The 52122-nt window shown below is 70.0% G+C and carries 63 protein-coding genes and 1 pseudogene (1 of these 64 only partly in view); 28 read left to right on the plus strand and 36 right to left on the minus strand.

The window, feature by feature from the left end; genetic code table 11:
* Positions 1-238: 238 nt before the first annotated feature.
* Positions 239-703, plus strand: a complete 465-nt coding sequence (locus EPO51_RS23685; RefSeq protein WP_293355595.1) for an endonuclease domain-containing protein — start codon at positions 239-241, stop codon at positions 701-703.
* Between the two features lie 378 nt (positions 704-1081).
* On the opposite strand, the gene EPO51_RS23690 is transcribed toward EPO51_RS23685, so the two are convergent.
* Together EPO51_RS23690 and EPO51_RS23695 are read right to left on the minus strand one after the other, a co-directional pair.
* The gene (locus EPO51_RS23690) at positions 1082-1843 is read right to left on the minus strand and encodes a 3-keto-disaccharide hydrolase (protein WP_293355597.1); all 762 of its coding nucleotides are present in this window, start codon (positions 1841-1843) and stop codon (positions 1082-1084) included.
* Between the two features lie 4 nt (positions 1844-1847).
* On the minus strand, positions 1848-2258 hold the full coding sequence (locus EPO51_RS23695) for an EVE domain-containing protein (RefSeq protein ID WP_293355599.1): 411 nt from the start codon (positions 2256-2258) through the stop codon (positions 1848-1850).
* A 117-nt stretch (positions 2259-2375) separates the two neighbouring features.
* Between EPO51_RS23695 and EPO51_RS23700 the strand changes: the two genes are divergently transcribed.
* Entirely contained in the window at positions 2376-3284 is a 909-nt protein-coding gene (locus EPO51_RS23700) for a bifunctional helix-turn-helix transcriptional regulator/GNAT family N-acetyltransferase (RefSeq protein ID WP_293355601.1), read from the plus strand.
* 31 nt (positions 3285-3315) lie between these two features.
* On the opposite strand, the gene leuB is transcribed toward EPO51_RS23700, so the two are convergent.
* From leuB to leuC, 5 genes are read right to left on the minus strand one after another with little or no spacing between them, the layout of a single operon-like run.
* Complete coding sequence (gene leuB, locus EPO51_RS23705) at positions 3316-4368, minus strand: 3-isopropylmalate dehydrogenase (RefSeq protein ID WP_293355603.1); 1053 nt, start codon at positions 4366-4368, stop codon at positions 3316-3318.
* Between the two features lie 15 nt (positions 4369-4383).
* Positions 4384-4686, minus strand: a complete 303-nt coding sequence (locus tag EPO51_RS23710; RefSeq protein ID WP_293355605.1) for a putative quinol monooxygenase — start codon at positions 4684-4686, stop codon at positions 4384-4386.
* Complete coding sequence (gene leuD / locus EPO51_RS23715; protein WP_293355607.1) at positions 4683-5294, minus strand: 3-isopropylmalate dehydratase small subunit; 612 nt, start codon at positions 5292-5294, stop codon at positions 4683-4685. The genes EPO51_RS23710 and leuD overlap by 4 nt, the downstream gene beginning before the upstream one ends.
* Positions 5294-6097, minus strand: a complete 804-nt coding sequence (locus tag EPO51_RS23720; protein ID WP_293355609.1) for a VOC family protein — start codon at positions 6095-6097, stop codon at positions 5294-5296. Before EPO51_RS23720 ends, leuD begins: the two co-directional genes overlap by 1 nt.
* Positions 6094-7518, minus strand: coding sequence for a 3-isopropylmalate dehydratase large subunit (leuC, locus tag EPO51_RS23725; protein ID WP_293355803.1), 1425 nt, complete (start codon positions 7516-7518; stop codon positions 6094-6096). The genes EPO51_RS23720 and leuC overlap by 4 nt, the downstream gene beginning before the upstream one ends.
* Positions 7519-7644: 126 nt before the next feature.
* Here leuC and EPO51_RS23730 point away from each other — a divergent pair, with 126 nt between their 5' ends.
* From EPO51_RS23730 to EPO51_RS23750, 5 genes are all read left to right on the plus strand, one after another.
* Positions 7645-7923, plus strand: coding sequence for a hypothetical protein (locus tag EPO51_RS23730; RefSeq protein ID WP_293355612.1), 279 nt, complete (start codon positions 7645-7647; stop codon positions 7921-7923).
* A 37-nt stretch (positions 7924-7960) separates the two neighbouring features.
* Positions 7961-8854, plus strand: coding sequence for a LysR family transcriptional regulator (locus EPO51_RS23735; RefSeq protein ID WP_293355615.1), 894 nt, complete (start codon positions 7961-7963; stop codon positions 8852-8854).
* A gap of 118 nt (positions 8855-8972) precedes the next feature.
* A complete protein-coding gene (locus tag EPO51_RS23740; protein ID WP_293355618.1) occupies positions 8973-9908 on the plus strand; it encodes a LysR family transcriptional regulator in 936 nt (311 codons plus the stop codon).
* A gap of 105 nt (positions 9909-10013) precedes the next feature.
* On the plus strand, positions 10014-10613 hold the full coding sequence (locus EPO51_RS23745) for a hypothetical protein (protein ID WP_293355621.1): 600 nt from the start codon (positions 10014-10016) through the stop codon (positions 10611-10613).
* Between the two features lie 39 nt (positions 10614-10652).
* Entirely contained in the window at positions 10653-11090 is a 438-nt protein-coding gene (locus EPO51_RS23750; RefSeq protein ID WP_293355624.1) for a GFA family protein, read from the plus strand.
* A 79-nt stretch (positions 11091-11169) separates the two neighbouring features.
* Here the strand turns inward: EPO51_RS23750 and rplS are convergent, their stop codons facing one another.
* From rplS to EPO51_RS23765, 3 genes and pseudogenes are all read right to left on the minus strand, one after another.
* Positions 11170-11577: a 50S ribosomal protein L19 gene (gene rplS, locus EPO51_RS23755; protein WP_293355806.1), complete on the minus strand. Its 408-nt coding sequence runs from the start codon at positions 11575-11577 to the stop codon at positions 11170-11172.
* Positions 11575-12307, minus strand: a pseudogene (gene trmD, locus EPO51_RS23760) (tRNA (guanosine(37)-N1)-methyltransferase TrmD); the annotation flags it as partial. The gene rplS and the pseudogene trmD, both read right to left, overlap by 3 nt.
* A 39-nt stretch (positions 12308-12346) precedes the next feature.
* Positions 12347-12922 carry a hypothetical protein gene (locus EPO51_RS23765; RefSeq protein ID WP_293355627.1) on the minus strand — a complete coding sequence of 192 codons (576 nt, stop codon included), beginning with the start codon at positions 12920-12922 and terminating at the stop codon, positions 12347-12349.
* 121 nt (positions 12923-13043) lie between these two features.
* On the opposite strand from EPO51_RS23765, the gene EPO51_RS23770 reads away from it, so the two are divergent.
* Both EPO51_RS23770 and EPO51_RS23775 read left to right on the plus strand, forming a co-directional pair.
* The gene (locus EPO51_RS23770) at positions 13044-13934 is read left to right on the plus strand and encodes an acyl-CoA thioesterase (protein WP_293355630.1); all 891 of its coding nucleotides are present in this window, start codon (positions 13044-13046) and stop codon (positions 13932-13934) included.
* Positions 13935-14041: 107 nt separating this feature from the next.
* Positions 14042-14917 carry an acyl-CoA thioesterase gene (locus EPO51_RS23775; protein ID WP_293355633.1) on the plus strand — a complete coding sequence of 292 codons (876 nt, stop codon included), beginning with the start codon at positions 14042-14044 and terminating at the stop codon, positions 14915-14917.
* A gap of 126 nt (positions 14918-15043) precedes the next feature.
* On the opposite strand, the gene rimM is transcribed toward EPO51_RS23775, so the two are convergent.
* From rimM to ffh, 3 genes are read right to left on the minus strand one after another with little or no spacing between them, the layout of a single operon-like run.
* Complete coding sequence (gene rimM, locus EPO51_RS23780; protein ID WP_293355636.1) at positions 15044-15550, minus strand: ribosome maturation factor RimM; 507 nt, start codon at positions 15548-15550, stop codon at positions 15044-15046.
* A gap of 12 nt (positions 15551-15562) precedes the next feature.
* Entirely contained in the window at positions 15563-16147 is a 585-nt protein-coding gene (gene rpsP, locus EPO51_RS23785; RefSeq protein ID WP_293355639.1) for a 30S ribosomal protein S16, read from the minus strand.
* A gap of 24 nt (positions 16148-16171) precedes the next feature.
* A complete protein-coding gene (gene ffh / locus EPO51_RS23790; protein ID WP_293355643.1) occupies positions 16172-17683 on the minus strand; it encodes a signal recognition particle protein in 1512 nt (503 codons plus the stop codon).
* A gap of 225 nt (positions 17684-17908) precedes the next feature.
* Here ffh and EPO51_RS23795 point away from each other — a divergent pair, with 225 nt between their 5' ends.
* From EPO51_RS23795 to EPO51_RS23815, 5 genes are all read left to right on the plus strand, one after another.
* Positions 17909-19339, plus strand: a complete 1431-nt coding sequence (locus EPO51_RS23795; protein WP_293355646.1) for a GAF domain-containing sensor histidine kinase — start codon at positions 17909-17911, stop codon at positions 19337-19339.
* Positions 19340-19398: 59 nt separating this feature from the next.
* Positions 19399-19935, plus strand: a complete 537-nt coding sequence (locus EPO51_RS23800) for a methylated-DNA--[protein]-cysteine S-methyltransferase (protein WP_293355649.1) — start codon at positions 19399-19401, stop codon at positions 19933-19935.
* Between the two features lie 70 nt (positions 19936-20005).
* Positions 20006-21094: a phosphatase PAP2 family protein gene (locus EPO51_RS23805; protein ID WP_293355652.1), complete on the plus strand. Its 1089-nt coding sequence runs from the start codon at positions 20006-20008 to the stop codon at positions 21092-21094.
* A gap of 77 nt (positions 21095-21171) precedes the next feature.
* The gene (locus tag EPO51_RS23810; protein ID WP_293355655.1) at positions 21172-22023 is read left to right on the plus strand and encodes a glutamate racemase; all 852 of its coding nucleotides are present in this window, start codon (positions 21172-21174) and stop codon (positions 22021-22023) included.
* 20 nt (positions 22024-22043) lie between these two features.
* Positions 22044-22565: an SRPBCC family protein gene (locus EPO51_RS23815; protein ID WP_293355658.1), complete on the plus strand. Its 522-nt coding sequence runs from the start codon at positions 22044-22046 to the stop codon at positions 22563-22565.
* Here EPO51_RS23815 and EPO51_RS23820 read toward each other — a convergent pair.
* Positions 22541-23275: a pyridoxamine 5'-phosphate oxidase family protein gene (locus EPO51_RS23820; RefSeq protein WP_293355661.1), complete on the minus strand. Its 735-nt coding sequence runs from the start codon at positions 23273-23275 to the stop codon at positions 22541-22543. The two genes, EPO51_RS23815 and EPO51_RS23820, sit on opposite strands and share 25 nt — an antisense overlap.
* Positions 23272-23499, minus strand: coding sequence for a hypothetical protein (locus tag EPO51_RS23825; protein WP_293355664.1), 228 nt, complete (start codon positions 23497-23499; stop codon positions 23272-23274). Before EPO51_RS23825 ends, EPO51_RS23820 begins: the two co-directional genes overlap by 4 nt.
* A 92-nt stretch (positions 23500-23591) precedes the next feature.
* Here EPO51_RS23825 and pdxR point away from each other — a divergent pair, with 92 nt between their 5' ends.
* The gene (gene pdxR, locus EPO51_RS23830; RefSeq protein ID WP_293355667.1) at positions 23592-25040 is read left to right on the plus strand and encodes a MocR-like pyridoxine biosynthesis transcription factor PdxR; all 1449 of its coding nucleotides are present in this window, start codon (positions 23592-23594) and stop codon (positions 25038-25040) included.
* Here pdxR and ahpD read toward each other — a convergent pair.
* Positions 25037-25573 (minus strand): alkylhydroperoxidase, AhpD family, encoded by a 537-nt coding sequence (gene ahpD, locus EPO51_RS23835; RefSeq protein ID WP_293355670.1) that lies wholly within the window; start codon positions 25571-25573, stop codon positions 25037-25039. The two genes, pdxR and ahpD, sit on opposite strands and share 4 nt — an antisense overlap.
* Before the next feature lie 98 nt (positions 25574-25671).
* A complete protein-coding gene (locus tag EPO51_RS23840) occupies positions 25672-26229 on the minus strand; it encodes a peroxiredoxin (protein WP_293355673.1) in 558 nt (185 codons plus the stop codon).
* A 147-nt stretch (positions 26230-26376) separates the two neighbouring features.
* Between EPO51_RS23840 and EPO51_RS23845 the strand changes: the two genes are divergently transcribed.
* Positions 26377-27273 carry a hydrogen peroxide-inducible genes activator gene (locus tag EPO51_RS23845; protein WP_293355676.1) on the plus strand — a complete coding sequence of 299 codons (897 nt, stop codon included), beginning with the start codon at positions 26377-26379 and terminating at the stop codon, positions 27271-27273.
* Between the two features lie 25 nt (positions 27274-27298).
* On the opposite strand, the gene EPO51_RS23850 is transcribed toward EPO51_RS23845, so the two are convergent.
* Positions 27299-27925 (minus strand): trimeric intracellular cation channel family protein, encoded by a 627-nt coding sequence (locus tag EPO51_RS23850; protein ID WP_293355679.1) that lies wholly within the window; start codon positions 27923-27925, stop codon positions 27299-27301.
* Between the two features lie 59 nt (positions 27926-27984).
* Here EPO51_RS23850 and ftsY point away from each other — a divergent pair, with 59 nt between their 5' ends.
* On the plus strand, positions 27985-28929 hold the full coding sequence (gene ftsY, locus EPO51_RS23855; protein WP_293355682.1) for a signal recognition particle-docking protein FtsY: 945 nt from the start codon (positions 27985-27987) through the stop codon (positions 28927-28929).
* Positions 28926-29507, plus strand: coding sequence for an inner membrane-spanning protein YciB (locus EPO51_RS23860; RefSeq protein ID WP_293355684.1), 582 nt, complete (start codon positions 28926-28928; stop codon positions 29505-29507). Before ftsY ends, EPO51_RS23860 begins: the two co-directional genes overlap by 4 nt.
* A gap of 15 nt (positions 29508-29522) precedes the next feature.
* On the opposite strand, the gene EPO51_RS23865 is transcribed toward EPO51_RS23860, so the two are convergent.
* The 6 genes from EPO51_RS23865 to EPO51_RS23890 all read right to left on the minus strand — a co-directional run bounded on the left by EPO51_RS23865 (position 29523) and on the right by EPO51_RS23890 (position 32161).
* Positions 29523-29711: a hypothetical protein gene (locus EPO51_RS23865; RefSeq protein WP_293355687.1), complete on the minus strand. Its 189-nt coding sequence runs from the start codon at positions 29709-29711 to the stop codon at positions 29523-29525.
* Positions 29712-29821: 110 nt separating this feature from the next.
* Positions 29822-30085, minus strand: a complete 264-nt coding sequence (locus EPO51_RS23870) for a hypothetical protein (RefSeq protein WP_293355690.1) — start codon at positions 30083-30085, stop codon at positions 29822-29824.
* A gap of 65 nt (positions 30086-30150) precedes the next feature.
* Positions 30151-30666: a DsbE family thiol:disulfide interchange protein gene (locus EPO51_RS23875; RefSeq protein WP_293355693.1), complete on the minus strand. Its 516-nt coding sequence runs from the start codon at positions 30664-30666 to the stop codon at positions 30151-30153.
* A complete protein-coding gene (gene ccmD, locus EPO51_RS23880) occupies positions 30663-30800 on the minus strand; it encodes a heme exporter protein CcmD (protein WP_363201325.1) in 138 nt (45 codons plus the stop codon). The genes EPO51_RS23875 and ccmD overlap by 4 nt, the downstream gene beginning before the upstream one ends.
* Before the next feature lie 15 nt (positions 30801-30815).
* Positions 30816-31544, minus strand: a complete 729-nt coding sequence (gene ccmC, locus EPO51_RS23885) for a heme ABC transporter permease CcmC (RefSeq protein WP_293355696.1) — start codon at positions 31542-31544, stop codon at positions 30816-30818.
* Positions 31545-31585: 41 nt separating this feature from the next.
* Positions 31586-32161 carry a Spy/CpxP family protein refolding chaperone gene (locus tag EPO51_RS23890; protein ID WP_293355699.1) on the minus strand — a complete coding sequence of 192 codons (576 nt, stop codon included), beginning with the start codon at positions 32159-32161 and terminating at the stop codon, positions 31586-31588.
* Positions 32162-32311: 150 nt separating this feature from the next.
* Here EPO51_RS23890 and EPO51_RS23895 point away from each other — a divergent pair, with 150 nt between their 5' ends.
* Positions 32312-32737 (plus strand): nuclear transport factor 2 family protein, encoded by a 426-nt coding sequence (locus tag EPO51_RS23895; protein ID WP_293355702.1) that lies wholly within the window; start codon positions 32312-32314, stop codon positions 32735-32737.
* On the opposite strand, the gene ccmB is transcribed toward EPO51_RS23895, so the two are convergent.
* Positions 32734-33399: a heme exporter protein CcmB gene (gene ccmB, locus EPO51_RS23900; protein WP_293355705.1), complete on the minus strand. Its 666-nt coding sequence runs from the start codon at positions 33397-33399 to the stop codon at positions 32734-32736. The two genes, EPO51_RS23895 and ccmB, sit on opposite strands and share 4 nt — an antisense overlap.
* Entirely contained in the window at positions 33396-33998 is a 603-nt protein-coding gene (ccmA, locus tag EPO51_RS23905) for a heme ABC exporter ATP-binding protein CcmA (RefSeq protein WP_293355708.1), read from the minus strand. The genes ccmB and ccmA overlap by 4 nt, the downstream gene beginning before the upstream one ends.
* A gap of 198 nt (positions 33999-34196) precedes the next feature.
* On the opposite strand from ccmA, the gene acnA reads away from it, so the two are divergent.
* Positions 34197-36890, plus strand: a complete 2694-nt coding sequence (gene acnA / locus EPO51_RS23910) for an aconitate hydratase AcnA (protein ID WP_293355711.1) — start codon at positions 34197-34199, stop codon at positions 36888-36890.
* Between the two features lie 53 nt (positions 36891-36943).
* On the opposite strand, the gene EPO51_RS23915 is transcribed toward acnA, so the two are convergent.
* A complete protein-coding gene (locus EPO51_RS23915) occupies positions 36944-37468 on the minus strand; it encodes a hypothetical protein (RefSeq protein ID WP_293355714.1) in 525 nt (174 codons plus the stop codon).
* 124 nt (positions 37469-37592) lie between these two features.
* On the opposite strand from EPO51_RS23915, the gene EPO51_RS23920 reads away from it, so the two are divergent.
* Both EPO51_RS23920 and EPO51_RS23925 read left to right on the plus strand, forming a co-directional pair.
* Positions 37593-38288 (plus strand): DUF1223 domain-containing protein, encoded by a 696-nt coding sequence (locus tag EPO51_RS23920; RefSeq protein WP_293355717.1) that lies wholly within the window; start codon positions 37593-37595, stop codon positions 38286-38288.
* 302 nt (positions 38289-38590) lie between these two features.
* Complete coding sequence (locus tag EPO51_RS23925; protein ID WP_293355720.1) at positions 38591-38926, plus strand: DUF2794 domain-containing protein; 336 nt, start codon at positions 38591-38593, stop codon at positions 38924-38926.
* Positions 38927-38991: 65 nt separating this feature from the next.
* On the opposite strand, the gene EPO51_RS23930 is transcribed toward EPO51_RS23925, so the two are convergent.
* Positions 38992-39738 carry a Bax inhibitor-1/YccA family protein gene (locus tag EPO51_RS23930; RefSeq protein WP_293355723.1) on the minus strand — a complete coding sequence of 249 codons (747 nt, stop codon included), beginning with the start codon at positions 39736-39738 and terminating at the stop codon, positions 38992-38994.
* A 116-nt stretch (positions 39739-39854) separates the two neighbouring features.
* On the opposite strand from EPO51_RS23930, the gene thpR reads away from it, so the two are divergent.
* Entirely contained in the window at positions 39855-40391 is a 537-nt protein-coding gene (gene thpR / locus EPO51_RS23935; protein ID WP_293355726.1) for an RNA 2',3'-cyclic phosphodiesterase, read from the plus strand.
* Here thpR and EPO51_RS23940 read toward each other — a convergent pair.
* Positions 40388-40780 (minus strand): DUF2237 family protein, encoded by a 393-nt coding sequence (locus EPO51_RS23940; protein WP_293355729.1) that lies wholly within the window; start codon positions 40778-40780, stop codon positions 40388-40390. The two genes, thpR and EPO51_RS23940, sit on opposite strands and share 4 nt — an antisense overlap.
* Before the next feature lie 60 nt (positions 40781-40840).
* Between EPO51_RS23940 and EPO51_RS23945 the strand changes: the two genes are divergently transcribed.
* Positions 40841-41710 (plus strand): HpcH/HpaI aldolase/citrate lyase family protein, encoded by an 870-nt coding sequence (locus EPO51_RS23945; RefSeq protein ID WP_293355732.1) that lies wholly within the window; start codon positions 40841-40843, stop codon positions 41708-41710.
* A complete protein-coding gene (locus tag EPO51_RS23950; RefSeq protein ID WP_293355735.1) occupies positions 41707-42342 on the plus strand; it encodes a hypothetical protein in 636 nt (211 codons plus the stop codon). Before EPO51_RS23945 ends, EPO51_RS23950 begins: the two co-directional genes overlap by 4 nt.
* Here EPO51_RS23950 and EPO51_RS23955 read toward each other — a convergent pair.
* On the minus strand, positions 42339-42779 hold the full coding sequence (locus tag EPO51_RS23955) for an HIT domain-containing protein (RefSeq protein ID WP_293355738.1): 441 nt from the start codon (positions 42777-42779) through the stop codon (positions 42339-42341). The genes EPO51_RS23950 and EPO51_RS23955 overlap by 4 nt on opposite strands.
* Positions 42780-42837: 58 nt before the next feature.
* Here EPO51_RS23955 and EPO51_RS23960 point away from each other — a divergent pair, with 58 nt between their 5' ends.
* Positions 42838-43821 carry a malate dehydrogenase gene (locus EPO51_RS23960; protein ID WP_293355741.1) on the plus strand — a complete coding sequence of 328 codons (984 nt, stop codon included), beginning with the start codon at positions 42838-42840 and terminating at the stop codon, positions 43819-43821.
* 52 nt (positions 43822-43873) lie between these two features.
* On the opposite strand, the gene EPO51_RS23965 is transcribed toward EPO51_RS23960, so the two are convergent.
* Positions 43874-44653, minus strand: coding sequence for an SDR family NAD(P)-dependent oxidoreductase (locus EPO51_RS23965; protein WP_293355744.1), 780 nt, complete (start codon positions 44651-44653; stop codon positions 43874-43876).
* A 54-nt stretch (positions 44654-44707) separates the two neighbouring features.
* On the opposite strand from EPO51_RS23965, the gene EPO51_RS23970 reads away from it, so the two are divergent.
* Entirely contained in the window at positions 44708-45124 is a 417-nt protein-coding gene (locus EPO51_RS23970) for a YkvA family protein (RefSeq protein ID WP_293355747.1), read from the plus strand.
* Here the strand turns inward: EPO51_RS23970 and EPO51_RS23975 are convergent.
* The 4 genes from EPO51_RS23975 to EPO51_RS23990 form a co-directional block, all read right to left on the minus strand.
* Positions 45121-46038, minus strand: coding sequence for a DMT family transporter (locus EPO51_RS23975; protein WP_293355750.1), 918 nt, complete (start codon positions 46036-46038; stop codon positions 45121-45123). The genes EPO51_RS23970 and EPO51_RS23975 overlap by 4 nt on opposite strands.
* Positions 46035-46910, minus strand: coding sequence for an SDR family NAD(P)-dependent oxidoreductase (locus tag EPO51_RS23980; protein ID WP_293355753.1), 876 nt, complete (start codon positions 46908-46910; stop codon positions 46035-46037). The genes EPO51_RS23975 and EPO51_RS23980 overlap by 4 nt, the downstream gene beginning before the upstream one ends.
* Positions 46911-46975: 65 nt before the next feature.
* Positions 46976-48598, minus strand: coding sequence for a M56 family metallopeptidase (locus tag EPO51_RS23985; RefSeq protein WP_293355756.1), 1623 nt, complete (start codon positions 48596-48598; stop codon positions 46976-46978).
* Complete coding sequence (locus EPO51_RS23990) at positions 48591-48956, minus strand: BlaI/MecI/CopY family transcriptional regulator (protein WP_293355759.1); 366 nt, start codon at positions 48954-48956, stop codon at positions 48591-48593. The genes EPO51_RS23985 and EPO51_RS23990 overlap by 8 nt, the downstream gene beginning before the upstream one ends.
* Positions 48957-49118: 162 nt before the next feature.
* Between EPO51_RS23990 and EPO51_RS23995 the strand changes: the two genes are divergently transcribed.
* Complete coding sequence (locus EPO51_RS23995; RefSeq protein WP_293355762.1) at positions 49119-51260, plus strand: outer membrane beta-barrel family protein; 2142 nt, start codon at positions 49119-49121, stop codon at positions 51258-51260.
* Positions 51261-51282: 22 nt separating this feature from the next.
* Here EPO51_RS23995 and EPO51_RS24000 read toward each other — a convergent pair whose 3' ends face one another.
* On the minus strand, positions 51283-52122 hold the 3' portion of the coding sequence (locus EPO51_RS24000; RefSeq protein WP_293355765.1) for an NADPH:quinone oxidoreductase family protein. The gene runs 159 nt beyond the window's last position; the window shows 840 of its 999 coding nt (coding positions 160-999); its start codon lies off the right edge, out of view; its stop codon occupies positions 51283-51285.

A 52122-nucleotide genomic window follows, 5' to 3' on the forward strand; every position in this document is an offset into this window, starting at 1 on the left:
CTCCTCGGGCGTGTCGATGGCGGCCAGGTAGCTGGCGTGCGCGGCCTCGGCGGCCACGAGATCCAGCTCGGCCAGCCGCGCCAGCATCTGCTGGCGCCGTTCGGCGATGTGCGCGGCCTGCGACATGAACATAACGAGAACATGAGGCGTGGACGGAAGTCAAAGTTGTTTGTGGTTTTCTTTCGCGCCTTCCGGCTTCAACGCGCTAGGGACGTTGGCGCTCTCACTTGTTCGCACTATGTTCTTCACCACCCCCGTGAAGCGGCGGGAGGGGGACCGCGCGCCGAGCGCAGCGAAGAGCGTGGGGTGGAGGGGGCGAGCGGCCGGCACAGCCTTGCGACGCACATTGATCACCAACCGCGCCCGCGCCATGCGCAAGGCGATGACCGAGCCGGAGGTCATCCTCTGGAGCCGCCTGCGCGGACGGGGCGGGGAGCGCCCGACCTTCCGCCGGCAACACCCCTTCGGGTCGATCATTCTCGACTTCTACTGTCCGGCGGTGAAGCTCGCTGTCGAGATCGACGGCGCGACGCACTGGGACGACGAGGCTCAGGATCGAGACGCGGCGCGAGATCGGTGGCTCGCGGGACAGGGCGTCCAGGTCGTCCGCTTTCCGGCGTCGCGGGTTTACCGTGACATCGACGGGGTCATGGACGAGGTTTTGCTGACGGTGGCGGCGCTGAGGCGTGATCGAAGCGTCTGAGCGGTCGCTCGCCCCCTCCACCACGCCCTCTTCGCTACGCTCGGCGCGCGGTCCCCCTCCCGCCGCTTCGCGGGGGAGGTGAAGGCGGGGGGTCAAAGTCCGGGCGTCGAGCGTGCGCCGCCGCCCGGACGCCTCAAGGACGAGCCGCTGGCGCGGCCGCGCTGGCGCGCGATCCTTGACCCGCCCGGACGGCGGCGCTTGTGGGCTGCCGTGGATTTGAGCCGCGGGATGCGCCGGGGGGCGCCCGCTCTCGGATCCTTAGCGGATGCTGGCGCGAATCTCCTCTCCCCCCGCGAAGCGAGAGGGGGGAGGAGATCAGAGTCCGGTTCCCCCGTCGCGGCCCTTCGGGGACGTCGGCTTCCTGGCGGGCAACGACACCTAGTCCAGCGGCCGCACCCAGATGTTGCGGAAGCTGACGGGGCCGCCGCCGGCGTGGGCCTGCAGCTTGATCGGCGCGGGTCCGTGGGGAGCGTAGGCCGGCTTGCCGATGTAGCGGGTGGGGCCGGCCAGGACGAAGTCGTTCTGCACCAGGACGCCGTTGTGGAAGGCGGTGACCTTGGCCGGGGTCTTCATGGCCCCGTCGGCGCCGAACGTCGGCGCGGTCCAGACGACGTCGTAGACCTGCCATTCGCCGGGCGGGCGCATGGCGTTGGCGAGCGGCGGGGCCTGCTTGTAGATGCTGGCGGCCTGGCCGTTCACGTAGGTCGAGTTCCGGTAGGAATCGAGGATCTGCAGCTCATAGCCGCCGTCGCCGGGGCCGACGCCCGCCAGGAAGACGCCGCTGTTGCCGCGAAGCTGGCCCGAGCCGGTGACGCCCGCCGGGACCTTCCACTCGATGTGCAGCTGGTAGCTGCCGAAGGTGCGCCGGGTCTCGATGTTGCCGGCCGACAGCTTCACGACCAGGGCGCCGTCCTCGACCGTCCAGCCGATCGGGCCCTTGTCCTTGGTCGACACCCACTGGCTGACGTCCTTGCCGTCGAACAGCACGACGGCGTCCGACGGCGGGCCGCCGGGCTGGGCGGCGGGCGTGACGACGGGCGGGATCGGCCCGGCCTGTTCGGTGTCTTCGGGCTTCTGCGCGCAGGCCGGGCCGGCGAGGCAGAGCAGGGCCGTCGCGGCCGCGATACGTAGACCGAGCATGCGTCTAGCCCTCCGCCAGTTTCAGGATCGTCTTCCATTCCTCGGGCCGCACGGGCGAGACCGAGAGGCGGCCCTGGCGGATCATCTCCAGGGCCGACAGCGCCGGCGTGGCCTTCATCTCCTGGAGCGTGACCGGCCGCTTCAGCGCGCGCACCGGCGTCAGCTCCACGGCCACGAAGCGGCCGGCGGGGTCGGTCTGGTCGGGGAAGGCCTCCTTGGCCACCTTGGCGATCCCCACCACGGCCAGCCCTTCCTGGGAGTGGTAGTAGAGCACCTCGTCGCCCACCTTCATCGCCTTCAGGTGCAGGGCCGCGGCGTTGTTGCGGACGCCGTCCCAGACGGTCCTGCCGTCGCGCTGCAGGTCGGCGAAGGCGTACTTCGCGGGCTCGGACTTCACGAGCCAATAGGATCCCATGGGCGGCTCCTCGCTGTTTGAGGCGGCGACCATGCCACGGCCGGGGCGACGCCGCCTAGGCGGCCCCGACCCACGAATATACTTGACTGTGTCAACTATCGGCCGCTCAATCGGGCTATGACCGAGACCGACACCGTGGCGGCCGTCCGCCGATTCAACCGCTTCTACACCCGGGCGATCGGCGTCCTGGACCGGGGCTACCTCGGCACGCCCTACACCCTGGCGGAGGGCCGGGTGCTCTATGAGATCGCCAAGGGCGACGGGATCACCGCCAAGGCGGTCGGCGAGATCACCGGCCTGGACGCCGGCTATCTCAGCCGGATCGTGGGCCGGTTCGAGCGCGATGGGGTGGTGGCCCGCGAGCGCTCGGCCACCGACGGCCGCAGCGCCGTCCTGAGGCTCACCCCGCATGGCGAGGACGTGTTCGCCCCGTTCGACCGCCGTTCCGCCGAGCTGGTCGAGGGCCTGATCGGCGGGCTCTCGGGTCCGGCCCGCGACCGGCTGACCGGCGCGATGGCCCAGGTGGAGCAGCTGATGAGCGCCGCGCCGCCCGGGCCGATCGTCCTGCGCGAACACCGCCCCGGCGACATGGGCTGGGTCGTCGAGCGCCACGCCGCGCTCTACGGCCGGGAGTACGGCTGGAACATCGAAGGCGTGACGGCGCGCATCGTCGCCGACTTCCTGGACAGCTTCGATACAGAGCGCGAGCGCTGCTGGATCGCCGAGCGCGACGGCGAGCGGCTGGGCTCGGTGTTCATGGTCAAGGAGGGCGAAGACGTGGCGCGCCTGCGCCTGCTGCTGCTGGAGCCCGAGGCGCGGGGGACCGGCCTGGGCCGCCGCCTGGTGGAGGCGTGCATCGACTTCGCCCGCGCCGCCGGCTATCGCGAGATCGTGCTCTGGACCCACGAAAAGCTGACGGCGGCCCGCGCGATCTACGCCTCGGTGGGCTTCAAGCTCGAGAAGACCTGGACCCACGACGAGTTCGGCAAGCCCGAGGTGTCGGAGACGTGGCGACTGGCGCTTTGACCTTCCCTTCCCGCTGCGCGGGAAAGGAAGACTACAGCGCCGCCAGCACCGCGTCGCCCATCTGGGCGGTGGAGAGCGCGCCGCCCAGGTCGCGGGTGCGGGCGCCGTTTTCCAGGGCCTTTTCCACGGCGGCGAACAGGCGGTCGGCTTCGGCCGGGCGATCCAGCGACCAGCGCAGCGCCATCTCGAACGACAGGATCGCGGCCAGCGGATTGGCGACGCCCTGGCCGGCGATATCCGGCGCCGAGCCGTGGATCGGTTCGTAGAGGCCGGGCGTCCCCGGCAGGCCCAGCGCGGCCGACGGCAGCATCCCCAGCGAGCCGGTGAGCTGGGCCGCGGCGTCCGAGAGGATGTCGCCGAACAGGTTGTCGGTGACCATGACGTCGAACTGCTTGGGGTTCTTGACGATCTGCATGGCGGCGTTGTCGGCCAGGATGTGCTCCAGCTCGACGTCGGGGTACTCTCTGCTGTGCAGGGCGGTGACCACGCGCCGCCAGAGCAGGCCGGAATCCATCACGTTGGATTTCTCGGCCGAATGCACCTTGTTGCGCCGGCCGCGGGCCAGTTCGAAGGCCACGCGCGCCACCCGCTCGATCTCGGCGGTGGTGTAGACCTGGGTGTCCACGGCCCGCTGGCCGCCGCCCGGCAGGTCCTCGATGAACCGGGGGCTCCCGAAGTAGATGCCGCCGGTCAGCTCGCGGACGATCATGAAGTCCAGGCCCTCGACCAGCTCGCGCTTCAGGCTGGAGGCGTCGGCCAGGGGCTGGAAGCAGAGCGCGGGGCGCAGGTTGGCGAACACGCCCATGCCGGCGCGCAGGTTCAGGAGGCCCGCCTCGGGGCGCTTGTCGCGCGGCGCGTCCACCCACTTCGGCCCGCCGACGGCGCCCATCAGCACCGCCTTGGCGGCCTTGGCGGCGGCCAGGGTCTCGTCGGTCAGCGGCACGCCATGGGCGTCGTAGCTGCAGCCGCCGAACAGCCGCTCCTCGATGCTGAGGTCCGGGGTCAGCTTCTCGGCCACGCGGCGCACCTGCGCCGTCACTTCGGGCCCGATCCCGTCGCCGGGCAGGAGCAGCAGGTCGGTCATGGAATTCCCCGAGAGCTAGAGCGCGCGTTCCGCGGCGACCTCGTAGAGCGAGAGGCGGCGATCGGAAACCCCGAACTGCGGCCACTGGCTTCGCCATTCGGCCATATGGGCCGTCTGAAAATGCGCGTCGAGGGCCGCCTGGTCGCGCCAGGCCTCGAACACCCGGATCAGGCCGGGGTCCTGCACGTCGATCGCATAGGAATAGGTGAGGCACCCGTCCTCGGCCCGGCTGCCCGCCAGCATAGCGTCCATGTGCGGCTTGAAGGCGGTCAGGTTCTCAGGCGGCACGCGCACCGTTCCGGCCACGAGGACGGTCACGCGCGCTCCAGCCAGGGCCGGTCCAGGGCGCGCTTCTGCTCGTAGAGGTCGATGGACGGCGCGGCCTGCAGGGTCTCGCCGATGGCGTCCAGGCCCTGCAGCATCTTCTGCTTGCGCTGGGCGTCGATCTCGAAGGTGAAGCTGGCGCCGGACGGCGAGGTCACCGTCTGGGCCTCCAGGTCGATGGAGACCACGTGGTTGCCGCCGCGCGCCTCGTCCATGAGCTGGGCGACCTGCTCGGCCTTCAGCACCACGGGCAAGAGGCCATTCTGGAAGCAGTTGTTGTAGAAAATGTCCGCGAAGCTGGTGGAGATGACGGCCTTGATGCCGAAGTCCATCAGCGCCCAGGGGGCGTGCTCGCGCGACGAGCCGCAGCCGAAGTTGTCGCCGGTGATCAGGACGCCGGCGCCCTTGTAGGCCGGCTGGTTCAGCACGAAGTCGGGCTTCTCCCGGCCCTGCTCGTCGAAGCGGTATTCGTAGAACAGCCCCTTGGCCAGGCCGGCGCGCTCCACGGTCTTGAGGAACTGCTTCGGGATGATCTGGTCGGTGTCGATGTTGGACAGCGGCAGCGGCGCGGCGGGGGCGTCGAGGCGGGTGAAGGCTTCCATCAGGCGGTTTCCAGAGCGGGCTCGGCGCTGAGCATCAGGGTGGGGACGCCGGCGGGGGCGTCGCGGACGGTGAAGACCTTGGTGCCCGGCTTGCGGCCGGCGCGGACCTCGGAGACGTCGAAGCTGGCGGCGGCCATCCGGGCCCGGGCGGCGTCGGGATCGGCCACGCGCCAGGCGAGGCCGCCCGAGCGGTCAGGTTCATCCGTCGCGGGCGCGCCGATCCTGGCGCCCATCTCGATGACCGTTCCGCCCACCCGGAAGAAGAGCTGGCGGGCGTTCCACTTGGGGTTCTCGCGGTCCAGACGCAGGTCCAGGCCCAGCTTGGCGCCGTAGATCGCCAGGGCGCGGTCGACGTTGGCGGTCCAGACCACGACGTGGTCGAGCCGGGTGATCGGCTCGGGGGCGATGGGCGCGGAGGGCCGGATCGGGGTGGCCTGGCGCAGGAACATCTGCAGGCCGCCGGTCTGCGAACGATCCAGACGGACGTGGCCGCCGATGCGCTCGACGCCGACGCCGCGTCGCTCGACCAGCTTGGCGGCCGCGTCGAGGTCGGCGACCGCGAAGGCCAGGAGCCAGACGCCTTCCCCGTTGGCGTCGAGCTGGGCGCGGACGCGCTCGCCCGCGGCCCCTTCGCCCTGAGCTCCGATGATCTCCAGCGCCATGTTGGGGAAGCGGAACCAGGCGCGCGCGGCGCCGTCGTCGTCCTCGCGGTCGGGCTCCACGCCCAGCAGGCGGCGATAGGCGTCGGCCGCCGCGTCCACGTCCCGGACCGCGATCGCGACGTGGTCCAGGCCGGTGATCACAGGAAGTCCCGCACGTCGGCGATGTGGCCGGCGATGGCGGCGGCGGCGGCCATGGCGGGGCTCATCAGGTGGGTGCGGCCGCCGCGGCCCTGGCGGCCCTCGAAGTTGCGGTTCGAGGTGGAGGCGCAGCGCTGGCCGCTGGTCAGCTTGTCGGGGTTCATGCCCAGGCACATGGAGCAGCCCGGCTCGCGCCATTCGAAGCCCGCGGCCTTGAAGATCTCGTCCAGGCCCTCTTCCTCGGCCTGGGCGCTGACCAGGCCGGAGCCCGGGACCACCATGGCGCGGACGCCCTCGGCGACCTTGCGGCCCCCCTCCAGGGCCTTGGCCGCGATCTTCGCCGCCGAGCGCAGGTCCTCGATGCGGCTGTTGGTGCAGGAGCCGATGAACACCACGTCGACCTTGGCCTCGGTGATCGGCTGGCCGGGGGTCAGGCCCATGTACTCCAGCGCCCGTTCGGCCGAGGCGCGCTTGTCGGGGGTTTCGAAGCTGGCCGGGTCCGGGACATGGCCGGTGATGGCCACCACGTCCTCGGGGCTGGTGCCCCAGGTGACGGTCGGCGCGATCTGGGCGGCGTCCAGCACGATCTCGCGGTCGAAGACGGCGTCGTCGTCGGTGAAGAAGGTCTTCCAATAGCCGAGCGCCATCTCCCAGGCGCCGCCCTTCGGCGTGGCCGGTCGCCCCTTGAGATAGTCGAAGGTGGTGTCGTCGGGCGCGACCAGGCCGGCGCGGGCGCCGCCTTCGATGGTCAGGTTGCAGAGGGTCATCCGGCCCTCCATCGACAGGGCGCGGACGGCGGAGCCGGCGTATTCGATGACGTAGCCCGTGCCGCCGGCGGTGCCGATCTGCCCGATCACGGCCAGGGCGTAGTCCTTGGCGCCGACGCCGGGCGCCGGCTCGCCCTCGATGCGGACGCGGAAGTTCTTCGCCTTCTTCTGGCGCAGGGTCTGGGTGGCCAGGACGTGCTCGACCTCGGACGTGCCGATGCCGTGAGCCAGGGCCCCGAACGCGCCATGCGTGGAGGTGTGGCTGTCGCCGCAGACGATGGTCATGCCGGGCTGGGTGCGGCCCTGTTCCGGACCCACCACGTGGACGATGCCGTTGCGGATGTCGCCCATCGGGAAGTACTCGATCCCGTACTCCGCGACGTTCCGGCCCAGCGTCTGGAGCTGCAGGCGCGCCTCTTCGTCGGCGACGGCGTCGACGCCCAGGGCCTGGCCCTCGGTCGGCACATTGTGGTCGGCGACCGCGAGCGTGCGGTCGGGCCGGCGCACCGGGCGGCGATTGACGCGAAGCCCGGCGAAGGCCTGGGGCGTCGTCACCTCGTGGATGAGGTGCAGGTCGATGTAGAGGATCGCCTCGCCGTCTTGCGTATCGACGACGTGCGCGTCCCAGATCTTGTCGTAAAGGGTCTTGCCGGACATGGGCTGCATGTAGGTCTCCCGAGGCGGGCGCGTCTAGTGCTGCGATGCGTCAAAACATTAGAATACTAACCAATATCGGTGAATTTGCCCCTTTGGCGCAGGTGCGGATTGCGGGATACCGGACGCATGGATGAGGCGCCGGCCGGTGTATATGTGGTCACCCTGCAGGCGCTGGAGGGCGGCCGGCCGCCGGCGCTTACGATCCTGGCCTTCGTGCGGGCGGGTGCGGAAGGCGAGGCGGAAGCGACCGCGATCCTGGAGGTCGGCCGCGACGGGTTCTCCGAAGCCCGCGTGCTGCGGACCGCCGAGGTGATCGACGCGGCCGCGATGCCCGCCGACTTCAGTTCCGCGATGGCCAACGCCCGGCGCTACGGATGCGGGCTGATCGTCTACGACGAACCCTGAATTTGCCGCGGCGGCGGAAACCGCTATTCATGGACGTATGCCCGGACCGGCCGATTGGGATCTTCTGCAGAGCCTGCACGCGGTGCTGCAGGCCGGCAGCTTCTCGGCGGCGGCGCGGATCCGCCGCCTGACCCAGCCGACCCTGGGCCGTCACATCGACCAGCTCGAGCGACAACTGGGCGCGCCGCTGTTCCTGCGCAGCCCGCGGGGGCTGCAGCCCACGGACCTGGCCCTGGCGTTCCGGCCACACCTGGCCGACATGGCCGCAGCGGCCGAGGCGGCGGGTCGCGACGCGACAGGCGTCGCCAGCGGCGAGGGTGGGGTCGTGCGCATCGCCGCCAGCGAGATCGTCGGGATCGAGGTGCTGCCGAACATCCTCACGAGCTTCCGGCAGGCCAACCCCGGCATCGACGTGGAGATGGTGCTCTCCAACAAGAACGAGGACCTGACCCGCCGCGACGCCGACGTGGCGGTGCGGATGTCGCGACCCACTCAGAACAGCCTGGTGGCCAAGAAGGTGGGCGAACTGACCATCGGCTTCCACGCCACGGCTGAATACGTCGCGCGCAAGGGGCTGCCCAAGGACTTCGACGAGCTGGCCGCGCACACCCTGATCGGCTTCGACCGGGATTTTCCCGACCTGGTGAACGAACTCGCGATCGGCCGCCCGATCACGCGGGAGCTGTTCGCCCTGCGCACGGACAACGATGTGGCCCAGCTGGCCGCGATGCGGGCCGGCTTCGGCATCGGCGCCTGCCAGCGCCAGATCGGGGAGCGGTTCGGGCTGGTTCCGATCATGGCCGACGTCTTCTCGTTCAAGCTGGATATCTGGATCTGCATGCACGAGACCCTGCGCGGCAGCCCCCGCATCCGCCTGATGTTCGACCATCTGGCCCAGGAGCTCGGAGCCTACGCGGTTCAAGGCGAATGAAGGGCGCCGCCTAACGGCGATCTGCAACATTGCGGAAGCGTGACGTCGCTAGGGTTGTAATCGCCCGTCACGGCGTCGTTCCGCGACGGGGTCGGAACCTGACCGGGACGCCAGGCTCATGATTTCCGCCGACCTGAGCCGCCTGACCGCCTTCGTCGCCGTGGCCGAGCGTGGCAGCTTCGCCCGCGCCGCCGGCGACCTGGGCCGCACGACGTCCACCGTCAGCCACGCCATCAAGGCGCTGGAAGGCGAACTGCAGATCCGCCTGCTGAACCGCACCACGCGCAGCGTCACCCTGACCGAGGCCGGCGAGCGGCTGCTGACCCGCGTGCGGCCGATCCTCAGCGACCTGGGCGACGCCCTGGGCTCGCTGGACGATTTCCGCGACGAGCCGCGCGGCCGCCTGCGGCTGTCGGTGTCCAGCCTCGGGCTGGAGATGGTGGTGGCGCGCATCCTGCCCGCCTTCGCCAAGGCCTATCCCGAGGTTACGCTGGAGGCGGTGGTCGACAACGAGACCGGCGAGCTGAGGGAAGGCCGCGAGGACGCCGGGGTTCGGGGCCGGAGCCTGATCCCGCAGGACATGATCACGCTGCGCGTCAGCCCGCCGGGCCGGCAGGTGGCGATCGCCTCGCCCGACTACCTGCGCCGCCACGGGACGCCCACGACTCCCGCCGACCTCGCCCACCACCGCTGCGTGCAACTGCGGCTCGGGTCGGGGGCGATCTATCGATGGGAGTTCCTGGACGAGGGCCGCAGGATCGAGGTGCAGACACCCGGCGCGGTGGCCACCGACAGCATGGACTTCGTGCTGCGCGCCGCCGTGGACGGCGTCGGCATCGCCTACACGAACGAGGCCCATGCCCGACCGCACCTGGAGGCGGGACGCCTGCGGATCGTGCTGGAGCCCTACGCCCTGCCGTTCGACGGCTGGCACTTCTACTATCCCAGCCGCCGCAACATGACCGGGCCCCTGCGCGCCTTCGCCGAGTTCGTGCGGCGGCCCGAGGTGCTGGATCTGATCGCCGGCCGCGCACGCCAGCCGGCAGCGGCCTGACCGCGCCACTGTTCGACGCGGTCGAACGCCCTAGTCGATGGACGCCCGGTACCGGCATTCGCATTCCATCCCTAGCCTGCGAGCGTGATCGTCGGGCGCAATTTCGTGTGGATGCATTTCCCCAAGACCGGGGGACATGCCGTGGCGGCGGCGATCCGCGACGCCGGCCGTGGGCGCGACGACGTGGTCTTCGACGTGCCCGGGGCGGACGACCACCGCTGGCACGACTCCATCGAGGAGCGACGCCTGACCGAGCGCAGCTTCGATCCGAAGGACAAGCGCGTCATCTCGGGCATCCGGCGGCTGCCCTGGTGGGTGCTGAGCCGAATCCACTACGAGGCCGCCCGGCCGCCGCATCGCTGCGCCACGCGCGAGATGCTGTGCCGCGGGCAGTTCTACGAGCGGGACGGCAGCGTGAACCATGCGGACGCCCAGGTGGGCCGGCTGCGCGGCCAGGCGATCCACGGCTGGGTGCGGCTGGAGCATCTGGCCGACGACTTCGTCGACCAGTTCGAAGGCCTGCTGGGCCCCCGCGTGCGCTCGGCCGCCCACAAGCTGAAGAAGGTCGTGAACCCCACGACCCTCGACTATGTGAAGTCGCTCGACTTCTACTTCACGGCCGCCGAACTGGAGGGACTCTACGCCGCCAACCCGACCTGGGCGGAAATGGAAGTCAAGATCTACGGCGACGTCCTGCGCCTCTGAACGTTGCGTCCGGCCTGTGCGGCGGGTTCACTGAAGGCCATGAGCGATCCGATCTACCAAGGCGGTTGCCTGTGCGGGCAGGTCCGATGGCGCGCGGGGGGCGAGCCGGCGAACGTGCGGTTCTGCCATTGCCGTCTCTGCCAGCGGGCGGTCGGCGGCCCGTTCTTCGCGCGGGCGATCTTCCTGGAGAGCATCTTTGAATGGTCGGGTGAGGTCACCCGTTGGGCCACCTCGCCGCGGGTCGATCGCCTGTCCTGCGCCCGTTGCGGAACCCCACTGTTCGCCGAGCCCAAGGACGCGCCGGCCCGGCTGGGCGTATCGCTCGCGACCTTCGACGACCGCAACGCCGTTCAACCCACCGCCCACATCTGGGTCAGCGAGAAGGTGGCGTGGCTGGCGCTGGACGACGGGCTGCCGCGGCACGCGCAGGGCTTCGCGCCGACCTCGCATCCGACAGAGGCCCCCGACCCCTGCTAGCCACTCGCGGCCGGACGCACGAAAAACGGCGGCTGGATCGCTCCAGCCGCCGTCTTGAATCTCAGAAGTCCGAAGCGGTTCAGGCTTCTTCGGCAGGGGCCGCGTCCGCGACCACCTTGGCGCCCATCTGGCGCTCGGCGATGCGGGCCGACTTCCCGCGGCGATCGCGCAGGTAGTACAGCTTGGCGCGCCGGACGACGCCGCGACGCTTCACTTCGATGGATTCGATGTTCGGCGACAGGATCGGGAACACGCGTTCCACGCCTTCGCCGAAGGAGATCTTGCGGACGGTGAAGTTCTCGTCGACGCCTTGGCCGGCGCGGGCGATGCAGACGCCTTCGTAGGCCTGGACGCGCTCGCGCTCGCCTTCCTTGATCTTCACGTTCACGCGGACGGTGTCGCCCGGACGGAACTCGGGGATCTGGCGCACGGCCAGCAGGCGGTCGGACTCTTCCTTGCGGAGGGTCTCAATGATGTTCGCAGCCATAGTCTTGTCCTTACTGGGCTTTATCGCCCTTTGCCTGTTGATTGGCGCTCGCCTTGGCCCACAGGTCGGGCCGCTGCTTGCGCGTCGTCTCTTCCCGCTGGGCCGCCCGCCACTTCCGGATCTCGGCGTGGTGGCCGCTCAGCAGGACCTCGGGGATGTCGACGCCTTCGAACGTCCGCGGCCTGGTGTACTGCGGATGCTCGAGGAGTCCGTCCTCGAAGCTCTCTTCACTGAGGCTTTCGGCCTGTCCCAGCACGCCGGGCACCAGCCTTACGCAAGCCTCGATCGCCACCATCGCCGCCGCCTCGCCACCGGCGAGGACCGCGTCGCCGACGGCGACCTCCTCGAACCCGCGGCTGTCGAGCACCCGCTGGTCCACCCCCTCGAACCGCCCGCACAGGACGATCAGTCCCGGGCCGGCCGCCCATTCACGAACCCGCGCCTGGGTCAGGGGCCGACCCCGGGCGCTCATGTATAAAAGCGGCCGTCCCCGCCGCTCCACGCTGTCCAGCGCAGAGGCGATGACGTCCGCTCTCATCACCTGTCCAGGACCGCCACCCGCGGGGGTGTCGTCGAGGAAGCCGCGCTTATCTGTGGAAAAGCCCCGAATGTCCACTGTTTCCAGGGACCAGAGCGCGGCCTCTCGCCACGCCGTCCCGATCAGGGAGACGCCCAGCGGGCCCGGAAACGCCTCCGGAAACATGGTCAGGACGGTGCAGTCGAAGGGCATGGCGGGTGAAGGCGCTGCTCAGGGGCGCGCCGTCAAGCCTCAGAAGAACCGCGCGTAGTAGGTGAAGCGCTCGGCCAGCGCCTCGCCGCGGTCGATGCAGAGCGCGCCGGGGCGGCTGACGCAGGGGGTGTCGTCATAGCGGACGCCCGCCTTGAAGCCGTAGGCCTGGGCCCAGGCGAAGTCGATCATGCCGCGGTCCGTGGGCCGGAACCGGAAGCGCACGCCGTCGCGCTCGCCGACGATCCAGCCGCGGGGGTTGGGGAGGCCGCCGATCCGGCCGTCGCGCACCTCGGCGGCGATGGCCTCGTAGGCCGGACGGCGGGCCTCGAAATTCATGTGGACGCCGGCCTCGTACAGCGGGGTCGCCAGGGGCACGAAGGCGCCGGCGAAGGCCATCAGGATGGTGGGGGCCAGCCAGCCGGTCATCGGCTCGCGCAGCATGGTCCAGAAGCCCCAGACCAGCAGGATCAGCGGCGCCACGACATACAGCGCCCCGATCAGGAACGGCGCCACCACGGGGGGCGTCACCTCCATCAGCCGGGCGGCGCCGAGGGTCGCCCCGAGCACCAGCGCCATCCAGGCCGCCAGGGCGGCGGCCAGCCCTGTGCGCCACACGGGCCGTATGTACGGCGTCTCTCCCATTGCGCGTAGAAGAGGGCGCTCGCCAAGCGTGCGCAAGGCGCCGTCTGATCCGTGCGCCTTGCCCCCCGGCGGTCCGGAGCGTAATCGCCGCGGCATGAGCGAGACGGACGCCCCCCATAGCGAAGGCCAGGACGAGACCCTGGTCGAGACCCTGCAGCTCGAGCGGATCGAGATGAACCTGTTCCGGGGAACCTCCCCGGACAATTCGCCGGGCCGAATCTTCGGCGGCCAGGTGATCGCCCAGTCGCTGCTGGCCGCCTACGAGACGGTCGAGGCGCGGGTCTGCCACTCGCTGCACTGCTATTTCATCCGCCCCGGCGACCCGACCGTGCCGATCGTCTTCGAGGTGGACCGGTCGCGCGACGGCGGCAGCTTCACGACCCGGCGCGTGGTGGCCGTCCAGCACGGCAAGCAGATCTTCAACCTGGCCGCCTCGTTCAAGGATCCGGAGGAGGGGTTCAACCACCAGGCGGCGATGCCCGAGGGCCCGCACTGGAGCGAGCTCAAGGACCAGATGGAGGTCATGCGCGAGCTGATGAAGGACGCGCCCGAGGAGGCGAAGCGGTGGATGAGCCGCAGCCCGCCCATCGAGATGCGCTCCAAGGACGCCCGCACCTACTGGCTGAGCGGCCAGCCGCAGGACCCGGTGTCGCAGAACTGGTTCCGCTGTCGCACGCCCATCGGCGACGACGCCCACATGCACCAGGTGATCCTGGCCTACGCCTCGGACATGAACCTGCTGTCGACGGCGATGCGGCCCCACGGGGTCCATTGGCAGACGCCGGGCTTCCAGTCGGCCAGCCTGGACCACGCCATGTGGTTCCACAAGCCGACCGACTTCAACCAGTGGCACCTCTACGTCCACGACAGTCCCTCGGCCTCGGACGGACGTGGCTTCATCCGCGGCCAGATCTTCGCCGAGGACGGGACCCTCGTGGCCTCGGTGGCCCAGGAAGGCCTGCTGCGGATGAAGCCGGCGAAGTGAAACGCCCTCTCCCCTCTCTCGCTGCGCTCGGGGGGAGAGGAGGTTGCCGCTGAAGCTTCCGGGGCGTAAGGCAGCCGCCTTCGCAACTGCAGCATCCGGGGGACGCCATGACCGGCCAGACGCTCGCCGAAACGCTCAAGCTCGAGCGGCTGGAGGTGAACCTGTTCCGCGGCACGACGCCGGACAAGGAACAGCGCCAGCGGATCTATGGCGGCCAGGTGATCGCCCAATCCTTGCTGGCGGCCTACGAGACGGTCGAGGACCGGGTCTGCCACTCGCTGCACTGCTACTTCATCCGGCCGGGCGACCCCACCGTGCCGATCATCTTCGAGGTCGACCGCAGCCGCGACGGCGGCAGCTTCACGACGCGCCGGGTGATCGCCGTCCAGCATGGGCAGCAGATCTTCAACCTGGCCGCCTCGTTTCAGGTGGCGGAAGACGGCTACGAGCATCAGTCGGAGCAGCCGGACGGGCCGGATTGGGCTGAGGTCGAGGACGATTCCGAGGTCCGCCGCCGCCTGCGCGCCGAAGCGCCCCCCGAAGACCTCGACTGGATCGATCGCGAACAGCCGATCGAGATGCGCACCGTGGGCGGGCGGTTCGACGTGGCCGCGCCGGAACGCCGCGAGCCGCGCCAGCAGGTCTGGTTCCGGGCGCGCCACCCGATCGGCGACGACCAGCACATGCACCAGGTGATCCTGGCCTATGCCTCGGACATGAGCCTGCTGGGCACCGCGATCCGGCCGCATGGGGTCAGCTGGCGCACGCCGGGCTTCCAGTCGGCCAGCCTGGACCACGCCATGTGGTTCCACCGGGAAACCGACTTCAACGAATGGCACCTGTACGTGCAGGAGAGCCCCTCGGCGTCGGGCGGCCGCGGCTTCAACCTGGGCTACATCTACCGCGCCTCGGACGGCGCCCTGGTGGCGAGCTGCGCCCAGGAAGGGCTCATGCGGATGCGGAAGAAGAAGTCCCTCCCTTAATGGGGAGGGACAGGCCGCGAAGCGGCCAGGGTGGGGAAGTCACGACCGGGCTTCGCGCTTGAGCCCTAAGAACCCCACCCCGCGCGCCTGCGGCGCGTCGACCCTCCCCATTAAGGGAGGGAGAAATCACTCCACCTCTTCCGGCTTCACCACCACCACCACGCCCTCGGCGATCCGCACCTCGGGCACGGCTTCGCGGGTGAAGGGGAGGTACCAGGTGGCGCCGCCTTCGGCGGGCGCGATCTCAAGCAGGTCGCCGGCGCCGAAGTCCTGGACGGACTTCACGCGGCCCAGCGCGTCGCCCTCCGCCGTCTCGACCTTCAGGCCGATCAGGTCGGTGACGTAGAACTCGTCCTCCTCGGGCTCGGGGAGGCGATCGCGGGGGATGTAGAGCTTGAGGCCGCGCAGGGCTTCGGCCTGTTCGCGGGTCTCGACTTCCCTGGCGCGGACGATGACGCCGCCCTTGACGGCGCGCCCGGAGGTCAGCGTGAGGCCGGCCGAGCCGTCCTCACGCTTCAGGTCCCTGTAGTCCACCAGCGCCACGGGATCGGCCGTGAAGCTGGTGATGCGGACCTCGCCGCGGACCCCGAAGGCGCCCGCGACCCGGCCCACCTGGATGAGATCCGAGCTCACCCGTGGAAGCCCTTAGGCCTTGTCTTCGCCTTCGGGCGCAGCTTCGGCGGCGGCCTCGGCGGCGGGAGCTTCCTCGGCGGGAGCCTCGGGGGCGGCTTCAGCGGCCGGAGCCTCTTCGGCGGCGGGAGCTTCAGCAGCGGGCGCTTCTTCAGCAGCGGCTTCCGGAGCGGCCTCGGCGGCGACTTCGGCAGGAGCCTCCTCGGCGACCGGCTCTTCGACCGGCGGCGGGTTGGCGGCCAGTTCAGCGGCCGCGGCGGCGCGGTCGGCTTCCTTCTGGGCCTTTTCCTCGGCGCGTTCGTTGGCCTTCTTGCCCGGCGTGCCCTTGGTCGGGTTGTTGCCGGCTTCCCACTTCACGATGTCCAGCTTGCCGAGCTCGCGGGCGACGCGGTCGGTGGGCTGGGCGCCCTTGGACATCCACTCCTGGATGCGCTCGACCTTCAGGACGACGCGGTTCGGGTCGTCCTTCTTCAGCAGCGGGTTGTACGAACCCACCTTCTCGATGAAGCGGCCGTCGCGGGGCGAGTGGCTGTCGGCGACGACGATCGAGTAGTAGGGGCGCTTCTTGGCGCCGCCACGGGCGAGACGGATCTTCAGCATTGGATAGGTCCTTGGTCTTTCAGGCTATTTCTTGAAGGGATTGAAGCCCGGCGGTAGGCCGCCGAGGCCGGGGAGTTTCGGAAGGCCGCCGGGCATGCTCTTCAGCTTGGCCGCCATCTCTTCCATCTGTTCGGGCGTGGGCGCCTGGCCGCCGGTCATCTGGGCGATCTTGGCCATGTCCATGCCGCCACCGCCGCCCAGCATCTTGGCCATCTGGCCGAAGCCCTTGCCGCCGTTCTTGCTCAGCGACTTGAAGGCGTCGGCCATCTGGCGGTGCTGCTTCAGCAGCCGGTTGACCTCGGCCACGTCGACGCCCGAGCCGGCGGCGATGCGGCGCTTGCGCGAGGCGGCCAGGATGTCCGGCTTCTTGCGCTCCTGCTTGGTCATCGACGAGATGATCGCCACCTGGCGGTCGAAGGTCTTGTCGGTCAGACCGCTCTCGGCGATCTGCTTCTTCATGTTCCGCACGCCAGGCAGCAGGCCCATCATGCCTTCCATGCCGCCCATGCGCTTCATCTGCGCCAGCTGGTCGGCCATCATGTCGAGGTCGAACTGCCCCTTGGCGAGCTTCTTGGCCGTGGCTTCCGCCTTGGCCATGTCCAGTTCCTGCGCGGCCTTCTCGACCAGGGCGACGACGTCGCCGCGGCCCAGGATCCGGCCGGCGATGCGCTGGGCGTCGAACACGTCCAGGCCGTCGATCTTTTCGGACACGCCCAGGAACTTGATGGGCAGGCCGGTGACCGCGCGCATCGAGAGCGCCGCGCCGCCGCGGCCGTCGCCGTCGGCGCGGGTCAGCACCAGGCCGGTCAGCGGCAGGCGCTCGTGGAAGGCCTTGGCGGTGCGCACCGCGTCCTGGCCGGTCAGGGCGTCGGCGACCAGCAGGGTCTCGGAGGGGTTCGAGATCTTCGCGATCTCGGCCGCCTCGCTCATCATCGCCTCGTCGATCGTCGTGCGGCCGGCGGTGTCGAGGATCAGGATGTCGAAGCCCTGGAGGCGGGCCGACTGCATGGCGCGCCGCGCGATGTCCGGGGCGGCCTGGCCGGCGACGATGGGCAGGAAGCTCGCACCTGCCTGCTCGGCCAGCATGCCGAGCTGTTCCATGGCGGCGGGGCGGCGGGTGTCGAGCGAGGCCAGCAGCACCTTCTTGCGCTCCCGGACCAGGCGCAGCGCCAGCTTGCCGGCGGTGGTGGTCTTGCCCGAGCCCTGCAGGCCGGCCATCAGGATCACGGTGGGCGGGTTCAGCGAAAGGTTCAGGCCCTCGGCCTCGCCCTCGCCGCCCAGCATCTCCACCAGGCCGTCGTAGGTGATCTTGACCACCTGGTCGGCGGGCCGGACCGAGCGGATCACCGCTTCGCCCGTCGCGGCTTCCTTGGCCTTGGCGATGAAGTCCCGGACGACCGGCAGGGCCACGTCGGCCTCGAGCAGGGCGACGCGGATCTCGCGCATCACCTCGTCGACGTCCTTCTCGGACAGCACGCCGCGCCCGGAAAGCCGGTCGAAAACCCCTGTCAGCCGATCTGTCAGCGCGTCGAACAAACGCAAATCTCCCAAGCAATTCGCGGAGGCGAATTGCAGACCGTCCGCTTCCCTGTGTTTCGCCGAGGCGAAATCACGGGGGCCCAAACGCAGTCGACCCCCGTGCACGATTGCGTGGACGGGGGGCCTCGCCGCCCTCGTCCCAGATAAGGTCTGGGGGTCGTGGCGGTAGAGGGCGCTGACCGAGGTTGCGCCGGAAGGGCGCGCTTATGCGCTCAAGAGGGGGTGAAGGTCAAGAAATCGCGTCGGTGGACGATCCGGCCGGGCCGTCACGCAGCGCGGCTTCGCCGTCGCCGGTCCTTTGTCACCTTCCTGCCAGGCCGGGGACTAAGAAGGGAGAAGGCGGCGAGTAGAACTGTCCGATACCCGACAAATCTCAGTAATTTCAGTGACTCCGACCGTCACAAGGGCCTAGGTTCCGCGCCGGGCCGCGGGGCCTCAAGGAGAACGCCGATACCGCCCTCGATCGAAGACGATGTCGCGGCCATAGCCAGGATCGGCGCCATCCCGCGCATCCTCGAGGTCGTCTGCCGGACCACCGGGATGGGCTTCGCCGCCGTGGCGCGGGTCACCGAGGACCGCTGGATCGCCTGCGCGGTGCGCGACGAGATCGACTTCGGCCTGAAGGCCGGCGGTGAGCTCAACGTCGAGTCCACCATCTGCGGCGAGATCCGCGCCTCCGGCGAGGCGGTGGTGATCGACCACGTCGACGAGGACGGCGCGTTCCGTGGCCACCACACGCCGGCCCTGTACGGCTTCCAGAGCTACATCTCGGTCCCGATCCTGCTGCACGGCGAGTTCTTCGGAACGCTGTGCGCCATAGATCCGAGGCCGGCGCGGCTGAAGGACGGTCAGGTCGCGGCGATGTTCGGGCTGTTCGCCGACCTGATCGCCTCGCAGCTCGACGCCGAGCAGCGGCTGGCGCGGAGCGAGGCGGCGCTGCTGGACCAGCGCGAGGCCGCCGAGCTGCGCGAGCAGTTCATCGCCGTGCTGGGCCACGACCTGCGCAACCCGCTGGCCTCCATCGACGCGGCGGGCCGGCTGCTGAAGAAGACCCCGCTGAACGAGCGCGCGGTCGCCCTGGTCGACATGATGCACGAGAGCGTCGGGCGCATGGCCGGGCTGATCGACAACGTCCTGGACCTGGCCCGCGGCCGCCTGGGGGGCGGGTTCGTGGCGGAGCGCCGGGACGAGCCGGAGCTGGCGCGGTCGCTGGACCTGGTGGTGACCGAACTCAGGATGGCCTATCCCGACCGGCGGATCGACGCCGACATCCGGCTGGACCGGGTGGTCAATGCGGACGGCCGGCGCCTTGCGCAGCTGCTGTCCAACCTGATCGCCAACGCCCTGACGCACGGGTCGGAAAGCGCGCCGGTGAAGGTCCTGGGGCTGATCGTCGGCGACGTGCTGGAGCTGTCGGTGGCCAACGCCGGCGAGCCGATCCCGGAGGCGGCGCGGGCGCGCCTGTTCCAGCCCTTCTCGCGCGCCATCGTGCGGCCGAAGCAGCAGGGGCTTGGCCTGGGGCTCTGGATCGCCGCGGAGATCGCGCGGGCCCACGACGGGACCCTGGAGGTGACCTCGGACAGCAAAGAGACCCGCTTCACCCTGCGCATGCCGTTGCAGCCGGCCCGGGCCGTGGCCATCCCCGCCGAATAGGCGCGATTGATGTCCGAAAGCCGCCAGCGGTTATCGGCGGCCGGGACTATCTTCTCTCCATGACCCGATACGCACTCTTCGACACCGCCATCGGCTGGGCCGGCATCGCCTGGAGCGACCAGGGCCTGGTCGGCGTCCACCTGCCGGAACGCGATCCGGAGACCGCGCGCCGGTCGTTCCTTCGGCGATTTCCCGATGCGACCGAGGGCGCCGTCCCGACCGATCTCGCCAAGACCGTCGAGGACATCCGCGCGCTGATGCGGGGCGAGAAGCCCGACCTCCTGGACGCGCCGGTCGACATGTCCCAGACGCCGGAGTTCCACGCCAAGGTCTATGAGATCGCCCGCGCCATCCCGCCCGGCGAGACCCTGACCTATGGCGAGATCGCCGTGAAGCTGGGCGACAAGCTCCTGGCCCGTGACGTCGGCCAGGCGCTGGGCAAGAACCCCTGGCCCATCGTGGTCCCGTGCCATCGGGTGACGGCGGCGGGCGGCAAGCCCGGCGGCTTCTCGGCCCGGGGCGGCGTGAACACCAAGCTGAAGCTGCTCGGCATCGAGGGCGCCCAGGCCGCGGCCCAGACCGACCTGTTCGCCTGAGATCGGCGGCCCGGATTCACGATAGCCTAACGCCACTTGCCTAGGGTCCCGCCGAAGCCGCGGGGGATCCATGTCCGTCCAGAGTCAGGGAAACGTCCAGGAACGCCTGAGCCTCAGCCTGCCCGGCCTCGGCGAGGTGATCGACGAGCTGCGCCACGACCGGGCGCTGTATCTCGCGATGGCCGCCTATATCGCGACGGCCGCGGGCCTGGCGTACGCGCTGGGCAAGGGGGAACATCTGCTCGCCCTGAGCTATGCGCCGCGGCTGCTGCGCTCCGCGTTGGCGGCCGGCCTCGTGGCCCTGCTGGTGATCGAGGTTCCGCGGGCGATCGCGGCCGCGCCGGGTGGGCCGCTGCGCCAGCTGGCCGTACAGGCCGGGCGGCGGGTGACCCCGCGCCTGATCGCCGGCCTGGTGCTGTTCACCGCGGTCTCGCTGTTCTACGGCGCCTTCACCACCATCAAGACGCTGCTGCCCAGCCTGGCGCCGTTCGGCCTGGACCCGTGGGCGGCCCACCTGGATGCGGCCCTGCACGGCGGCCACGACCCGTGGCGGCTGCTCCAGCCGGTCCTGGGCCATCACGCCGTCACCCGGGCCATTCAGTTCCTGTACCTGCCGGTCTGGACGACCTCCCTGTGCGCGCTCACGGCGGCGCTGGCGACGTCGCGGCGGCTGGCGCACCTGCGCACGCGGTTCTACTGGACGTTCCTGGTCGCCTGGATCGTGCTGGGCAATGTGATGGCCGCCGTGGTGATGACCGGCGGCCCGGTCTATTACGGCCACCTGACCGGCGACACGGCCCGTTTCGCGCCCTTGCTGTCCTACCTGGACTTCAGCCGCGGCCTGCCCCTGTCCAGCGTCGACGTCCAGGCCATGCTGTGGTCGGCCTATGCGAACAACGCCGCCAGCCTCGGCAGCGGCATCTCGGCGTTCCCCAGCCTGCATGTGGCGATGGCGACGCTGTTCGCCCTGGCCGCGCGACACATCCACTGGGGGCTGGGCCTCGCCTATGCGGCCTTCGCCGTGGCCATCGCGGCGGGCTCGGTCCACCTCGGCTGGCACTACGCCATCGACGGCTACGCCTCGGCCCTGACGGTGGCGGCGGTGTGGTGGGCGGCGGGCCGGCTGCTGCGCCGTCCGCAATCGGCCGTGCAGATGTGACTTGGAAGGTGTCACGCTCCGGCGCCGCCCGGCACGCCGCCGGTGACAGGCCCCGCGGCGCTCGCTAACACCGGGGCATGAGCATCGGCGTGTTCGATTCCGGGGTCGGCGGCCTGACCGTCCATCACCGGCTGGTGGAGCGGTTTCCGGACGCGGACTTCATCTACCTGGCCGACCAGGCCAACGCGCCCTACGGCGGCCGCGCCGGCGAGGAGATCGTCGAGCTGACCAAGGCCGGCTGCATCCGCCTGTTCGACGAGGGCTGCGACCTGGTGGTCCTGGCCTGCAACACCGCCGCCAGCGTGGCGCTGCGCCGCCTGCAGCAGACCTGGCTGCCCGGCTACCGGCGCGAGCTGGGCCGGCCGGTGAACGTGCTGGGCATCGTGGTGCCGACCATCGAGGCGGCCACCGGCCTGCCCTGGGAGCACGAGGCCCAGTGGCGCGAGGAGAAGGCCGAGAAGCTCGAGATCCTGGGCGTCTTCTCGACCCCGGCGACCGCCCGAAGCCGGGTCTACGAGATCGAGATCGACAAGCGCCGCCAGGACGTGGCCGTCTTCTCCGAGCCCTGCCCGGAGCTGGCGCGGATGATCGAGGCCAATGCGCCGCGCGACGAGCTGGCCGCGGTGATCCAGGGCCATGTGAAGGCGCTCAGCCTGCGCATCGGCCGCGCGCCCGACCGGGCGATCCTGGGCTGCACGCACTACGAGATCGTCGCCGACCTGTTCCAGGCCGCCCTGCCGCCGGGCACGCCGTTGATCCGCCAGCCTGACGCCACGGCCGACGCCCTGGACCGCTATTTCGCCCGCCATCCCGAATTCCGGATGGGAACCGGCGCCGTTCGTCGCTTTCTCACCACCGGCGAGCCCGGCGCGCAGAACAGTCTGGTTGAGACTTTCTGGGGAGGGCCTCTAAGCTTCGAACCGGCCTGAACCTGGCGGGGGACGAGACGATGAGGATTGCGGCTTTGGCGGCTCTGGCCGCCCTGAGTTTGGCGGGCGCGGCCCGCGCCGAGGTGGTCGACAAGGGCCCCTCGCACTTCCGGCTCAAGTTCACGCAGCAGATCGCCGCGCCGCCGTCGAAGGTCTTCAAGGCCATCGGCGAGGTCGGCCAGTGGTGGGACGGCGCCCACACCTATTCCGGCAACGCCTCGAACATGACCCTCCCGCTGACGGCCAACGGCTGTTTCTGCGAGGCGGTCATGAACGGCGGTGTTCGCCACGGCGTTGTGGAGGCGGTGATCCCGAACAGCCTCATCCGCGTCGATGCGGCGCTGGGTCCGCTGCAGGACGAGGGCGTCTCGGCGGCGCTCGCCTTCAACCTCAAGGCCAAGGACGGCGGGACCGAGCTCGTCACCACCTACAACGTCGGCGGCGCGCGGGACTTCGTCGTCTCCATCGCCCCGGCTGTCGACGGCGTGCTTGGGGCGGCGGTGAAGCGGTTGAAGGCCTACGTCGAGACCGGCAAGCCGTAGGCCTTGGCCGCGACGCTGAGCGTCTCGTCCAGGCGCGCGCCCTCGGCGTAGGGCGCCAGGTCGGGCGTGGGCGGGCCGCCGGTCCCCATGCCGGGCTGGGGCAGGGCCGCGCCAATCCGGGTCTCCACCGGGAACACGCCGCACCAGGCGGGCCAGCCCTCGTCCGCGGGCAGGTCGCCGACGCCGGTGTTGCGCGCCTTCGCCGAGGCCTCCTCGATCTCCATCTCGACGAGGGCGATCTGCCGGAGCTCATTGTCGGTGGTGGGCCGCAGCTTCAGCGGCCGGCCCGCGTAGAGCCGGTCGATGAAGCTGGCCATCGCCTCGCGCTTTTCGCCGAGGCCGTCGATCAGCCGCGCGCGGCCGAAGGCCATCACCGAGCGGTAGTTCAGCGAATGCATGATGCCGGAGCGGCCAACGACGAAGCCGTCCAGGAAGCTGACCGTCACGCAGACCGGCGCGCCCTCCGCCACCGTCGCCAGCATCCGGCTGGCCGCCGCGCCATGCCAATAGAGCTTGCGGCCCTCGCGCCAGTAGGCGGTTGGGGTCACGAAGGGCTGGCCGTCGATGACGTAGCCCACGTGGGCCATGATCCCGGCGTCCAGGACCTCATAGACGGCGGCCTCGTCGTAGCTCGCGCGCTGGGGCCGGCGGCGGACCCTGGAGCGGCTGGTCGCGGCGAAGGCGGCGGTTCCGTCGGCGGGCGGGCTCATGAGCGGGCCTTCGAGAGATTGGGCGCGGGCTCCATCGGTGGGGAGGCGACGGAAACCCGCGCCACGACTGGCGGCGGCTTGGGGAGCAGCGTCACCGCCGGCATGGGGGTGAGGACGGACGGCGCGGCCAGGGCGACCAGCGCCACGGCGAGGGCATAGGTCAGCGTCCTTACGGCGAGGCGACGCAGGCTTTCGAGGGTGTGTTCGTTCGGGGTCGTGGGCATGGCCGCCTCCTTTCAGGTTGGCGAGCTAAGCCTTGTGTGGTCTGCTAGATAGATCCACTTTGAACAATCTGGACAGACCGCTTGGGGGCGCCATGAGCTGGGCCGAACTCTATCCCTGGTCCGCGCCCGAGGCCGGACGGCCGGTGATCCGGCAGGTCTATGACCAGGTGCGAAGCGCGATCCACGCGGGCGCGCTGCGGCCCGGCGGACGCCTGCCGTCCAGCCGCGACCTGGCGCTCAGGCTGGGCGTGGCGCGGGCCTCGGTGGTGGCGGCCTACGACCAGCTGCTGGCGGAAGGCTACGCCCAGGGGCGGACCGGCTCCGGCACCTATGTCTCCCAGGACCTCTCCGGCGTGCTGGACGTGGCAGCCCCGACGCCTGCGCCCGCCGCCGCCCCGCCGGTAGTGCCCCAGCGGGCGCGCGAGCTGGCGGCCTTCCCGACGCCGTCGATCGAGCCGCAGACCTTCTCGAACGGCCGCACCCTCATGGACGCCCGCGCGCAGGACGCCTGGTCGGTCTCGACCCGCCGCGCGCTGCGGACCCTGGGTCCCGCGCACTTCGGCTATTCGGAACCGGCGGGCGAGCCGCAGCTGCGGGCGGCCATCGCCGACTATCTGCGCGCGGCCCGCGGCGTCGTGTGCGAGGCCGAGCAGGTGATCGTCACCGCCGGCGCGCAGCATGCCGTGGACCTGGCGGCGCGCCTGCTGCTCAAGCCGGGCGACCGGGTGTGGCTGGAAGATCCCGGCTACGCCAACACCTGGCAGGCTCTGCTGGCGGCGGGCGCCGAGGGCCACGCCGTGCCGGTGGACCGCTCGGGCCTGGTCGTCCAGGCCGGGATCGCGGCGGCGCCGGACGCGCGCGCAGTCTTCGTCACGCCCTCGCACCAGTTCCCGCTGGGGGTGGCGATGTCGATGGGCCGCAGGCTGGAGCTGATCGCCTGGGCGCGCTCGGCCGGAGCCTGGATCGTGGAGGACGACTACGCCTCGGAGTTCCGCTACGCCGGCGCGCCGCTGGCCTCGCTGCAGGGCCTGGATGGCGGCGAGCGGGTGATCTACGTGGGCACCTTCAACAAGTCTCTCTTCCCGGGCCTGCGCCTGGGCTACCTGGTGGCGCCCAAGCCGCTGATGGCGTCGTTCGCCGCGCTGCGCCGCCTGGCGGACCGCCAGCCGCCGACCCTGACCCAGGCCATCGCCCTGGACTTCATGGAGAGCGGCCAGTTCGCCGCCCACATCCGCCGCCGGAGGCTGGCCTACAGGGCGCAGCGGGACGCCCTGGTCGAGGCGCTGCGGCGAAGGCTGGACCATGTCCTGGAGCCGGACGTACCGGACCAGGGCATGCATCTGATCGCCTATCTGAAGGACGGCCGCTCGGACCGGGAGGTCGAGGCGCGGGCCGCGGCGAAGGGCGTGCTCGCCCGCGCGATCAGCCCCCTCTACCACGACGCCCCGCCCCGCCAGGGTCTGCTCCTGGGCTTCACCGGCTTCCCGGCGAAGGCCATGGACGCGGGCGTGGGGCGGCTGGCGGCGGCGCTGGAGGCCTAGGCGGCGAGCGCCGCTTCCGCCGCGATCACGCGGCTGGCGGCGTTCACCACCGCAGCGATGCGGAGCGCCGCCTGGATGCTCTGGGTCGGCACGCCGTGCTTCTTCAGCTCGGCCTCGTGCGAGTCCAGGCACATGCCGCAGCCGTTCACGGCCGATACCGCGGTGGACCAGAGTTCGAAATCGGCCTTCTCGACGCCCGGGTTGGCCAGGACGTTCATCCGCAGCCGGGCGGGCAGGGTCTTGTACTCGCCGTTCGAAAGCAGGTGCAGCGAGCGGTAGTAGACGTTGTTCATGCCCATGATGGCGGCCGCGGCCTTGGCGGCGGTCTTGGCCTCGGCGGAGAGGCCGGCCGCGTCGGCGGCCGCTTCCACGGTCTTCACCACGGCCGGGACGCCGACGGCGTGGGCGGACGCGACGAACGCGCCCCACTTCTGCTGGTCGGTCAGGACCGTCTCGGAGGCCAGGCTGCCGAGGTTCAGGCTGATATCCTTGGCATAGGCGGGCAGGCCATCGCGCAGGGCGTCGAGGGACATGGGTAGCTCCAAGATGTCTTGAGAAAGAAAAGGCCGGGGGCGCTCTTGGGGGAGAAGGGGGAGCGCCCCCGGCTAGCTCTAAAGTCCGCGTGGTGTGCTTACGCGGCCTTCAGGGTCTCGCCGCCAACCGAGCGGTTGCACGGGCAGAGCTCATCGGTCTGGAGCGCATCGAGGACGCGAAGGGTGTCCTGCGGGTTGCGGCCCACGTTCAGGTTCGTGACGTAGACGTGCTGCACCACATTGTCGGGGTCGACGATGTAGGTGGCGCGCAGGGCCACGCCCTCTTCCTCGTTCAGAACGCCCAGGTCGCGGGCGAACTTCCCGGAGTTGTCCGCGAAGTTCCAGATCGGCAGCTCGTGCAGATCCGGGTGCTCGCGGCGCCAGCCGAGCTTGGAGTGCTCGTTGTCGGTCGAGCCGCCCAGGACGACGGCGTCGCGGTCGGCGAACTCGCGGTTCAGGCGGGCGAACTCGGCGATCTCGGTCGGGCAAACGAAGGTGAAGTCCTTCGGATAGAAGAAGATGACCTTCCACTTCCCGGGGAAGCTTTCCTTGGTGACGGTCTCGAACGCGCTCTCGCCGTTCTCCTCGTGGCGCATGAACTTGGGCTTCACACCCACGATCTTGAAGTCGGGCAGCGTCTGGCCAACACCCAGCATACAATTCTCTCCTTAAAAGCTTGCCGGCGCCGCGGGGAGGCGAGCGCCGTGAGGGGGAGATAGGGGGTCGCGACCCACAATTCCAATCGATTGTTTTTGCGTTTGGTATAGATGCGATCTATTCTCACCTCTCCCAAGGTGTGCCCCATGCTCCCGACGATCCGCCAATTGCAGTATCTGAAGCTCCTCGCCGAGCACGGCGCGTTCGGGAAGGCGGCCGAGGCCGCGCACGTCACCCAGCCCACCCTGTCGGCCGGCATCCAGGAGCTGGAGCGGACCCTGGGCGCGCCGGTGGTGGATCGGGCGCGGACGGGGGTGATCCTGACTCCCGTGGGCGAGGAGGCGCTGCGCCGCGCCACGGTGATCCTCAACGAGGCCGAGGAACTGGTGGAGGCGGCCAAGAACGCGGGCCAGCCGCTGACCGGCCGCTTCCGGCTGGGCGTGATCCCGACGATCGCGCCGTTCCTGCTGCCCGGCGCCCTGCCGCTGCTGCGCCAGCGGTTCCCGAAGCTCAGGCTGTTCCTGCGCGAGGACCTGACGCAGCGCCTGATCGCCGAGCTGAAGGCCGGCCGGCTGGACGCCGCGCTGATCGCCCTGCCGTTCGAGATGGGCGGACTGGAATGGGCGCATGTGGCGGACGACGAACTGCTGGCCGCCCTGCCCGCCGACCACCCGCTGGCCAGGCTGAAGACCACGACGCCCGAGGCCCTGGAGCAGGAGAACCTTATCCTGCTGGAGGACGGCCACTGCCTGCGCGAGCACGCCCTGTCGGCCTGCCGGCTGAACCCGCCCCGCATGGGCGCGGGCGAGGAGCCGTTCGCCGCCACCTCGCTGCCGACCCTGGTGCAGATGGTGGGCTCGGGCCTGGGGGTGACCTTCCTGCCGCAGATGGCGGTGAGCGCGGGCCTGGCCGAGGCCGCCAACGTCGCCGTCCGCCCCATCGACGCCGACCACCCCGCCCGCGAGATCGTCGTCGCCTGGCGCGCCGGGTCGAACCGCCGCGCCGAGGGCAAGCTGCTGGCCGAGATGCTGAAGGAGGTCTGAGGCCGCGGCCAGGGACCGACAGGCGTCAGGGCGGCGGCGCGCGCCCCGGGAAGCCCGGCATCTGCCAGCCGAACAGAATCGCGCCGGCCCGCACGGAGAAGGCGCACAGGAACCCCATCGTGCCGCTGACCGCCAGCGGCAGGTCGAAGCCGTGCAGCCCCACGAACACCGCCGCCCCGATCAGCGCCGGGGTCACATAGAGCTCGCGACGCAGCAGGATCGACGGCTCGTGGGCCAGGACGTCGCGGATCACCCCGCCGAACGTCGAGGTCAGCACCCCCATGATCACCGCGGAGAACGGCGGAACGCCCAGCGAGGTCGCCTTCAGCGCGCCCACCACCGCGTAGGCCGCCATGCCCAGCGCATCCAGCCAGAGCAGGAGGCGCTCGCGCCCCTGGCCCCAGCCCAGCACCCAGACCGCCACGGCGCCCGCCAGGCACACGAGGATGTACTCCGGGCGGCCCACCCAGAAGACCGGCGCGCCGATCAGCAGGTCGCGCAGGGTGCCGCCGCCGACACCGGTGACGGCGGCGAAGAAGCCGAAGGTGACGATGTCGTGCTTGTTCCGCGCCGCGGCCAGCGCCCCCGACGCGCCGAACACCGCCACGGCGGCGTAGTCCAGCACGGTCAGCGTGGCGGCGAGCGGATCCATCCGCCCCTTGATGCGGTGAGGCGTGACGCGGGGCAAGCGTCCGGCTAGAAGCCGGCTCCATGTCAGAACCCAAACGCGGCTGGTTCGCCCGGCTCACGGAAGGGCTCACCAAGTCGTCGAAGCAGATGGGCGAGCAGATCGCCCAGGTCTTCGTGGCCAAGGAGCCCCTGGACCAGGCCAAGCTCGACGAGCTGGAAGAGATGCTCATCGAGGCGGACCTGGGCCCGCACTCGGCCGCCCGCATCACCGAGCGCTTCGCCGCCGAGAAGTTCGGCAAGGACGTGGACGAGGCCGAGATCCGCGAGGCCCTGTCGGTCGCCATCGGCGACGAGCTGTCCAGTCGCCAGGGGTCGTTCGAACCGCTGTCCGGCCCCCGGCCCTACGTGGTGCTGTTCATCGGCGTGAACGGCTCGGGCAAGACCACCACCCTGGGCAAGGTGGCCTCGGACCTCCGCCGCCAGGGCGCCAAGGTGCTGGTGGTGGCCGGCGACACCTTCCGCGCCGCCGCCGTCGAACAGCTGAAGATCTGGGCCGAGCGGGCCGACGCCGACTTCATGGGCCGCCCGACGGGATCGGATGCGGCCGGCCTGGCGTTCGACGCAGTGACGAAGGCGCGGGACGAAGGCTATGATGTGGTCCTCATCGACACCGCCGGCCGCCTGCAGAACAAGCAGGGCCTGATGGACGAGCTCCTGAAGATCATCCGGGTGGTGAAGAAGGTGGACCCCGACTATCCCCACGAGACCCTGCTGGTGCTGGACGCCACCGTGGGCCGCAACGCGCTGGCCCAGGAGAACATCTTCGGCAACCAGATCGGCGTCTCGGGCATCGTGATGACCAAGCTGGACGGCACCGCCCGCGGCGGCGTGCTGGTCCCGGTGGCCCAGGCCTCGGATTCGCCCATCAAGCTGATCGGCGTGGGCGAGGGGGTCGACGACCTGCAACCGTTCAATGCGCGCGCGTTCGCCCGCTCGCTGGTGGGCCTCGAGGAACCGATCCGATGAGCGCGGAAAACAAGCGGCACTGGGTCCGGTACTTCGTCGACTACGCGGCGCTCGCCGCCTTCCTGGCCGCCTACCTGGTGACCCGCGACATCCAGAAGGCCACCTGGGGCCTGGTGGTGGGCTCGGTGATCGCCATCGTGGTGGGCTTCGTCGTGGAGCGGCGCATCGCGCCCCTGCCGCTGTTCGTGGGCGGGGCCGGCCTGGTGTTCGGCGGCGCCTCGCTGTTCTTCCACGATCCGCGGATCCTGAAGGTGAAGCCCACCATCGTGAACACCGCCATCGGCCTCCTGCTGCTGGGCGGGCTGGTGATGAAGAAGCATCCGCTGAAGCTGGTGCTGGGCGAGGCCTTCGACATGCCGGAGGCGGTCTGGCGGCGGCTGACCCTCAACTACGCCGGCCTCTTCCTGGGCCTGGCCGCCCTCAACGAGTTCGTCTGGCGCACCCAGCCCGACGGGACGTGGGTGCTCTTCCGCTTCCCGGGCATGATGATCCTGACGGTGGTGTTCTCCATCGCCCACGCGCCGCTCTTGATGAAGTACGTCAGGGCCGAGGAACTGCCGCCGCCGCCGACGGAATAGCCGCCCGGGAATCCGCTATCGCGGGAAGGTGATGTTGCTGGGGCGCAGGTGCGGGGTCTGGATGCGATTGTAGTCCGCATCCGCCAGGCCGCCGACGATCATGCCAAGGATCTCGGAGCCGCCAGCCTCGCGGGGCGGCGGGTCGCCGTAGAGCTGGCGCCAGAGCGCGACAGCCTCCTCGTATATGCGGTCATCCCGTCCCATAGGGTCCATCTACTGTGCGTTGCACGGACAAAACCCGCCGAGGTGGTACGGCGTTCCGAATAAATTAGAGTTAATTTCGGGACTTAGCCGTGGAAGCCGCAACGGCCCAGTTAAACGCGGATGTCGAACAGCGAGCCCGGGCGCGGAATTCTCTGCGGCGGGTCGCCGGGCGCGGCGGCGGCCGTGCGCTGGACGGGGGCCTGCGCCGTGGGGGCGGCGACCGGCGCCGCGGCGGCGGACGGGGCGGCCTGCGCGGGGGCGCGGGCCTGGCTCAGGGCGTCGAAGAACGCCCGCTGCGCGGCCAGCTTGGCGCTGTCCTGGTTTTGCGGGCGCGCTTGCGTCTGCGGGTAGAGGTTCGGACGGATCGTGGTCACGCGGGGCGGGCCAATATGGTTAACGGGCGATGCGCCCAAACTCGCGCTTCCGTCTCAACACAGGGTTAACGCGCGAGCTTCGCCAGCTTCTGGGCCTCGGCCTCGGTCAGCGGGCCGGTGTGCTTGGCCAACACCTTGCCGTCGCGGCCGATGACATAGGTCTCGGGGACGCCGGTCACGCCGAATTCCACGCCGGCGCGGCCGTCGCGGTCGACCAGCGCCGTGGCGAACGGATCGCCCAGCCGGGCCAGGAACGCCTGGGTGTTGGGCGGGGCGTCCTTGTAGGCGACGCCCACCACCCGGACGCCCGAGCCCTTCAGGCCCATCAGCACCGGATGCTCGATCTCGCACGGCGCGCACCAGGAGGCGAAGAAGTTGAGCACCATCGGGCCCTCGGCGGCGGCGGCGCGAAGGCGAACCGGCTGGCCCTCGGCGAGCGTCGGAAGGGCCAGGTCGGGGGCCATCTTGCCGACCAGGGCCTGCGGCTGGACCTGGGGGTCACGCTTCAAGGCGTAGAAATAGAAGAGCCCGCCCAGGGCCACGAGCGCCACGATCGGCAGAAACGCCAGCCAGCGGCTCATTTCCGGGTCAGCTCTTCGTAGCGCCTGCGCCAGCGGCGGGCGTGGTTCAGCGAGAACCCGATCATGCCGGCGAAGACGATCGCCGTGATGGCGAAGGCCGGAACGATGAACTCGGCGTATTTGAAGTCGAACATCAGTCCCCCTTCGCCTCAGTCACGGGCGGCCCGCAGCGCAGCGGCCTCGGCGCGGCGGCGCCATACCTCGCCCCGGATGCGGACCAGCCACAGTGAGCCGAACGCCGACATGTAGGCCAGCGCCATCAGCAGCAGCGGGATCCAGAACACCGGCGGCATGGCCGGGCCGCCCTTGCGGAACAGCGACGAGCCCTGGTGGATGGAGTTCCACCACTCCACGCTGAAATGGATGATCGGCAGGTTGATCGAGCCCACAAGAGCCAGGATCGCGGCGGCCCGGGCGGCCTTGACCTCGTCGTCCATGGAGGCCCGGAGCGCCATGTAGGCGATGTAGAGCAAGAACATCACCAGGACCGAGGTCAGCCGCCCGTCCCACTCCCACCACGTGCCCCACATGGGCCGGCCCCAGAGGGAGCCGGTGACCAGGGCCAGGAAAGTGAAGGCCGCGCCCAGGGGAGCGGCGGCCTGGGCGGCGGCGTCGGCCAGCGCGTGGCGGAAGATCAGCGACAGGAAGCTCGCCACGCCCAGGCAGACATAGGCGAACATGCTGATCTGGGCGGCCGGCACATGGATGAACATGATCCTGACCGTCTGGCCCTGCTGGTAGTCCTCTGGCCCGGTGAAGCCGAGATAGAGGCCGGCCGCGGCCAGGGCGAGGGCGATCAGGCCGAACATCGGCGCCGCCCAGCGCGAGAAGGCCATGAAGCGGTCGGGATTCGACAGGAAGGCGGGCGCCCAGCTCATGGGTCCGGCATAGAGTCAGCGCGCCCGCCCCGCAAGGGAAGCTAGAGCCTGGGCGGCGCCGGAGGCTTCGGCGGCCGGGGCGGCATCGGGTGGCCGACCGGGATCAGCTGCGGCCCGAACGAGGGGCCGGAGAACATCAGCATCGGCATGGCGTCGAACGCCTTCTTCTGGCTGGCGTCGAGCTGGCCGTAGAAGGTCTTGATGGCGGCGATCTTGCGGCTGGTCTCCGCCTGCTGCGCGGCCAGGCGGGCCTGCATGTCGTCGAGGCGCTGGAGCGTGGTGCGGTCGGAATCGCGCTCGAACTTCACCATGTGGTCGCGATGGTCGCCGTCGTTGCGGGTCGCCTCGAGGAAGGCCTTCAGCGCCGGCTCCTGGTCGGGGCGGAGTTGCAGGATGTCGGACAGGTGTTCGGGCCGGCCCATCCGCACGACGTGGCGATGGTCATCGTCGTGGCGGTAGGCGCGCATCTCGCGCTGCGGGTCGCGGTCGGCCCTGGCGGCGGCCGCGGAGTCCTGGGCGGCCTGGTCCCGGGCGGTCTGGCTGGTCTGGGCCAGGGCCGCGCCGGCGGTGAGAGTCAGGGCGGCTCCGGCAAGGAGCCAGGTCATGGGCTTGGACATCGTGGTCTCGTCTCCCGTTGGTGGTTCCCTTCGAAGGGCAAGCTCAAGCGGAGCATGCGGCCGAAAAGCGGCGGGCGGGGTTAAGCTTTCTTCATGTGATTTCGCCGCCCGGAGCCGGCATACGGCCACGCTTCAGACGAGGAGACGCCCATGATCGCCGCCCTGTTCGCCGCCGCCGTCGTCGCGAGCGCCCCGCAACCGATGGACCCGAGCGCCGTGAGGGCCATCGAAGCCGTGGCCTACGACTATGTGGACGGCCAGCTCGAGGGCGACCCCGCCCGCGTGGCGCGTTCGCTGCACCCGGACCTGGCGAAGCGCGCGGTGACCACCGATCCCGACGAGAAGCTGGCGCTGCGCCGGATGTCGAAGGAGGAGCTGGTCGACCTGACGAAACAGGGCGTGCTGAAGACGCCCAAGGCCGAGTGGAACCGTTCGGTGCGCGTGCTGGACATCGCCGGCAACGCCGCGGTGGCCCGCGTCGAGACGCCCTGGTTCGTGGACTACTTCCACCTCGGCCGCTTCGGCGAGCGCTGGGTGATCGTCAACGCCCTCTGGTATCCGAAGCCGAAGACCTAGCTCAGCGCATTGCGGCAGGCCGCGGCCATGGCCAACGGCCCGAAGGCCACGGCGGCGGCGGCGTAGGCGCCCAGGAAGGCGAAGCCGCCGGTCCAGGGCAGGCCGGCCGCGAAGTTGGCCAGGGCCCCGCCGCCGAAGATCACCGGCGGCACGAACAGGGGCAGCACGATCACTGCCGTCAGCAGGCCGCCCCGGCGCGCGCCCAGGCTGAGCGCCGCACCGATCCCGCCGATGAAGGCGAAGGCGATGCCGCCCAAGAGGGCGCAGGCGAAGATCAGCGGCGCGAGCGCCGGGCTGGCGCCAAGCGCGATGGCGGCCACCGGGGCCCCCAGCGCCAGCGGCGCGCCGGCCGCCAGCCACTGGCCCAGGCACTTCACCAGGCAGGTCAGTTCCAGTGGCACGGGCGACAGCAGCAGGAGGTCCAGCGCCCCGTCTTCGTAGTCGCGCTCGAACATCCGCTCCAGCGACAGCAGCGAGGCCAGGGCCAGGGCGACCCAGGCGGCGCCGGTGGCGATGGCGGCAAGGCGGTCGTGCTGCGGCCCGATGGCCAGGGGCAGGAAGGTGGCGACGCCGGCGTAGAAGCCGAGCGCCACCAGCGGGCCCCCGCCCCGGCCCCAGGCCAGGGTGGTCTCCCGCGCGATCAGGGCGGCAAGCCGGCTCATGCTCGCAGCTCCAGGCTTCGGGTGGCCACCGGCAACGGGTCATGCACCGCCGCCAGGATCAGGCCGCCGCCGTCCAGGTGCCGTTTCATGAGGGCGCCGAACCCCTCGCGCCAGCGGGCGTCGAGGGGGCTGAGCGGTTCGTCCAGCAGCCACAGCGGCCGCGGCGCAGCCAGCATGCGGGCCAGCGCCAGCCGGCGGCGCTGGCCGGCCGAAAGCCGTCGAACTTCGAGGTCCAGCAGCGGGACCAGGTCGAGAGCCTCGGCCGCTTCCTGCACGGCGGCCTGGGCCCCGCCCGTCCAGCGGCTCCAGAAGGTGAGTTCCTCCCGCGCCGTCCGCGCCGCCTTCAGCCCGTCCGCATGGCCTACCAGGTGCAGGCCCTCGCCCCGCGCGTCGGAAGCATCGACGGCGCCGAACCCGATCTCGCCCGCTTCCAGGCGAACGAGGCCGGCCACGGCGCGCAGCAGGCTGGTCTTGCCCGAGCCGTTCGGGCCGGTCAGCGCACAGGCCTCGCCCGCCGCCAGCTCCAGGGAGACGCCCTCGAACAGCAGCCGGCCGCCTCTGCGAACGGCAGCATCCTTCAGCGATAGCTGCGTGATCAAGCTGTCATCCAGGCTTTTGGGAAGGTTCTTGGGCGCGCGCATGGACGCCGCGATAGGTCGGGTCTATGAAGCGGCGGCCGCCGACGCTTGGGGGGAACCAACGCCGCGCGGGGACGAACGCTGTGTGTCCGTCTCTGAAAGAGCGCGCGATCCCCTTTGGGTGTCAGGCCGGCAGCGAGCAGAAAGGATCTCCTCAATATGGCGTCCGTGGACACCCTCAAGACCCGCCGTCTCCTGACGGTCGGTGACAAGACCTACGCTTACTACAGCCTCCCGGCGGCGGAGGAAGCGGGACTTTCGGGCGTGTCGCGCCTGCCCATCTCGATGAAGGTGCTTCTCGAGAACCTGCTTCGGAACGAGGACGGGGTCTCCGTCGGCGAGGATGACCTCAAGGCGGTCGCCGCCTGGGTCGACAACAAGGGCTCTGTCGAGCACGAGATCAGCTTCCGCCCGGCGCGCGTGCTGATGCAGGACTTCACCGGCGTGCCGGCGGTGGTCGACCTGGCCGCCATGCGCGACGCCATGACCAAGCTCGGCGCCAATCCCGAGAAGATCAACCCGCTGAACCCGGTCGACCTGGTGATCGACCACTCGGTGATGGTCGACTACTTCGGCACCGCCAAGGCGTTCGGCTCGAACGTCGAGCGCGAATACGAGCGCAACATCGAGCGCTACAACTTCCTGCGCTGGGGTTCCTCCGCCTTCAACAACTTCCGCGTCGTGCCGCCCGGCACCGGGATCTGTCACCAGGTGAACCTCGAGTACCTGGCCCAGACCGTCTGGACGAACGCCGACGAAGGCCAGGAAGTCGCCTATCCCGACACGGTCGTCGGCACCGACAGCCACACCACCATGATCAACGGCCTGGCCGTGCTGGGCTGGGGCGTGGGCGGCATCGAGGCCGAGGCGGCCATGCTGGGCCAGCCGATCCCGATGCTGATCCCCGAGGTCATCGGCTTCCGCCTGGACGGCGCCCTGCCGGAAGGCGCGACCGCCACCGACCTGGTGCTGACCGTCACCCAGATGCTCCGCAAGAAGGGCGTGGTCGGCAAGTTCGTCGAATTCTACGGCCCGGGCCTGGCCAGCATGACCCTGGAAGACCAGGCGACGATCGCCAACATGGCCCCGGAATACGGCGCCACCTGCGGCTTCTTCCCGGTGACCCGCGCCACTATCGACTATCTGGCCGCCACCAACCGCACGCCCGAGCGCGTCGCCCTGGTCGAGGCCTACGCCAAGGCCCAGGGCCTGTGGCGCGAGCCGACCGATCCGGATCCGGTGTTCACCGACACCCTGGAGCTGGACATGTCGGGCGTGCTGCCCTCGCTGGCCGGCCCCAAGCGTCCGCAGGACCGCGTGCTGCTCTCCGACGCCGCGCCCGAGTTCAAGTCGGCCCTGACCGGCGAGACTTTCGGCAAGCCGGACTCGCTGGCCGAGCGCTTCAAGGTCGAGGGCGAGAACTTCGACATCGGCAACGGCGACGTGGTGATCGCCGCGATCACCTCCTGCACCAACACGTCCAACCCCTCGGTGCTGATCGCCGCGGGTCTGGTGGCCAAGAAGGCCGTCGAAAAGGGCCTGCAGGTGAAGCCTTGGGTGAAGACCTCGCTGGCTCCCGGTTCGCAGGTGGTCACCGACTATCTGAAGGCCGCGAAGCTGGACAAGAGCCTGGACGCGCTGGGCTTCAACCTGGTGGGCTATGGCTGCACCACCTGCATCGGCAACTCGGGCCCGCTGCCCGAGGCGATCTCCGACTCCATCCAGAAGAACGACGTCGTCGCCTGCTCGGTGCTGTCGGGCAACCGCAACTTCGAAGGCCGGGTGAACCCGGACGTGCGCGCCAACTACCTGGCCTCGCCGCCGCTGGTGGTGGCCTACGCCCTGGCCGGCTCGATGCAGATCGACCTGATCAACGAGCCGCTGGGCGAGGGCAAGGACGGCAAGCCGGTGTTCCTCAAGGACATCTGGCCGACCACCGCCGAAATCGCCGCCCTGCAGCGCAAGCACGTGACGAACAAGATGTTCGCCACCCGCTACGCCGACGTCTTCAAGGGCGACAAGAACTGGCAGGGCATCAAGGTCAAGGGCGGCCAGACCTACGACTGGGACATGGGCTCCACCTATGTCCAGAACCCGCCCTACTTCCAGGACCTGGAGATGGAGCCGAAGCCGGTGACGGACATCGTCGAGGCGCGGGTCCTGTCCGTGTTCGGCGACAGCATCACCACCGATCACATCTCGCCCGCCGGCTCGATCAAGGCGAGCTCACCTGCCGGCCAGTACCTGATCGAACGCCAGGTGCCCCCGTCCGAGTTCAACGGCTACGGCTCTCGTCGCGGCAACCATGAAGTCATGATGCGCGGCACCTTCGCCAACATCCGCATCCGCAACCGGATCACCCCGGACGTCGAGGGCGGGGTGACCAAGCACTTCCCGTCGGGCGACCAGATGTCGATCTACGACGCGGCCATGCGCTACCAGGGCGAAGGCCGCCCGCTGGTGGTGTTCGCCGGCAAGGAATACGGCACCGGCTCGTCGCGAGACTGGGCCGCCAAGGGCACCAAGCTGCTGGGCGTGCGCGCCGTGGTGGCCGAGAGCTTCGAGCGGATCCACCGATCCAACCTGGTGGGCATGGGCGTGCTGCCGCTGCAGTTCCTGCAGGAAGGCTGGCACAAGCTGGGCCTGACCGGCGAGGAGATCGTCACGATCCGCGGCCTGACCGAGCTTGCTCCCCGCAAGCAGCTGATCGTCGAGATGTACCGTCCCTCTGACGGCCGCATCGCCCGCTTCCCGGTCCGCTGCCGGATCGATACGCCCACCGAGCTGGAATACTTCAAGCACGGCGGTGTCCTGAACTACGTGCTGCGCAGCCTGGCGAAGCCGGAGGCGTAGGCTCGGATCAAGAACGACGAAGGGGGCGGCCGCAGCGATGCGGCCGCCCTTTTTCATTTCGGCGGCCGGATCGTGGCCTTGATGCCGCCCTTGGCGAGTTCCGGCGTGAGGCGTCGTGTCAGGTCAGCCCCGAATTCGGCGTCGGCGCTGGCCTCGCCGGCGGCCGCCAGACGACGGCTCGCCGCCGCGATCTCGGCCTTGCCGACGGCGCACACGGCCGCCTCGGCGGTCAACGGCAGGGTCTCGATTCCGCGTTCCTGGTCCTTAAGCCGCACGGTGTAGCGCTCACCGCAGGCCAGCTTGCCGCTGATCGACTCGAAACACGGCTCGCGCTCCAGATAGACCGTCACCACCCATTGGCAGAAGACGGGCGGGGGCGGCGCCTCCGGCGTGGCCGGCGCCTGACGCGCCTCGACGTCGGTGCGGACGAAGAGCTGGTAGCGGATCAGGGCGTTCTCGGCCTGCTTGCCCTTGGCGAGCAGCAGCGGCACGTCCTTGCGGGCGACCTGCAGATAGCTGGCGTCGGTGCGGACGATCTCCGGAGGCGGAGGCGGAGGGGGCGGCGGGGCCTGAAACACGGCGTCTCCTCGAGGCGGGTCGGCAGCTTAGCGCGCCGACGAACCTCCGCCAGGGCCCGCGCCGACCCCAACTCACGCCTTCTTGAGATTTACAGCCCCCGGAACACGCCCTAAGTCCAAAGCGATGCGGAAGGCCGCGCTTATCAGCCTGTTCCTGCTCGCCTGGCCCCTGGGCGCGGCGGCCAAGCCCCCGGTGCTCGTGGAGCTGTTCACGGCGCAGGGCTGTGGCTCGTGCAATGACGCCAACGGCTATCTCGGCAAGCTGGCCGAGCGGCCCGGCGTCCTCGCGCTCACCTACTCCGTCGATTATTGGGACTACCTCGGCTGGACCGACACCTTCGCCCGGCCGGAGTACGCCGAGCGACAGAAGGCCTATGTCAGCCGCCTGAAGCTGCGCGAACCCTATACGCCGCAGGTGATCGTCGATGGCCATGAGGAGGCGCAAGGGCTCAAGACCGCCGAGGTCGAGCGCCTGGTCCGCGCCGCCGCCGCCGCCCCGCGCAATCCGCCGGACATCCGGTTCGTCGGCGCTCGCCGGGTGGACGTGGGTTCCGGTCGGGTGGCCAAGGGCGGCGCCGAAGTCTGGCTGATCCGCTACGACCCCCGGGCTGTCGAAGTAGCGGTCAGGGCTGGCGACAATCGCGGCGAGACGGTGGTGCAGAAGAACGTCGTGCGCGAGATCCGCCGCCTGGGAAGCTGGCGCGGCAAGCCCCAGGCCTACCGGCTGCCGGCGGCGGCCGACGACGGGCTGAAGACGGTGGTGGTGGTGCAGGGGCCCCGTGGCGGCCGCGTGCTGAGCGTGGCCCTGCGCAAGTCCTGAGGCCAGGGCCGGCTTCCCGGGCGGGACGGCTCCGGACATGCGTCAGCCCGCGCGGCTGGAGAGGCACCGCGCGGGCTTGCGCTTGGGGTAGACAGTTGGAGTGTCGGTTGGCCAACCGCCGATCCAGGGGGGCTGGGGGGGCTGTTCAGGATCCGGGACCAACAGTCTCTGACCAACCGACGATGTGAATATCGGGGGCGCATCGGGCGGGCGATGGACCAAATTGAGGTCATTTCTGGGCCGAGCTAGGCCGCCAATTCTGGGGTGGCCGGACTCAAAAAATTCATACAGGCTCGGTTGCGATGGCATTCGAACAGAGCCCCGCGGCCCCGCGCCAGGCCGGCGTGTTCTTTGAGCGGCGCGAACTGGAGCGACTCCTCCGCCTCTATGGACGCATGGTCGCCGCAGGCGAGTGGCGCGACTACGGCATGGACAGCCTGCGGGAGTCCGCCGTCTTCTCGGTCTTCCGCCGCAGCGCCGAGGCCCCCCTCTACCGCATCGAGAAGCATCCCGCCCTGGCCCGCAAGCAGGGCGCCTGGGCGATCGTGGGGCAGGGCGGCCACATCCTGAAACGCGGCCACGACCTGGAGCAGGTGCTTCGGTTCTTCGACAAGGGCCGGTTCTCGGTCGTCGAGTAGCTGGCCAAAGAAAAACCCCGGCGGTCGCCCGCCGGGGTCCTTCGTTCGCGGTGCTGCGTCGAGACCTAGCGGCGGTCGCCGAAGATCTGCAGCAGGAATTGGAACAGGTTGATGAAGTTGATGTAGAGGCTGAGCGCGCCGTAGTTGGTCGCCACGCCCATGGCCGCCTGGTCGCCGCCCAGCTCGTAGTACTGCATCTTCAGACGCTGGGTGTCGTAGGCGATCAGGCCGGCGAAGATGAACACGCCCAGCACGCTGATGATGAACTGCATCATCGAATTCTGCAGGAACATGTTCACCACCGAGGCGATGACCAGGCCGATCACGCCAACGATCAGGAAGCTGCCGAACGCGGTCAGGTCCTTCTTCGTGGTGTAGCCGACCAGGCTGAGCCCGCCGAAGGCGACGGCCGTGATCAGGAAGGTCGAGGCGATCGAGCCGCCGGTATAGACCAGGGTGAGCCCGCCGAGGCCTGCGCCGATCAGGGCCACGATGGTCCAGTAGAAGATGCCGGCGCTGCGAGGCGTCGCGTTCTTCATCGCGAACATGCCGAACAGGATCACGCCCAGGGGTGCGAAGGCGACGATCATGCCCAGGACGGTCATGCCGTAGCCGCGCGCCGTCTGCACGTAGAGCAGGTCGCGAACGGGCGGGAATTGGCCGGTGACGTACGCCAGGGCGGCCGAGAGCACGAGGCCCAGCGCCACCTTGTTGTAGACGCCCAGCATGAAGCTGCGGAGGCCCGCGTCCACCGACATGTCGGCGCGATCCGCCGGGATCGAGCGCGCGTAGCCGCGGTTGAAGTCGCTCATTTGAGCAAGGCCCTATGATGCGCGTCCCAAACCGGACGCAGGTGAAATATCGTTTCGCTGCGTGTCGGAAGCAAGGCCCATCACGCACGATACGGTGAACGCGTTAGGATACATGTATGATCCGCCTCTTCGCAGCCCTGTCCATTCCCCCGGAGATCGGCCGCGGCCTGCTGGCGCGGCAGGCCGGAATCGAGGGCGCGCGCTGGCGGCCCCTGGAGGCGCTGCACGTGACGCTGCGGTTCTTTGGCGAGATACGGCAGGACGTCGCCCGTGACCTGGACTCCGAGCTGATGGGGATCGGCGGGCGGCCGTTCGAGATCGGTCTGGCCGGCGCCGGTTCGTTCGCCGACGGGCCGGAGATCAACGCCGTCTGGGCTGGGGTCACCGAGAACGCCGAGTTGCGCCGGCTGGCCGAGGCCTGCGAGAGCGCCGCCCGGCGGGTGGGCCTGAAGCCCGAGAAGCGCAACTATCGCCCCCACGTGACGCTGGCCTATCTGCGCCGGCCGGATCCCGGCCAGGTGGCGGCCTGGATCCAGGCCAACAACCTGCTGAAGTCGCCGCCCATCGCCATCGACCGCTTCGGCCTCTATTCCAGCATCCTGGGCCGCGAAGGCTCGCACTACCGCCTCGAGGCGGAGTATCCGCTAGCTTAAGCCTCCACCGCGTAGTCCTTCAGGACCCCCAGGGGCACGATGGCCAGGGTTTCCTCATGGGTGCTTTCCAGCACCACCTGCGGCGCGGCGCCGGCGTCGAGGGCCTCCTTCCAGCGCGGTGCGCAAAGGCACCAGCGGTCGCCGGGCTTCAGGCCCGAGAAGCCCAGGTCCGGCCGCGGGGTCGAAAGGTCGTTGCCCACGCTCTTGGAGTAGCTGAGGAACTCGGCGGTCATCACGGCGCAGACCGTGTGCATCCCCACATCGTGCGGTCCGGTCTCGCAGCAGCCGTTGCGGAAGAAGCCGGTGACGGGTTCGAGCGAGCAGGGAAGCAGTTCCTCGCCCAGAACGTTGCGGGCGCCGGCGTCGTAGCGGATCGGGCGTGTGGCCATGGGCCCATCCTAAACGCTAAGACTTGCGCATCGCCAATGCGCGAAGGAGCTGCAATCCACATGAACCCGTCCGCACGCCCCCGCCGCAGCGCCCTCTACCTGCCGGCGTCCAATGCGCGGGCGGTCGACAAGGCCCGGTCCCTGCCGTGCGACGTGGTGATCCTGGACCTGGAGGACGCCGTGGCCCCCGACGCCAAGGCCGAGGCCCGGGCGGCCGCTGTCGAGGCGGTGAGGGCCGGCGGCTTTGGCGGGCGCGAGGTGGTGATCCGGGTGAACGGCCTCGACACCCCCTGGGGCGCCGAAGACATGGCCGCCGCGGCGGGCGCGAAGCCGGACGCCGTCCTGGTCCCGAAGGTCTCGGCGCCGGCGGACCTGTCGGCGGCGCGGACCCGGCTGGGCGAGGGCCTGCCGATCTGGGCGATGATCGAGACCTGCGCGGCCATGTTCCGGCTGGACGCCCTGGGCGCGGAATCCGTGAACGTGGGCGTCGAGGCCTGGGTGATCGGCTCCAACGACCTGGCCAAGGAGATGCGCTGCGTCCTCACCGTCGGCCGGGAGCCGCTGCTGGCCGCCCTGTCGCTGAGCCTGATGGCGGCGCGCGCGCACCGGCTGGCGATCCTGGACGGGGTGTTCAACGAGATCGCCGACGCGGATGGCCTGGCCCGGCAGTGCGCCCAGGCCGCGGCCTTCGGCTTCGACGGCAAGAGCCTGATCCATCCCAGCCAGGTGGAGCCCGCCAACGCCGCCTTCACGCCGGACCCGGCCGCGGTGGCGTGGGCCCGGACCGTGGTCGGCGCGTTCGGCCTGCCCGAGAACGCCGGCAAGGGCGTGCTGAAGGTGGATGGCCGGATGGTGGAGCGCCTGCACTTCGCGGAGGCCAAACGCCTGCTTTCCGTGGCCGAGGCCATCGCCGCGCGGGAGGCCGCATGAGGCTGGCCGCGGCGGTGATGCTGGCCGCGCTCGTCGCGGCGCCGGCGCAGGCCCAACCGGCCCCCGCCGACGCGATCGACCTCCTGCTGCGCCCGCCGCCCAAGGACGTCGACGTCGAGGAGCCCGACACCGCGGCCACGGGCTCGAAGGTGGATCCCGACCCCGACCTGCCCGGCGGCCCGCAACCCTACCGGCCCTACGTCCCCCCGCCGCACCCGACCCTGACCGCGCCGGTGTTCGTCAACGAGACCGGCAGGAACCCCGACCCGCCGCCCACCTCCGCCGAAGCCGCCTACGACAGCCGCCTGCGCTCGTCGGCCGCGTCGGTGCAGGGCTTCCTCGGACCGATGGACGGCGGCTGGACCCTGGCGGCGGACAGCCAGCCGCTCTACGCCTTCCAGCTTGTCGACAAGAACGGCTCGGTCGAGGGCGCCTGGCGGGACCTGCGCCGGCCCGGCGCGGTCGACGCTTCCGGCTTCTTCGAAATCGTCGAGCGCACGGGCGGCGACCTGACCTTCCGCTTCGAGGGCGGCGGGGTCGCGGTGCTGCACCCCGAAGGCGGCCACTGGTCCGGCCGGCTCACCGAGGGTGGCCGCAGCGAAGCCGTCAGCCTGACGCGGCGGGCGCCTTAAAGTCCGAGGACGCCCCGGGCCGTCGCCATGGCCCTCGCCAGGTCCTCCGCTCCGTAGGCCTCCGCCGTCCCCACGCCCCACACCGGCCCCGGCCACGCGGCATCGTCCGCCCGGCGCCCCACGACGTGGACATGCAGCTGCGGCGTCACGTTGCCGAGCTGGCCGACATTGAGCTTTTCGACCCGCCGGCCGAGCGCCGATCCCACGGCGCGCACCGCCAGGCCGGCCCGGACGATCTCTTCCGTCAGCGCCGCCCGGTCGTTCGGCGACAGGTCTTCCAGCTCCCGGGCGCCGGCGATCCGCGGGATCAGGACGATCCAGGCGTAACGGGCATCGGCCTGCAGGCGGGCGTGGCTGAGCGCCAGGTCGCCGAGGGCTTCGGAGGTCGGGGGAAAGGCCGGATGGAGCTCGAACATGGTCCCCTGCGCGTGCGGCATTGCAGCATTTGCCTCAAACGGCTACGCACCCGCCGACATATCAGCAAGGAGCAGTATCATGGCGAAGCAGCCCATTCGCGTGGCGGTCACCGGCGCGGCCGGCAACATCGGTTACGCGCTGCTGTTCCGGATCGCCTCGGGCCAGATGTTCGGCGCCGACCAGCCGCTGATCCTGCAACTGCTCGAGATCCCCGTCGAAGGTCCGCAGAAGGCGCTGAAGGGCGTGGCGATGGAGATCGACGACTGCGCGTTTCCGCTGGTCCAGAGCATGGTCCTGACCGGCGAGGCCGACGTGGCCTTCAAGGACGCGAACTGGGCCCTGCTGGTGGGCTCCAAGCCCCGTGGTCCCGGCATGGAGCGCGCCGACCTCCTGAAGGACAACGGCAAGATCTTCATCGCCCAGGGCCAGTCCATCGACAAGGTGGCCGCCGACGACTGCCGCGTGGCGGTGGTGGGCAACCCCTGCAACACCAACGTGATGATCGCCGCCAGCCAGGCCAAGCGCCTGCCGAAGGACCGTTTCACCGCCATGGTTCGCCTCGACGAGAACCGCGGCCGCGCCCAGCTTGCGCAGAAGGCCGGCGTCTCGATCGACCAGGTCAGTGACCTGTTCATCTACGGCAACCACAGCCCGACCATGTTCGCCGACTTCACTCACGCCAAGATCGGCGGCAAGGACGCCGCGTCGGTCATCGGCGACGAAGCCTGGCTGAAGAACGACTTCCTGCCGGCGGTGGGCAAGCGCGGCGCGGCGATCATCGAGGCCCGCGGCGTGTCGTCGGCCGCCTCGGCCGCCAACGCCCTGGTCGACCACGTGCGCGACCTGGTGACCCCGGGCGCGATCCACTCGGTCGCGGTGGAAAGCCAGGGCCGCTACGGCTTCGCCGACGGCGTCTGGGCCGGCATGCCGGTGAAGACCACCGCCACCGGCTACGACGTCCTGACCAACTATGAGATGGACGACTTCGCCAAGTCGAAGATCAAGATCACCAACGACGAACTGGTCGGCGAACGCGACACCGTGAAGGAAATGCTGGCCTAAGGCTCGGGCCCGCCTTCTCCCTTCGAGGGAAGAAGGCGGGCCTGGCTGAACCCTACCGAGGCGCCATCCGGATGGCGCCGTCCAGGCGGACGTCTTCGCCGTTGAAGTATCCGTTGGTGATCATGGTCAGGGCGAGCTGGGCGTATTCCGGCGCCTGACCCAGGCGCTTCGGGAACGGCACCGAGGCGGCCAGGGCTTCCTTCACCTGCGGCGGGGCGCCGGCCATCAACGGGGTCTCGAAGATGCCCGGCAGGATGGTGTTCACCCGGATGCCGTCGCCGGCCAGGTCGCGGGCGATGGGCAGGGTCATGCCGACCACGCCGCCCTTGGACGCCGAATAGGCCGCCTGGCCCATCTGGCCGTCCTCGGCCGCCACCGAGGCGGTGTTGACGATCGCGCCGCGCTCGCCGTCGATCGGCTCCAGGTCCAGCATGCCCTTCGCCGACTTGGCGATGCAGCGGAACGTGCCGACCAGGTTGATCTGGATGATCCAGTTGAACGCGTCGAGCGGGAAGTGCTTGGTCTCGCCGGTCTGCTTGTCGCGGCTGGCGGTCTTGAAGGCGTTGCCGGTGCCGGCGCAGTTCACCAGGATCCGCTCCTGGCCGTGGGCCGCGCGGGCCTTGGCGAAGGCCGCGTCGACCTCTTCCTCGGACGTGACGTTGCACTTGCAGAAGACGCCGCCGACGTCCTTTGCGACCGCTTCGCCCTTCTGTTCGTTCATGTCGAAGATGGCGACCTTGACGCCCTTGGCCGCCAGGGCCCGGACCGTGGCCTCGCCGAGGCCCGAGGCGCCGCCGGTGACGACCGCCGCAACGGATGAATTGAGTTCCATGGACGCGCCGCTCCCATATGATGGCGTGAGTAATTTCGGCGAAGCCTTAGCCCGATGAGCGCCAGCAAAAAAGCGTCACCCGACGTCACCTTCGATCCGGAGGCGGAGATCGCCCCCGGCCGCGCCCTCGTGCCGGCGGTGATGAAGCTGAACGAACGGCGTGTGGACGAGGGCTTCTGGCCCAAGATGCGGCGCGTCGTGGCCAAGGTTCCCTTCGCCAAGGAGGCGCTGTCGGTCTGGTACTGCGCCAAGGACGACGACACGCCCCTGGCCGCCAAGGGGATGATGCTGGCGGCCCTCGCCTATTTCGTGATGCCGGTGGACGCGGTCCCGGATTTCATCGCCGGCCTCGGCTACACCGACGACGCGGCGGTCTTCACCGCCCTGCTGGCCCTGCTCGGCCGCAACCTGAAGCCCAAACACAAGCAGGCCGCCCAGCGGGACATCGAGCGGCTTCGGGGAGAGAATTAGCCCTCGCCGTCGCGCACCGCGCTCAGCTTCGCCGAACGCGCCAACTGCTGTTCGCGGATGGTGATGAAGAGGGTGGAGGCCACCACGATCCCGGCGCCCGCCATCGTCCAGACCGACGGGAGTTCGTGGAACAGCAGGAAGCCCGCCGCGACGCTGAACACCAGCCGGGTGTAGTCGATGGGCGCCATGGCTCCGGCGTCGCCCAGCTGCATGCCCTTGATGTAGCAGGCCTGGGTGATGGTCCCGAGCACGCCCATGGCGCAGAGCAGGGCCAGGTCCGCCGGCGCGGGCCAGCGCCAGCCGAAGAACGCCCCGGGGATCGAGAACAGGAAGCCCAGGGTGGCGGCCCAGACCAGCAGCACGGTCGGGGAATGGTCGCGGGTCATCACCTTCATGCCCGTGATGGTCAGGGCGAAGAGGAACGAGGCGGCCAGCATGGCCAGCGCCGGCAGGCCCAGGACGAACTCGCCGCTGGCGCCGGGCCGCACCATCAGCAGCACCCCCAGGAAGCCCACAAGCGCCGCGCCGATCCTTAAAGGGCCCACGGTCTCGCGCACCACGAAGGCCGCCAGCGGCACCAGCCAGAGGGTGCGGGTGAACGACAGCGCGTTGGCGTCGGCCAGCGGCATCTCCTGGAAGGCGTAGAACGACAGGATCATGCCCAGCGTCCCGGCCGCCGAGCGGAAGAACAGGATGCCCGGCCGCGTGGTCGCGAAGGCCGCGCTCCGGCGCTGGACGATGATCGGCAGCAGGATCACCAGGCCCGCGGCCTGGCGGTAGAAGGCTTGCAGCGAGGCCGGATAGTCGTCGCCCAGCAGCTTGATCAGCACGGTCATGGCCGTGAAGCCGAGCGCGGAGCCCAGCATCCACAGCGCGCCGCGCAGGTTGTCGGGCCGGGCGGGCGCGCCGCTCACGAGCCGCTTGAAGGGGCTTGGGCGGGCTGCGGGGTCGAGAACTCCCCGAACAGCTCGGCGAAGGGCGAGGGGCCGGATTGGTCCCAGGCGTGGCGCGAGCCCACGGTGATGCCGCCATCGACCACCAGGTGCGTGCCGGTGACGAAGGCCGAGGCGTCGGAGGCCAGGTAGAGCGCGGCCTGGGCGATGTCGTCGGGCATTCCGGCCTTCGGGACGGGCTGGACCTTGGCCGCGTTGTCGGCGACCCGCGCCGCCATCTGGTCGGCCACCGCCCGGGGCAGCCCCAGCGAGGCGCCGAAGATCGAGGTGGCGATCAGGCCGGGGCAGATGGCGTTGACGCGGATCTTTCGCGGCGAGAGCTGGGCGGCGGCGACCCGGGTCATGTGGATCACCGCGGCCTTGGCCGACGAATAGGCGATGGGCCCCCAACCCGCCTGCAGGCCGGCGATGGAGGCGGTGTTGACGATGGCCCCGCCGCCGCGCGCCAGCATCAGGGGCGCGGCGTGCTTCATGCCCAGCGCCGGGCCGCGAACCAGGACGTCGTAGATCCAGCTCCAGGTCTCGGCCTCGATCTCCTCCAGCACCCGCATGCCGTCCGAGATGCCGGCGTTGTTGAAGAGGATGTCCAGGCCGCCGAACTCGCTCACGGCCAGGTCCAGCGCCGCCTTGATCTCGACCTCCCTGGTGACGTCGCAGTGGGCGTAGCGGACGGCGCCGGGGAAGCGCTTCTCCAGCATGGCGCCCTTCTCGTCCTGGATGTCGGCGGCGACCACCTTGGCGCCCTCGGCGACGAACAGTTCCACGGTCCCCAGGCCGATACCCGAGACCCCGCCCGTGATCACCGCGACCTTGCCGTCCAGACGCCCTGCCATGATCTCTTCCCTGTCGTTGGTTATCAGCGATCAGTAGGAGCCTCGGCGGCGGGCGACAACCCGGATCAGCAGCCTCCGGTCCGGCAGCGGTCGCGGTAGGTCCGCCAGGCCTCGTCACCGGAGCGGGCGATGGCCTCGTCCGCCATGGCGATCGCGACACGGCCGCCTGCCTGCTCGTCCGGTGTCTCGGCGCGCACGACCGGCGTGACCACGATAGCGCGGCCGTTGGGCAGGGTAAGGGTGCGCGTCTCGCCCGGTCGCATCTCCAGGCTCGCGGTCTCGGCTGGATCGAACCTGCGGCTGAGGCTCGCGGTGACCCAGAGGCGATCGCCGCGCTGCACGACCGCGGTGAAGAGCCGTTCCTTGCTGCCCGAGGCTATGAAGGTTCCGGTCCGGTAGTAGCGCTGCGAGCCGAAGGAGGTCAGGTCGGTCATCAGCGCCCGGCCTTCCGAATCGGTGGTCGAGGCCACCAGGCGAACGGCCGTGCCCGGTTCCACCCATGAACGGCCCGCGGCGGCATAGATGCGGCGCGGCTGCGGGTCGGGCCGCGGCCGAGGCTGGGATTTCGGTTCGGCGCCGCGCTCATCGGCCCAACGTGGCCGATCGCGATCTGCCAGGGTCGGCGTGGCCTGGGTGTCGGCCAGCGCCTGGGCGAGCGCGAAGTCAGGGCCTGCGGGAACCGGCGGGGCGGGCGCGGGCCGGACGGGCGGGGCGACGCGGCTCGACATCGGCGCGAGGCGGGGAACCTCCGTCGCCCCGATGCGCGCCAGCACCGGCGTCGCCAACGCCGGCGCGGACGGAAGCTCGACGACCTGAACCCGCACGGGCTTGACCATCCAGGCCGAGCCCGTGGCGGCGAGGGCCAGCGCCGTCAGCATCGCCAAGCCCAGGACTTGCTCGCGCGGGTCGGGCGTCCGGCGCGCCAGCAGGCGGATCCGCTGGGCCAGCGGGTGCGGCTCGGCCTGCAGCCAGTAGCAGCCGAGCGGCAGGGGTTGGGTGGCGAGCTGGGTCTTAAGCATGGCCTCGGCGTAGCTGCGCCGCACGGTCGGATAGCGGGCGATCACCTGTGCGTCGCACGCCAGCTCCTGGTCGATGCGCAGGCAGCGGGCGAGCACGTGGAGCAGGGGGTTGAACCAGTTCACGCAGCGCGCCGCCGCCACCAGGGCGTTGATGCGCGTGTCGTGGCGGATGATGTGCATCGCTTCGTGGGCCAGGACGGCGAACCGCTCGCGCGGGGTGTAGCGCTCGTCGAAGTCGGCGGGGGTGACGACCCTGGGCGCCAGCACGCCCACCGCGGCGGGGCCGGCCAGGCCGTCCTGCATGGCGCGTCCGAACTGGGCCTGGCGCCAGGCCATCCAGGCGACGTTGACGAGGACGCCGGCGATCCAGAGCCCCATGAGGAGCAGCCACGGGTCGAAGGACGCGGCGGCCGGGGCCGGCAGCGCAGCGGCGTACGCCGCGAGAGGCGGGGCGTCGGCCGCGGGGACGGTGGCCGCCCGCACGGTGACTGTTTCGACGCGGGCGGGTAGCAGCATGCCCAGGGCGGCGAGCGGGACCAGCAGCCAGAGGCCGTAGGCGATCCGCGGGCCGAACAGCTTTCGCGCCGGCGTGCGCAGGAGCAGCACGAGTGCGACGGCGACGGCCGCCGCCAGGTTCGCGGCGATGAGGATGAGCAGGGCGTCACTCATCGTCGAGGTCCGAGATCAGCTTCTTGAGGAGCTGGATGTCCTTGGGCGTCAGGGCCCGGTGCTCGGCGAAATGGGCGACCAGCGGGGCGACCTCGCCGTCGAAGAGGCGGTCGACGAGGCTCTGGCTCTCGGATTGGACATAGTCGGTTCGGCTGACGAGCGGGCGGTAGAGATAGCCCCCCTCTTCACGGCGTCCCTCAATGGCCTTCTTGCGTAGCAGGCGGGTGATCAGGGTCTTGACCGTGCCTGGCGCCCAGCCGTGCGCCTCGCCGACCTCGGCCACGACGCCGTCGGGCGTCAGCGGCCCGCAGCGCCACAGCGCCTCCATGATCTGGCTCTCGGCTCCAGAGATCTTCACGGCCACACCCGGCCCTCCGCATTACCGAAAATACACGTGTATTTTAGATGAAAGTACATCTGTATCCTCACCGACCCGGGCCGCCGTGGCCAGTGATTTTGCGTTCATGTTCGGAGAGGCGTCTTGCACCGCAGGCTCATTTGGTTGGCGTCAGCCGCACTCGTGCTCCCGTCCGCAGCCGCCGCGCAGACCCCGCCCGCGAACCCCGCCCCTAAGCCGGCGGCCGGAACCGTGGGTGAGGTGGTGGTGACCGGCCAGGCGCCGGCGGTGCAGGCGTCCATCGACCGGCGCAGCTACAGCGTCGCCGCCGACCTGCAGGCCCAGAGCGGGTCGATCGGCGACGCCTTGCGCAACGTGCCGTCCGTCGAGGTCGACGTGAACGGCAATGTCGCCCTGCGCGGCGATCCGAACGTCACCATCCTGATCGACGGCAAACCCTCCGGCCAGTTCCGCGGCGAGGGAAAGGGCCAGGCGCTGCAGGCGCTGCCGGCCGAGCGCATCGAGCGGGTGGAGGTGATCACCAACCCCTCGGCGGAGTTCCGCGCCGATGGCACGGCCGGGATCATCAACCTGGTGACCAAGAAGGCCAAGGGCGCCGGACAGACCGGTTCCGCGCGGCTCACCGTCGGGACGAGCGAGCGCGTCTTCGCCAACGCCAGCACCGGGTACAACGGCGAGAAACTGAGTGTCTCGGCGGACGCCTTCATCCGCCACGACCCGCAGAAGCAGCATACGGGGGAGGACCGCTCGCGCCTCGATCCCGCGACGGGCCTGTTCGCCGACTCGGATGTCGCCGGCGTGAACCACGTCACCGTCGACTTGATCGGCGGCCGCGCCAGTGTCGACTACGACCTGGACGCCGATACACGGCTGACCGGCGAACTGCGGGTCCAGCGCTTTCGCTTCGACCTGGATAGCCTGACCCATACAGAGCGGAGCGACAGTCTCGACGCCCTGGTGGAGGTTTTCGATCGCGCGACGAGCGTCCGGCAGAAACGATTCAATCGCGAACTCACCACCGGCCTACGCCGCAAGCTGGGCGGCGAGGGCCACGAGGTTTCGCTGAGCCTGAGCTACGAGGCCATCGACTACGACCGCCAGCGAAGGGGGGCCACCTTCAGCCGCCTGCCGGCGCTGCCGGACGCCTTCGACGACCAGCCCACCTACAACGACTACCAGCAGATCCAGCTGAAGGCCGATTACGTGCGGCCCTTCGCCGACGGCGCGAAGCTGAAGCTGGGCTTCGACGTCCAGCGCGACGACAACAGCCAACTGAACCTCGGCTTCCGGGGGCCCACCGCGCCCGGCGCCGTCCCCGATCCAGCGCTCACGAGCCTGTTCAAGTTCGAGCAGCTGCTCAGCCAGGCCTACGTCACTTATGAGCGGCCGATCGGCGACGTGACCGTGCTGGCGGGCCTGCGGCTGGAAGACTCCCGGATCGACCTGACCCAGGCGACGCTCGGCCGAAAGGACGAAAACGACAGTTCACGGGTCTATCCCAGCCTGCACGTCTCGTGGAAGGCGACCGACACCCAGACCTTCACCGCCAGCTACAGCCAGCGAGTTCAGCGGCCCGACCCGGATTTCTACAATCCCTTTCCGTTCCTGCTGGACCCGGTCACCTATCGCTCGGGCAATCCGAACCTGAAGCCGCAGCAGACGCAGTCGTTCGAATTGGGCTGGCAGTATCGGAAGAGCCCGGTGAACTACCTGGCGACGCTCTACTACCGCGAGAACGACAAGGTGCTGTCGGACGTCACCCGCGACCTGGGCGGCGGGATCTTCCTGGTGACGCGGGACAATGTCGCCCAGACCCGGGCCGGCGGGCTGGAGCTGGTGGCCAACGGTCGACTGGGGCCCAAGCTGACCTACAACGTCAGCAGCAACCTCTACTGGAACGAACTTGACGGCTCGGCGCAGAACCTCGGAAAGCGCTCGACGGTGACCGTGTCAGGCCGCGCCAGCCTGAGTTGGCAGATGACGCCGGACGACCTGATCCAGATCAACGGCTTCGCCAACGCCAAGCGTCTGACCGCGCAAGGCTACATCCAGCCGTTCGGGATGCTGAACATCGGCTACCGCCACAAGTTCAACGACCGGGTCTCGGGCCTGATCACGTTCCAGGACGTGCTGGACACCTTCTCCTACAAGGAGGTGGTCGATACGCCGATCCTGAAGCGACGCGTCAGCCAGAGCGTGGACACGCGGGGCGTCCAGATCGGCATCGTCTGGACCCTGGGCGGCGGCAAGGCCCGCGACCCGGGCTTCGACTTCGGCGGGGGAAGCGGCGGACCTACGCCGTGACCCCCGCCGCTCGTCATCGGGATCAGACCGTGACCACGACCTTGCCCATGGCCTTGCGGCTGGCGAGATGGGCGATGGCCTTCGACGCGTCGGCCAGGGCGAAGCGCTCGGAGACGTAAGGCTTGATCTTGCCGTCGGCGTACATTTGCAGGAGTTCCGCCACGCTCTCCTGGTGCTTCCTGGGGTTCTTGCCGACCCAGGCGCCCCAGAAGACGCCCACGATCTCGCAGCCCTTCAGCAGCGCCAGGTTCAGCGGGATCTTGGGAATCTCGCCGGCCGCGAAGCCGACCACCAGATATTTTCCCTCCCAGGCGATGGAGCGCAGGGCGGGCTCGGCATACGCGTCGCCGATGGCGTCATAGATCACGTCGGCGCCGTTCGGGCCGGTGGCGTCCTTGAAGAGCGCGCCCAGCGCCTTCTGGCCGTCGCGGTCGAAGGGCCCTTTCGGATAGACCACGCCGGAGGTCGCGCCACGGCTGAGGCAGAGGTCGATCTTCTCCTGGCTGGAAGCCGCGGCGATGACGTTGGCGCCCATGGCCTTGCCCAGCTCCACGGCCGCCAGGCCCACGCCGCCCGCGGCGCCCAGCACCAGCAGGGACTGGCCAGGTTGCAGGTTCGCGCGGTCCTTCAGCGCATGCCAGCTGGTGCCGTAGGTCATGATGAAGGCCGCGGCGTCGTCGAAGGGCATGGAGTCGGGGATCTTCACCAGCCGGGTGGCTTCCAGCGCCAGCTCCTCGGCCATGCCGCCCCAGCCGGTGTTGCCCAGCACCCGGTCGCCCGGCTTCACATTGGTCACGCCCTCGCCTACCGACTTCACGATCCCGCTGATCTCGCCGCCGGGCGAGAACGGGCGCTCGGGCTT

Origin of the sequence: Phenylobacterium sp. (assembly GCF_004297125.1) — a bacterium.
In the GTDB taxonomy this organism is placed as follows: domain Bacteria; phylum Pseudomonadota; class Alphaproteobacteria; order Caulobacterales; family Caulobacteraceae; genus Phenylobacterium.

Coding starts and splice junctions, on each gene's coding strand:
- EPO51_RS23685 (WP_293355595.1), top strand. CDS start 239: ATGTTCTTCACCACCCCCGTGAAGCGGCGGGAGGGGGACCGCGCGCCG.
- EPO51_RS23690 (WP_293355597.1), bottom strand. CDS start 1,843: ATGCTCGGTCTACGTATCGCGGCCGCGACGGCCCTGCTCTGCCTCGCC.
- EPO51_RS23695 (WP_293355599.1), bottom strand. CDS start 2,258: ATGGGATCCTATTGGCTCGTGAAGTCCGAGCCCGCGAAGTACGCCTTC.
- EPO51_RS23700 (WP_293355601.1), top strand. CDS start 2,376: ATGACCGAGACCGACACCGTGGCGGCCGTCCGCCGATTCAACCGCTTC.
- leuB (WP_293355603.1), bottom strand. CDS start 4,368: ATGACCGACCTGCTGCTCCTGCCCGGCGACGGGATCGGGCCCGAAGTG.
- leuD (WP_293355607.1), bottom strand. CDS start 5,294: ATGGAAGCCTTCACCCGCCTCGACGCCCCCGCCGCGCCGCTGCCGCTG.
- leuC (WP_293355803.1), bottom strand. CDS start 7,518: ATGTCCGGCAAGACCCTTTACGACAAGATCTGGGACGCGCACGTCGTC.
- EPO51_RS23730 (WP_293355612.1), top strand. CDS start 7,645: ATGGATGAGGCGCCGGCCGGTGTATATGTGGTCACCCTGCAGGCGCTG.
- EPO51_RS23735 (WP_293355615.1), top strand. CDS start 7,961: ATGCCCGGACCGGCCGATTGGGATCTTCTGCAGAGCCTGCACGCGGTG.
- EPO51_RS23740 (WP_293355618.1), top strand. CDS start 8,973: ATGATTTCCGCCGACCTGAGCCGCCTGACCGCCTTCGTCGCCGTGGCC.
- EPO51_RS23750 (WP_293355624.1), top strand. CDS start 10,653: ATGAGCGATCCGATCTACCAAGGCGGTTGCCTGTGCGGGCAGGTCCGA.
- rplS (WP_293355806.1), bottom strand. CDS start 11,577: ATGGCTGCGAACATCATTGAGACCCTCCGCAAGGAAGAGTCCGACCGC.
- EPO51_RS23770 (WP_293355630.1), top strand. CDS start 13,044: ATGAGCGAGACGGACGCCCCCCATAGCGAAGGCCAGGACGAGACCCTG.
- EPO51_RS23775 (WP_293355633.1), top strand. CDS start 14,042: ATGACCGGCCAGACGCTCGCCGAAACGCTCAAGCTCGAGCGGCTGGAG.
- rpsP (WP_293355639.1), bottom strand. CDS start 16,147: ATGCTGAAGATCCGTCTCGCCCGTGGCGGCGCCAAGAAGCGCCCCTAC.
- EPO51_RS23800 (WP_293355649.1), top strand. CDS start 19,399: ATGACCCGATACGCACTCTTCGACACCGCCATCGGCTGGGCCGGCATC.
- EPO51_RS23805 (WP_293355652.1), top strand. CDS start 20,006: ATGTCCGTCCAGAGTCAGGGAAACGTCCAGGAACGCCTGAGCCTCAGC.
- EPO51_RS23810 (WP_293355655.1), top strand. CDS start 21,172: ATGAGCATCGGCGTGTTCGATTCCGGGGTCGGCGGCCTGACCGTCCAT.
- EPO51_RS23815 (WP_293355658.1), top strand. CDS start 22,044: ATGAGGATTGCGGCTTTGGCGGCTCTGGCCGCCCTGAGTTTGGCGGGC.
- EPO51_RS23820 (WP_293355661.1), bottom strand. CDS start 23,275: ATGAGCCCGCCCGCCGACGGAACCGCCGCCTTCGCCGCGACCAGCCGC.
- EPO51_RS23825 (WP_293355664.1), bottom strand. CDS start 23,499: ATGCCCACGACCCCGAACGAACACACCCTCGAAAGCCTGCGTCGCCTC.
- pdxR (WP_293355667.1), top strand. CDS start 23,592: ATGAGCTGGGCCGAACTCTATCCCTGGTCCGCGCCCGAGGCCGGACGG.
- ahpD (WP_293355670.1), bottom strand. CDS start 25,573: ATGTCCCTCGACGCCCTGCGCGATGGCCTGCCCGCCTATGCCAAGGAT.
- EPO51_RS23840 (WP_293355673.1), bottom strand. CDS start 26,229: ATGCTGGGTGTTGGCCAGACGCTGCCCGACTTCAAGATCGTGGGTGTG.
- EPO51_RS23845 (WP_293355676.1), top strand. CDS start 26,377: ATGCTCCCGACGATCCGCCAATTGCAGTATCTGAAGCTCCTCGCCGAG.
- EPO51_RS23850 (WP_293355679.1), bottom strand. CDS start 27,925: ATGGATCCGCTCGCCGCCACGCTGACCGTGCTGGACTACGCCGCCGTG.
- ftsY (WP_293355682.1), top strand. CDS start 27,985: ATGTCAGAACCCAAACGCGGCTGGTTCGCCCGGCTCACGGAAGGGCTC.
- EPO51_RS23860 (WP_293355684.1), top strand. CDS start 28,926: ATGAGCGCGGAAAACAAGCGGCACTGGGTCCGGTACTTCGTCGACTAC.
- EPO51_RS23865 (WP_293355687.1), bottom strand. CDS start 29,711: ATGGGACGGGATGACCGCATATACGAGGAGGCTGTCGCGCTCTGGCGC.
- EPO51_RS23875 (WP_293355693.1), bottom strand. CDS start 30,666: ATGAGCCGCTGGCTGGCGTTTCTGCCGATCGTGGCGCTCGTGGCCCTG.
- ccmD (WP_363201325.1), bottom strand. CDS start 30,800: ATGTTCGACTTCAAATACGCCGAGTTCATCGTTCCGGCCTTCGCCATC.
- ccmC (WP_293355696.1), bottom strand. CDS start 31,544: ATGAGCTGGGCGCCCGCCTTCCTGTCGAATCCCGACCGCTTCATGGCC.
- EPO51_RS23890 (WP_293355699.1), bottom strand. CDS start 32,161: ATGTCCAAGCCCATGACCTGGCTCCTTGCCGGAGCCGCCCTGACTCTC.
- EPO51_RS23895 (WP_293355702.1), top strand. CDS start 32,312: ATGATCGCCGCCCTGTTCGCCGCCGCCGTCGTCGCGAGCGCCCCGCAA.
- ccmB (WP_293355705.1), bottom strand. CDS start 33,399: ATGAGCCGGCTTGCCGCCCTGATCGCGCGGGAGACCACCCTGGCCTGG.
- acnA (WP_293355711.1), top strand. CDS start 34,197: ATGGCGTCCGTGGACACCCTCAAGACCCGCCGTCTCCTGACGGTCGGT.
- EPO51_RS23920 (WP_293355717.1), top strand. CDS start 37,593: ATGCGGAAGGCCGCGCTTATCAGCCTGTTCCTGCTCGCCTGGCCCCTG.
- EPO51_RS23925 (WP_293355720.1), top strand. CDS start 38,591: ATGGCATTCGAACAGAGCCCCGCGGCCCCGCGCCAGGCCGGCGTGTTC.
- EPO51_RS23930 (WP_293355723.1), bottom strand. CDS start 39,738: ATGAGCGACTTCAACCGCGGCTACGCGCGCTCGATCCCGGCGGATCGC.
- thpR (WP_293355726.1), top strand. CDS start 39,855: ATGATCCGCCTCTTCGCAGCCCTGTCCATTCCCCCGGAGATCGGCCGC.
- EPO51_RS23940 (WP_293355729.1), bottom strand. CDS start 40,780: ATGGCCACACGCCCGATCCGCTACGACGCCGGCGCCCGCAACGTTCTG.
- EPO51_RS23945 (WP_293355732.1), top strand. CDS start 40,841: ATGAACCCGTCCGCACGCCCCCGCCGCAGCGCCCTCTACCTGCCGGCG.
- EPO51_RS23950 (WP_293355735.1), top strand. CDS start 41,707: ATGAGGCTGGCCGCGGCGGTGATGCTGGCCGCGCTCGTCGCGGCGCCG.
- EPO51_RS23955 (WP_293355738.1), bottom strand. CDS start 42,779: ATGCCGCACGCGCAGGGGACCATGTTCGAGCTCCATCCGGCCTTTCCC.
- EPO51_RS23960 (WP_293355741.1), top strand. CDS start 42,838: ATGGCGAAGCAGCCCATTCGCGTGGCGGTCACCGGCGCGGCCGGCAAC.
- EPO51_RS23965 (WP_293355744.1), bottom strand. CDS start 44,653: ATGGAACTCAATTCATCCGTTGCGGCGGTCGTCACCGGCGGCGCCTCG.
- EPO51_RS23970 (WP_293355747.1), top strand. CDS start 44,708: ATGAGCGCCAGCAAAAAAGCGTCACCCGACGTCACCTTCGATCCGGAG.
- EPO51_RS23980 (WP_293355753.1), bottom strand. CDS start 46,910: ATGGCAGGGCGTCTGGACGGCAAGGTCGCGGTGATCACGGGCGGGGTC.
- EPO51_RS23985 (WP_293355756.1), bottom strand. CDS start 48,598: ATGAGTGACGCCCTGCTCATCCTCATCGCCGCGAACCTGGCGGCGGCC.